This is a genomic window from Streptomyces sp. ISL-36 (assembly GCF_018614205.1).
In the GTDB taxonomy this organism is placed as follows: Bacteria; Actinomycetota; Actinomycetes; order Streptomycetales; family Streptomycetaceae; genus Streptomyces.
The window spans coordinates 111,174-168,844 of the sequence record NZ_JAGGOS010000046.1; the positions used below are offsets into that span (position 1 = coordinate 111,174).

Annotated in this window: 36 protein-coding genes (2 of these 36 cut by a window edge); 13 read left to right on the forward strand and 23 right to left on the reverse strand. The window is 73.4% G+C overall.

Annotated elements, in window-relative coordinates:
- The 5 genes from J7E93_RS12545 to J7E93_RS12565 all read right to left on the reverse strand — a co-directional run.
- A protein-coding gene (locus J7E93_RS12545; protein WP_215068525.1) for a non-ribosomal peptide synthetase crosses the window boundary here: on the reverse strand, window positions 1-2,959 show its 5' portion. It extends 401 nt beyond the left edge of the window; only the first 2,959 of its 3,360 coding nucleotides appear in the window; its start codon is at window positions 2,957-2,959; its stop codon lies beyond the left edge, outside the window.
- A gap of 115 nt (window positions 2,960-3,074) precedes the next feature.
- Window positions 3,075-3,290 (reverse strand): MbtH family NRPS accessory protein, encoded by a 216-nt coding sequence (locus tag J7E93_RS12550; protein ID WP_215068531.1) that lies wholly within the window; start codon window positions 3,288-3,290, stop codon window positions 3,075-3,077.
- Window positions 3,291-3,419: 129 nt separating this feature from the next.
- A complete protein-coding gene (locus J7E93_RS12555) occupies window positions 3,420-5,918 on the reverse strand; it encodes an AAA family ATPase (protein ID WP_215068533.1) in 2,499 nt (832 codons plus the stop codon).
- A 153-nt stretch (window positions 5,919-6,071) separates the two neighbouring features.
- Window positions 6,072-6,266 (reverse strand): hypothetical protein, encoded by a 195-nt coding sequence (locus J7E93_RS12560; protein WP_215068535.1) that lies wholly within the window; start codon window positions 6,264-6,266, stop codon window positions 6,072-6,074.
- 254 nt (window positions 6,267-6,520) lie between these two features.
- Window positions 6,521-6,841 (reverse strand): hypothetical protein, encoded by a 321-nt coding sequence (locus J7E93_RS12565; RefSeq protein WP_215068537.1) that lies wholly within the window; start codon window positions 6,839-6,841, stop codon window positions 6,521-6,523.
- A gap of 293 nt (window positions 6,842-7,134) precedes the next feature.
- Here J7E93_RS12565 and J7E93_RS12570 point away from each other — a divergent pair, with 293 nt between their 5' ends.
- A complete protein-coding gene (locus J7E93_RS12570) occupies window positions 7,135-8,130 on the forward strand; it encodes a LuxR C-terminal-related transcriptional regulator (RefSeq protein WP_215068538.1) in 996 nt (331 codons plus the stop codon).
- A 63-nt stretch (window positions 8,131-8,193) separates the two neighbouring features.
- Here J7E93_RS12570 and gntD read toward each other — a convergent pair whose 3' ends face one another.
- The 12 genes from gntD to J7E93_RS12630 form a co-directional block, all read right to left on the reverse strand.
- Window positions 8,194-9,207 carry a guanitoxin biosynthesis L-enduracididine beta-hydroxylase GntD gene (gene gntD, locus J7E93_RS12575; protein ID WP_215068540.1) on the reverse strand — a complete coding sequence of 338 codons (1,014 nt, stop codon included), beginning with the start codon at window positions 9,205-9,207 and terminating at the stop codon, window positions 8,194-8,196.
- Between the two features lie 61 nt (window positions 9,208-9,268).
- Window positions 9,269-14,698: a non-ribosomal peptide synthetase gene (locus tag J7E93_RS12580; RefSeq protein WP_215068542.1), complete on the reverse strand. Its 5,430-nt coding sequence runs from the start codon at window positions 14,696-14,698 to the stop codon at window positions 9,269-9,271.
- Between the two features lie 96 nt (window positions 14,699-14,794).
- Window positions 14,795-15,496: a gamma-glutamyl-gamma-aminobutyrate hydrolase family protein gene (locus J7E93_RS12585; RefSeq protein WP_215068544.1), complete on the reverse strand. Its 702-nt coding sequence runs from the start codon at window positions 15,494-15,496 to the stop codon at window positions 14,795-14,797.
- Window positions 15,493-16,950: a hypothetical protein gene (locus tag J7E93_RS12590; RefSeq protein WP_215068546.1), complete on the reverse strand. Its 1,458-nt coding sequence runs from the start codon at window positions 16,948-16,950 to the stop codon at window positions 15,493-15,495. The genes J7E93_RS12585 and J7E93_RS12590 overlap by 4 nt, the downstream gene beginning before the upstream one ends.
- A 23-nt stretch (window positions 16,951-16,973) precedes the next feature.
- On the reverse strand, window positions 16,974-19,424 hold the full coding sequence (gene hypF / locus J7E93_RS12595; RefSeq protein ID WP_308368428.1) for a carbamoyltransferase HypF: 2,451 nt from the start codon (window positions 19,422-19,424) through the stop codon (window positions 16,974-16,976).
- A 13-nt stretch (window positions 19,425-19,437) separates the two neighbouring features.
- On the reverse strand, window positions 19,438-20,463 hold the full coding sequence (gene hypE / locus J7E93_RS12600) for a hydrogenase expression/formation protein HypE (protein ID WP_215068548.1): 1,026 nt from the start codon (window positions 20,461-20,463) through the stop codon (window positions 19,438-19,440).
- A 107-nt stretch (window positions 20,464-20,570) separates the two neighbouring features.
- The gene (locus J7E93_RS12605; protein ID WP_215068550.1) at window positions 20,571-21,155 is read right to left on the reverse strand and encodes an isochorismatase family cysteine hydrolase; all 585 of its coding nucleotides are present in this window, start codon (window positions 21,153-21,155) and stop codon (window positions 20,571-20,573) included.
- A gap of 268 nt (window positions 21,156-21,423) precedes the next feature.
- Window positions 21,424-22,824, reverse strand: a complete 1,401-nt coding sequence (locus J7E93_RS12610) for a condensation domain-containing protein (RefSeq protein ID WP_215068552.1) — start codon at window positions 22,822-22,824, stop codon at window positions 21,424-21,426.
- Between the two features lie 63 nt (window positions 22,825-22,887).
- Window positions 22,888-25,857, reverse strand: a complete 2,970-nt coding sequence (locus J7E93_RS12615; protein ID WP_215068554.1) for an amino acid adenylation domain-containing protein — start codon at window positions 25,855-25,857, stop codon at window positions 22,888-22,890.
- A 104-nt stretch (window positions 25,858-25,961) separates the two neighbouring features.
- Entirely contained in the window at window positions 25,962-26,792 is an 831-nt protein-coding gene (locus J7E93_RS12620) for an SDR family oxidoreductase (RefSeq protein ID WP_308368431.1), read from the reverse strand.
- The gene (locus tag J7E93_RS12625; RefSeq protein WP_251066438.1) at window positions 26,789-27,496 is read right to left on the reverse strand and encodes a thioesterase II family protein; all 708 of its coding nucleotides are present in this window, start codon (window positions 27,494-27,496) and stop codon (window positions 26,789-26,791) included. The genes J7E93_RS12620 and J7E93_RS12625 overlap by 4 nt, the downstream gene beginning before the upstream one ends.
- Before the next feature lie 28 nt (window positions 27,497-27,524).
- Window positions 27,525-29,327: a condensation domain-containing protein gene (locus J7E93_RS12630; RefSeq protein WP_215068558.1), complete on the reverse strand. Its 1,803-nt coding sequence runs from the start codon at window positions 29,325-29,327 to the stop codon at window positions 27,525-27,527.
- A 147-nt stretch (window positions 29,328-29,474) separates the two neighbouring features.
- Between J7E93_RS12630 and J7E93_RS12635 the strand changes: the two genes are divergently transcribed.
- The 6 genes from J7E93_RS12635 to J7E93_RS12660 all read left to right on the forward strand — a co-directional run bounded on the left by J7E93_RS12635 (window position 29,475) and on the right by J7E93_RS12660 (window position 41,253).
- Window positions 29,475-30,419, forward strand: a complete 945-nt coding sequence (locus tag J7E93_RS12635) for a GNAT family N-acetyltransferase (protein ID WP_215068560.1) — start codon at window positions 29,475-29,477, stop codon at window positions 30,417-30,419.
- 140 nt (window positions 30,420-30,559) lie between these two features.
- Window positions 30,560-31,300, forward strand: a complete 741-nt coding sequence (locus J7E93_RS12640) for a 2OG-Fe dioxygenase family protein (protein WP_215068562.1) — start codon at window positions 30,560-30,562, stop codon at window positions 31,298-31,300.
- Between the two features lie 170 nt (window positions 31,301-31,470).
- On the forward strand, window positions 31,471-34,941 hold the full coding sequence (locus J7E93_RS12645; RefSeq protein ID WP_215068564.1) for a non-ribosomal peptide synthetase: 3,471 nt from the start codon (window positions 31,471-31,473) through the stop codon (window positions 34,939-34,941).
- 95 nt (window positions 34,942-35,036) lie between these two features.
- A complete protein-coding gene (locus J7E93_RS12650; protein ID WP_215068566.1) occupies window positions 35,037-38,867 on the forward strand; it encodes an MFS transporter in 3,831 nt (1,276 codons plus the stop codon).
- A 126-nt stretch (window positions 38,868-38,993) separates the two neighbouring features.
- Window positions 38,994-40,343 (forward strand): glutamine synthetase family protein, encoded by a 1,350-nt coding sequence (locus J7E93_RS12655; RefSeq protein ID WP_215068638.1) that lies wholly within the window; start codon window positions 38,994-38,996, stop codon window positions 40,341-40,343.
- Window positions 40,344-40,479: 136 nt separating this feature from the next.
- Window positions 40,480-41,253, forward strand: coding sequence for a 3-oxoacyl-ACP reductase (locus tag J7E93_RS12660; RefSeq protein ID WP_215068568.1), 774 nt, complete (start codon window positions 40,480-40,482; stop codon window positions 41,251-41,253).
- Between the two features lie 122 nt (window positions 41,254-41,375).
- Here the strand turns inward: J7E93_RS12660 and thpR are convergent, their stop codons facing one another.
- On the reverse strand, window positions 41,376-41,945 hold the full coding sequence (gene thpR / locus J7E93_RS12665) for an RNA 2',3'-cyclic phosphodiesterase (RefSeq protein ID WP_215068570.1): 570 nt from the start codon (window positions 41,943-41,945) through the stop codon (window positions 41,376-41,378).
- 33 nt (window positions 41,946-41,978) lie between these two features.
- Here thpR and J7E93_RS12670 point away from each other — a divergent pair, with 33 nt between their 5' ends.
- Window positions 41,979-42,485 carry a GNAT family N-acetyltransferase gene (locus tag J7E93_RS12670; RefSeq protein WP_215068571.1) on the forward strand — a complete coding sequence of 169 codons (507 nt, stop codon included), beginning with the start codon at window positions 41,979-41,981 and terminating at the stop codon, window positions 42,483-42,485.
- 179 nt (window positions 42,486-42,664) lie between these two features.
- Here the strand turns inward: J7E93_RS12670 and J7E93_RS12675 are convergent, their stop codons facing one another.
- Together J7E93_RS12675 and J7E93_RS12680 are read right to left on the reverse strand one after the other, a co-directional pair.
- On the reverse strand, window positions 42,665-44,002 hold the full coding sequence (locus J7E93_RS12675) for an MFS transporter (protein WP_215068573.1): 1,338 nt from the start codon (window positions 44,000-44,002) through the stop codon (window positions 42,665-42,667).
- Between the two features lie 56 nt (window positions 44,003-44,058).
- A complete protein-coding gene (locus J7E93_RS12680) occupies window positions 44,059-44,502 on the reverse strand; it encodes a MarR family winged helix-turn-helix transcriptional regulator (protein ID WP_215068575.1) in 444 nt (147 codons plus the stop codon).
- A 132-nt stretch (window positions 44,503-44,634) separates the two neighbouring features.
- Between J7E93_RS12680 and J7E93_RS12685 the strand changes: the two genes are divergently transcribed.
- Entirely contained in the window at window positions 44,635-44,844 is a 210-nt protein-coding gene (locus tag J7E93_RS12685; RefSeq protein ID WP_215068577.1) for a BrnA antitoxin family protein, read from the forward strand.
- Here J7E93_RS12685 and J7E93_RS12690 read toward each other — a convergent pair.
- Window positions 44,837-46,288, reverse strand: a complete 1,452-nt coding sequence (locus tag J7E93_RS12690) for an NCS2 family permease (protein WP_215068579.1) — start codon at window positions 46,286-46,288, stop codon at window positions 44,837-44,839. The genes J7E93_RS12685 and J7E93_RS12690 overlap by 8 nt on opposite strands.
- A gap of 169 nt (window positions 46,289-46,457) precedes the next feature.
- On the opposite strand from J7E93_RS12690, the gene J7E93_RS12695 reads away from it, so the two are divergent.
- From J7E93_RS12695 to J7E93_RS12705, 3 genes are all read left to right on the forward strand, one after another.
- Window positions 46,458-46,760: a DUF2530 domain-containing protein gene (locus J7E93_RS12695; RefSeq protein WP_215068581.1), complete on the forward strand. Its 303-nt coding sequence runs from the start codon at window positions 46,458-46,460 to the stop codon at window positions 46,758-46,760.
- An 88-nt stretch (window positions 46,761-46,848) separates the two neighbouring features.
- A complete protein-coding gene (locus J7E93_RS12700) occupies window positions 46,849-49,260 on the forward strand; it encodes an HAD-IC family P-type ATPase (protein ID WP_215068583.1) in 2,412 nt (803 codons plus the stop codon).
- Window positions 49,261-49,328: 68 nt separating this feature from the next.
- A complete protein-coding gene (locus J7E93_RS12705; protein WP_215068591.1) occupies window positions 49,329-51,869 on the forward strand; it encodes a hypothetical protein in 2,541 nt (846 codons plus the stop codon).
- A 71-nt stretch (window positions 51,870-51,940) separates the two neighbouring features.
- Here the strand turns inward: J7E93_RS12705 and J7E93_RS12710 are convergent, their stop codons facing one another.
- Both J7E93_RS12710 and J7E93_RS12715 read right to left on the reverse strand, forming a co-directional pair.
- Complete coding sequence (locus tag J7E93_RS12710) at window positions 51,941-55,078, reverse strand: sacsin N-terminal ATP-binding-like domain-containing protein (protein WP_215068593.1); 3,138 nt, start codon at window positions 55,076-55,078, stop codon at window positions 51,941-51,943.
- A 461-nt stretch (window positions 55,079-55,539) separates the two neighbouring features.
- Window positions 55,540-56,460 carry a DUF3027 domain-containing protein gene (locus tag J7E93_RS12715; protein ID WP_215068595.1) on the reverse strand — a complete coding sequence of 307 codons (921 nt, stop codon included), beginning with the start codon at window positions 56,458-56,460 and terminating at the stop codon, window positions 55,540-55,542.
- 337 nt (window positions 56,461-56,797) lie between these two features.
- On the opposite strand from J7E93_RS12715, the gene J7E93_RS12720 reads away from it, so the two are divergent.
- Window positions 56,798-57,671, forward strand: partial view of an MFS transporter gene (locus tag J7E93_RS12720; RefSeq protein WP_308368441.1) — the 5' portion only. Its footprint extends 494 nt past the window's final position; 874 of the gene's 1,368 nt are visible here — the first part of the coding sequence; the start codon lies at window positions 56,798-56,800; its stop codon lies beyond the right edge, outside the window.

Genomic DNA, 57,671 nt, shown 5'->3' on the forward strand with positions numbered 1-57,671 from the left:
CGTCCGGGCGGGGCAGCGCGGAGAGGTCCAGCTTGCCGTGGTCGCTCAGCGGCCAGCCGTCGAGGACCATCAGGTGGGTGGGGACCATGGCCTCGGGGAGCCGCTCGCGCAGGTACTCCTGTACCGCGGGGACACGGGCCTCGCCGGTGACGTAACCGACGAGCTGCGGCCGGCCGTCCTCGTCGGGGTGGGCCGTGACCAGTGCGCCGGTGAGGTCGGGGTGCGCGCGCAGGACGGCTTCGATCTCGCCGGTCTCGACGCGGTTGCCGCGGATCTTCACCTGGCCGTCGGCCCGGCCCCGGAACTCGACCGTGCCGTCCGGACGCCAGTGGGCCAGGTCGCCCGTGGCGTACAGCCGCTGGCCGGTGGCGAAGGGGTGCGGGACGAAGGCGGCCGCCGTCGGGCCGGGGCGGTCGAGGTAGCCGCGCGCGGTCTGGGCGCCGCCGATGTACAGCTGGCCGGGGACGCCGACCGGCTGCGGGCGGCCCGCGTCGTCGAGGACGTAGAGCTCCACACCCGGGACGGGGCGGCCGATCGGCACCCGGGCGTCCGTCGCGGTGGTGACGCGCCCGGCGGTGACGTCGATGACGGCCTCGGTGGGCCCGTACTGGTTGTGCAGCTCGGCGTGCGGGTAGCGCTCCAGGACCCGCCCGGCGAGGGCGGCCGGGAGCTCCTCGCCGCCGCTGAGGAGCACGCGCAGCGACTCGTGTCCGCCGTCGGGGGTGTCGAGGAAGGCCGCGAGCATGGACGGCACGAAGTGACAGAGGGTGACGCGGTGGCGGTCGAGGATCTCGTGGAGGTACTCCACGTCCCGGTGGCCGCCCGGCCGGGCGGTGACCACAGTGGCGCCGGTGACCAGCGGCCACAGCAGCTCCCACAGCGACACGTCGAAGCCGAGCGGGGTCTTCTGGAGCACCCGGTCGCCGGCGGCGAGCCGGTAGTCGCGCTGCATGCCGTGCAACCGGTTGAGCAGACCCCGGTGGGTGTTCACGACGCCCTTGGGCCGGCCGGTCGAGCCGGAGGTGAAGAGGAGGTACGCGGCGGAGTCGGGGCCCGTACGGGCGGGTTCCGGGCGGTCGAGCGGGCGGCGGGAGACCTCGCTGCCGGTGACGTCAAGGCGGCGCTGTCCCGGGAAGTGGCCGACGAGGTCGGCGCTGGTGAGGACGAGGGAGGGCCGGCCGTCCTCGACGAGCTGGTCGAGCCGGGCCCTCGGATAGTCGGGGTCGAGCGGCAGGTAGACCGCACCGGCCTTGAACACGCCGAGGACGGCCGGCAGGAGCGCGACGCCCCGGTGCAGGCAGACCGCGACCCGGTCCTCGGGGCCGATGCCCCGCTCGGCCAGCAGGTGGGCCACCTGGTTCGCGCGGCCGTCGAGCTCGGCGTAGGTGAGGCTCTCACCGGTCTCGTCGACCGTCACGGCCACGGCGTCGGGGGTGGCGTCGGCCCGGGCCTCGAACCACTGCGGCAGCGCGGGTCCGGTGAGCGGCTCCGTGCCCGCGTTGCTGAACTCCTGCAGCACTTGGGCCAGTTCCTCGTCGCCGAGGACGGGGAGCGCGCCGACCGGGAGGTCGGGGTCGGCGGTGACGGCCGCGAGGACCGTCTCGAAGGCGGTGGCGAGGCGGCGCGCGGTGGACGCGTCGTACAGCTCGGTGGAGTACTCCAGCCAGCCGGCGAGGCCGCCGTCGCCGTCCGGGGCGAGCTGCACGGAGAGGTCGCAGCGCACGGTGCCGACCAGGGCGGGCAGCACCTGGCAGTCGAGGCCGGGCGCGGAGAACGCCACCGGAGGGGTGTTGTGCAGGGCGAGCCAGTGGCGGGCCAGCGCGGTCTGCCCGGAGACGTCCCGGTCGGGCTGCAGTTCGTGGATGATCCGCTCGAAGGGCACGTCCTGGTGCTCCTGCGCCCGGTTGCATACCTCGCGGGTGCGCAGCAGCAGGCCGCGGAAGGTGTCGCCGTGCTCCTGGCGCACGCGCAGGGGCAGTGTGTTGACGAAGAAGCCGACGACGTCCTCGAGTTCGGCATGGCGGCGGCCCGCCATGGGGGTGCCGACGATGACGTCGTCGTCGCCCGACCAGCGCCCGAGGACGGTCGACCAGGCGGCTACCAGCGCCATGAAGAGGGTGGCCTGGGACTGGTCGGTCAGCCCGCGCAGCCGGGCGACGAGCTCGGCCGGCAGGGTGATCGGTGCGGTACCGCCCGCGTAGGTGCGCTCCGCCGGGCGGGGCCGGTCGGTGGGGATGTCGTTGGAGGGCAGGCCGGCCAGTTCGCCGCGCCAGAACTCCATCTGCTCGGTCAGTACGCCCTGCTCCAGGCGGGCGCGCTGCCAGACCGCGAAGTCGGCGTACTGGAGGGAGGGCTCGGGCAGCTTCGGCTCCTCACCGGAGGCCAGTGCGGCGTAGACGGCGCCCATCTCGCCCATCAGGAGGCCGAGGGACCAGCCGTCCACGACGATGTGGTGCACGCACAGGACGAGGACCCACTCGGGCTCCTCGGCGTCGGTCACCCGAAGCAGGGTGGCGCGCAGCAGCGGCGGCCGTGCGAGGTCGAAGCCCTCGGAGGCGGCCCGGGTCACCTCGGCCGTCACCTCGTCGCCGGTGACCTCGCGCAGCGGAAGCTCCAGCGGGAGGCTGCCGGCCGGGTGGACGACCTGCTCGACGCGGTCGCCGTTCTCTTCCAGACCGGTCCGCAGCACCTCGTGCCGGTCGACCAGGAACGCCAGGGAGCGGCGGAGCGCGTCGGCGTCCAGGTCGCCGCGCAGGCGCAGCGCGCCCGAGCCGACGTACATGGCGGAGCCGGGCCGCATCCGCTCGACGATGTAGAGGCGCTCCTGGCCGAAGGACAGTTCGGCGCGGGAGAGGTCGCCGCCGCGGCGCGGGATGCGGTCCGCCGCCTTGCCGGCGCCGGCTTCGTCCAGCAGCTTGTCGAGGAGCCGCAGCTGCTCGGCAGAGAACGGGGTGCTCAAGGGAATCCTCCGTGGAACGACGGGTACGACGGCAGCGGCGTGAACGGCGTGCCGGGGCGGGCGGGGCGGCGGCCGAATGCGCCGAGCGTGCCGGGGCGGACGGGACGGTGGCCGGTCAGCCGGCCGTCGCCGCCATCTCCTCGCGCAGGCTCAGCGGCCGCATGTCCGTCCACACCTCGTCGATGTGCGCCAGGCACTCCTCGCGGCTGCCGGCCGTGCCCTCGATCCGCCAGCCGGCGGGCGGTTCGGCGTCCGCACGCCAGATGGAGTACTGGAGTTCGTCGTTGCGCACGACGCGGTACTCGGGCTGCTCGCTGCGCTCGTCAGACATGGGTGTTCCCTCTCGCTCGACTGGGGCCAGTTGACGCGGTCGGGCCGTTGCTCCGCCGCGCACCGGGGCCGTCGAGGGTGGTGAACGCCGACAGGCGGTGCGACGCGCTCACGGGGCGCCCCACCTTGTTCACCAGGCGACTTGCGGCTGCAGGCTCCGGTGCCCGTAAGTCAACCCGGGGGCCGTGGCTTTGTAATGTCGGGGCTTCTCCTGATGGGCCGCGGGCCGGGCGGTGACGGGGTCCGGGCCCTGCCCCCGGCGTTCGGACCGGCCGACGACGGCGGCGACCTCGGCCCGGGACGAGACGTCGAGCTTCCGGAAGATCCGGCCGAGATGGGTCTCCACCGTCTTGTGGCTCAGCTCCAGGGCACGCGCGATCTGCTGGTTGGTGCGTCCGCCGCTGACGAGGACCGCGATCTCCAGCTCGCGCTTGCTGAGCGTGGCGAGGCCCGGCTCGGGCCGGCTCCGGGGCTGCGGCACGGCGGCGGCGGCCACCTCGTCCTTGAGGGCGAGGGCGAGGCCCAGGAGGTACGGGGAGTCGACGGCCGCCGCGTTGGTCTCGGCGCAGGCGGCGTGCCGTACCGCGCCGGCCAGATCGCCCGCTTCGAGCAGGAGGCGGGCCATGGCCATGGCGAGCTGCGGGACGACGCCGGTGAGGCGTCGGGCCTCGGCGATGCGCAGGCTGCGGTCGAAGTGCGCGGCGGCGGACTCGGCCCGGCCGAGCGCGGACTCGGTGGCGGCGAGCCAGTACAGGCCGTCGAGGTGGCGGACGGCGACGCCGTCGGGGAGCGCGTCGAGGAGCGGGGCCGCCCCGTCGGCGTACTCCCGGGCCCGGTCGGTGGCTCCGGTGCGTACGGCGGTCGCGGCGAGAAGGGCCAGCAACCGGCCGCGTTCGGCGGGCCGGAGTTCGGCGAACGGCTGGCCTGCGAGGGGGCGTTCGGTCGCGGCGCGGTCGGTGGCGTCCGGGCCCTCCCCCGTCTCCAGGGCGTGGGCGAGGCGCTCGCCGAGGAGCCGGGCGCGGGCCCTCGCCTCGTCGGCGCCGGGCAGGCGGGAGGCGGCGTCCAGTTCGGCGAGGGCGGCCCTGTTGTCGCCGAGCAGCCGCCAGATACGGGCGCGGCAGCGGTGGGCGGCGGAGGCGTCGGGGCCAGTGGGCGATCCGAGGACGGCGTGCGCTTCGGGGACGGACCGGCGGCCGGAACCGGCCCGCGCATCGGAACCGCACCGGGCGTCCGGAGCGGTGTCGGTCGGAGCGGTGTCGGTGGGAGCGGTGTCGGCGGGAGCGGTGTCGGCGGGGGTGGTGAGCGCCGTCAGGCCGTCGCGGAGGCGGCCGGTCAGGGCGAGCGCGCGGCCAAGCAGCAGCCGTGCGCGGGGGGTCCGTCCGGCGGCCGAGTCCAGGTCCATCGCGGTCCGGGTCCAGGCGGCGGCCTGCGCCGGGTCGTGCCACAGCTGCTCGGCGGCGGCGGTGAGCAGGATGCCCGCGCCGGCCGCGTCGCCCTCGACGGCGCTGTGCTCCAGATGCCGGGCGAGCGGTACGGAGGCGCTGTCGCGCGGGGTGAGCAGGGCCGTGGCGCGTTCGTGGGCGCCCTGCAGCCAGCCGGAACCGGCGGACTGGTAGGCGGCGGCGCGCAGCAGCGGGTTGCGGAAGCGGAGCCCGCGGGCGAGGGCGGTGCCCTGGACGAGGTCCTCGCGGAGCAGTTCGTCCAGTGCGCCGCGCAGGGCGGCGCCGTCCAGCTGGGCGACCCGGCCGACGGCGGCCACGTCGAAGGGCTCGCCGAGCACGGCCGCGGAGCGGGCCGCGAGCCAGCCGGCGGGCGTGAGGCCGCGGAAGTCGCGCAGGCAGTCGGTGAGGACCTCGATGGGGAGCGGGTACGCGGTGCTGCCGGAGGGGGCGGGCACCGCGCGCAGCGCGGCGAACGCGCGCAGAAGGCCGGGGTTGCCGTCCGCCTCGGCCAGCAGGGTCTCGCAGTGGACCCTGCTGAGGTCGTCGGGCAGCAGCGACAGCGCCTGCTCCTCGCTCAGGGGCACGGTGGGCGCGCGGCGCAGACGGCCGTGTACGGCGGCTTCGGCGAGCAGGCTCCGGAGCATGCCGTCGCCCTGGCGGGGGCGGTGGGCGAGCGCGAGGACGATCGGCCCGGCCGGCGGGTGGCTGAGCAGGTGGGCGAGCAGTTCCAGGGAGGCGTGGTCGGCCCGGTGCGCGTCGTCCAGGGTGATCAGCAGGGGGCGTTCGGCGGCCAGCGCCTCGAGGAGCGCGTGCACCGCGCGCAGGGCGTGGTAGCGGTCGGCGGGGCTGTCGGGGCGGAGCGGTGGGGCCGCCGCGGTGAGCGCGGGGAAGATCCCGGCGAGCCGGCCGATGTGGTGGCGGGCGGGGCCTGAGAGGGCGTCGGTGTCGAAGCGGACGAGGAGGTCGTCGAGCGCGTCGACGAAGATGCCGTACGGGACGGCGGCGAGGGTGGTCGTCGCGTGGCCTGCGGCGGTGCGCCAGCCGAGGGCGGCCGCATCGCGGGCGAGCCGGCTCAGCAGGGAGGTCTTGCCGCTCCACCGCTCGCCCGGGATCTCGACGACGGCGAGGCGCGCGGGCGGGCCGTCCGGTGCTTCGAAAAGGGATTCCGAGGTCAGCGCGTTCGCCATTTCCTCGGGTCGGACGTTCTTCTGGTCGGGTGCGTCGAATTCGTGAGCCCGGACATCAGCGAACAAGGCAGGTGCCTTTCGGTCTGTTGAATGGATCTGGGCGCCGATCCCGAATTCCCCGGCCTTCGCCGCAGGAATTCCCGTGCCCATTTCTTACTGCCAGCCGAGGGTGCGCTCGGCGGCGGTGGTGGCGGCGGCCGGTGCGTCGGCGGCCGCGGTGGCGACGGTGGCCACGGCGGTGGTCGTCGGCGCGGCGGGCTGCTCCTCGGCCGCGGCGGAGAGGGCGGGGGAGGCGGCGACCACGGTGAGGACGACGGCGGCGACGCGGGCGGCGAGGGTCTTCGACATGACGGGGCTCCTTGAGGGTGCGCGATTGGCCTGTTCCGAGCGGTGCTGCTCCGGAGCGGATCCGGAGGCACGTTCCGGGCTTCGGGCCCAGGAGCGGACCGGGAGGTCCGTTCCGGGCCTCGTTCCCGGCCGGCGATCACCATCCTTGCCGCCCCCCGGCGGCCTTGTCAGTGGTCGGAGCCTGCACGAACCGGCCTTTGCATAATGCGTCCACCCCCCGGCCCGGCCCCGTCGGCCGGCCCGGCCGGCCCGGGCTAGTCGACGGCCGGCGGGGTGAGCAGCCCTTCGTAGTACGGGGCGACCAGAGGCGCCTCGCAGCGCAGCAGCCGGATGCCCCGGAGCGCCGGATCGAGGTCGAGGGCGCGCTCGCACACCTCGCGGGCGACGGCCTCGGCCGCCGCGAGCGAGGGGGCCGCCACGAAGAGACCGAGGACCGGGTGGGGCTGGGCGTCGGCGTGCAGGGAGCCGTGGCGCACACGCTCCTCGGGCCGTCCGAGCGCGCACACGCGCGTGTCGGCGTCCACGGGTACAGCCGCCCCCGGTGGTGGTTCGAGGTGGGCGTGAATCAGGTACATCCCCCGACTCTGCCGGGAGTGCGAGCGCGCATCCAGAGAAATGGCCGGGACGCTTTCTGCCATGGCAGAAAGCGTCCCGGCCTGCTTCGGAAGGGACCGGTAACCGGACATAGGCGGCCGAAATTCGGTGCATAGATGCACGAGGCACCCACCGCGACCAGTCATCCAAAATGCCCGATAGAACCGTTTTGACCGCCCTATCCCGATCGCGCTCGATATTCATCTCACAGGAACGCGGGGGGTGTTATCGTGACGCCAATTTCGATAAGTAGCACGCGGGGGAGGGTCCCAGAATGCTGACCACGTTCGGGCTCGATGAAATCGCGGAACGGGTGTATCGGACACTCCTGCTCCGTCCACAAGGGGAGATCGCGGATATCGCGCCCACGATCGGCCTGACGGCCGAACAGTTCCGGGCCAGACTCGACCAGCTGAGCGCACTCGGCCTGCTGCGGGGGCCGTCCGACGACCCCGCGGGGCTCCAGGTCGTCAGCCCCGAGGTGAGCTTCGAGGCGCTGCTCGCCCGGCAGCAGGCCGAACTGGCCGCGCAGCAGCAGCGGATCGCGGAGTCCAGGGCGTTCGCCGAGCAGATGATCGTCGAGTACGCCAACCGGCCGATCGCCACCCGGCCCGGTGAACAACTCCTCGTCGGCATCGACGAGATACGCGCGGAGATAGCCCGGCTGACCGAGGGCATCAAGGAGGAGGTGATGTCCTTCGCCCCGGACGGCGCGCAGGACGCGGCCACGCTGGAGGCGTCGAAGCCGCTGGACGCGGAGGTACTGGCGCGCGGGGTACGGATGCGGACGGTGTACCTGGACAGCATCCGCAACAACCACCCGAGCGTGGCCTACGCGGACTGGCTCGCCGAGGCGGGCGGCCAGATCAGGACCGTACCGTCCCTGCCGATCCGGATGATCATCATCGACCGGTCGGCCGCGATCATCCCGGTGGACGGCGAGGACGCCGGTGCCAGCGCCGTCGTCCTGCGCGGCCACGGCACCCTGGCGGCGCTGTGCGCGCTGTTCGACCGGGTGTGGGAGTCCGGTGAGCCGCTGGGCAAGGCCAAGCCCCGCGACTCCCGGGGGCTGACGGCCCAGGAGCGGGAGGCCCTGCGCCTGCTCAGCCAGGGCCACACGGACGAGGCCATCGCCAAGCGCCTCGGCGTCTCGCCGCGCACGGCGCGCCGGATCGCCGCCGACGTGATGGAGCTCCTCGGCGCCAAGAGCCGCTTCCAGGCCGGCCTGCTGGCCGCCCACCGCGGCTGGCTGCCCGCCGGCTCCGTCTGACACGGCCACGGGCCCGGCCGCGCGACGACGGGAGTCGTCGTGCGGCCGGGCCCGGACGCGGTGTCACGCGAAGACGCGGTCCTGCGCGTGGCCGCGCAGCTCACGGGACTTGCGGAGGTCGCGGGTGGAGACCGTCTTCTTCAGCCAGCGGTCCGTCCCGTCGTAGCGGGACCGGAACGCGCGCCGGCCGTGCACCGCCAGGTAGTTGTCCACGAAGAGCAGCGAGCCGGCGCCGACCACCACGTCCTCCTGCACCTCGTCGAGACCGGCGACGAGCGCGTCCAGCGCGGCCCGCCCCTCGTCGTCGCCCGGCGTGTGCCGCATGAAGAAGGGGTCGATGCGCAGGTACGGGTCCTCGGGCGAGCCGAACAGCACGGCCACCGCCTCCGGTTCGTCGCGCATCTGCTGGAGCTTCGCCAGCGAGGGCGCGTCGGGGTCGACGGCCCGCAGCTGCCGCAGGTGCTCGTCGTCGGGAAGGATGAAGTACCGCTTCTGCTGCAGCAGGGCGCGGTGCTCCTCGCTCAGCTTCACATCCCGTACGGACGCCAGCGTCGTCGGCACCGCGTCGATGTTGCGGACGCCGAACAGGCCCAGGTAGTCGCACCGGTACGGGTGGAAGCCGTCCTCGGTGTGCCACTCCAGCAGCACGTCGCTGCCGTGGCCGCTCTGCTCTCCCTCCTCGCCGGGGATCGGCAGCACGTTCTGGACCAGCCGGCCCCGCTGGAGCGTCGACCAGCCGAAGACATCGCCCAGGCAGGCCGTCAGCAGGGCGAGGTAGGCCTCCTCCCGGCGGGTCGAGGTGGACTCGGCGGCCGCCGTCCAGTGCAGCGGGGTGGGCCCGACGCGCCGGTCGTCCACCGGCAGACCGCGCACCATGCACGCGGCGGCGGGCTCCCTCGTACGGAAGCCGTGGAGGAAGGAGCGCAGGCCGGCGGGCACATCCGGCACGAACCGCCACAGCTCGTCGCTGAAGGACGGCTCCGCGGGGTCGAGACCGGTCTCCAGGAGCCGGGCGACGACCGCTTCGAGCTCGTCGGTCTCGGCGGCGGACAGGTCGTAGGTGAGGACGGACGACATGGTTCTCTCTTTCGATCTCGAAGGTACGAAGGGCGGGCGCGGCGCGGCCGGCCCGCGCGGATCAGCCCTCGGCCAGCAGCGCGGCGACCTCGGCGTCGGTCAGCGAGGCCAGCTCGGCCAGCGCCCGCTCGACCTCCTCGTCGTCGGCCGGCTCGATCCGGCCGGTGCGCGCCGCGTCGGCGATCCGCTCGACGGTCAGCTCTCCGCTGATGAGCCCGGCCAGCGGCAGTTCGAGGCCGAAGGCGGACCGGACCCGCACCACGATCCGGGTGGCCTGCAGCGAGTGGCCGCCGAGCGTGAACAGGTCGTCGTTCACCGACACCTCGGGCAGACCGAGGACCTCCGACCAGATCCGGGCCACCTCGCGCTCGACCGCGTCCCTGGGGGCGACCGCGGCGCTCTCGCGGCGCCGGCCGGGCTCCGGCAGCAGACCGCGGTCCAGCTTTCCGTTGGCACCGGTGGGCAGTTCGGCCAGCCAGACGAAGGCGGACGGGATCATCGCCGCGGGCAGCCGCTCGGCGAGATGGGCACGCAGTTCGCCGGAGGGGATCTCGTCCCCGGCCGCCACCAGGTAGCCGACCAGGGCGGGTTCGTCCGCCACGGTCCGTACCACCACGGCCACTTCGGCGAGCGCCGGGTGGCCGCCGAGGACCGCTTCGACCTCGGCCGGCTCGACCCGGTGGCCCCGGATCTTCACCTGCCCGTCGAGGCGCCCCAGGAAGTCGATGGTGCCGTCCGCGGACCAGCGTGCCCGGTCCCCGGTCCGGTAGAGCCGCCCGCCGTCGGCGTACGGGTCGGGGACGAACCGCTCGGCCGTCAGACCCGGCCGGCCGAGGTAGCCGCGGGCGACCTGGACGCCCCCGATGTGGAGTTCGCCGGGCACACCGACCGGCAGCGGCCGGCCGCGCTCGTCGAGCACGTACAGCCGGACCCCGGGCGCGGGGCCGCCGATCGGCAGCCGCACCCGGTCCGTGTCGCCGGGCTTCACCTCGTACGCGGTGACCTCGATCGCGGCCTCGGTGGGCCCGTACATGTTGTGCAGCTCCACGCCCGGGAGGAGCGTGTGGAAGCGCGCGGCGACCGCCGGGGGAAGCTCCTCGCCGCTGCACACGACCCGGCGCAGCACGCCCGCGCACTCCCGCGCGGCGGGCTCCTCCAGGAAACTGCGCAGCATCGACGGTACGAAGTGGCAGGTGGCGACGGACTCCCGCCGGATGAGCTCGGCGAGGTACGTGGGGTCCTGGTGGCCGCCGGGGCGGGCGAGGACCATCGTGCCGCCGGCGCTGAGGGGCCACCACAGCTCCCAGCCGGAGACGTCGAAGCCCACCGGGGTCTTCTGCAGGACGGTCTCCCCCGGCGCGAGGTGGTGGGCGCGCCGCATCCAGTCCATGCGGTTGACGACGCCGGCGTGTTCCATCACCACGCCCTTGGGGCGGCCGGTCGAACCGGAGGTGTGCAGGACGTACGCCATGTTCCGCGGCGACGACACGGGCGCGGGGCGGGTCGTGGGACGGTCGTCGGCCGCGCCCTCGTCGAGCCGGACCACGACGGGTCCGGCCAGGACCGGGCTGCCGTCGGCCGGGCCGGCGTGGGCCGGGCCGGCGTGGGCCGGGCTGGCGTGGGCCGGGCTGCCGTCGGCCGTTCCGGTGTCGGCCGCCACCACGTCGGCGAGCAGACCGGTGGCCAGGTCGCCGGTGGTCAGCAGCACGGCGGGCCGTACGTCCGCCACCTGGGCGGCGAGCCGGCTCGCGGGGTAGCCGGGGTCCAGCGGCAGATAGCCGCCGCCGGACTTCAGGACGCCGAGCAGCGCGGCCACCAGCTCCGTGCCGCGCGGCAGGCAGATCGCCACGGCCTGGTCGGGCCCGATGCCGAGGTCGCGCAGCAGCCAGGCGATCCGGTTGGCGCGCTCCTCCAGTTCGCCGTAGGTGAGGCGGCCTTCCTCGTCGACGACGGCGAGGACCGTCGGGTCCCGGTCCGCCCGCGCCTCGAACGCCTGGTGCAGCAGCGCGGGGGGCGCCTCGGCGCCGCGGGCGCCGCTCAGCTCCTCCACGATCCACCGGAGGTCGGCCTCCGGCAGCACCGGGAGGTCGGCGGCGACGGCGCCCGGCAGCCGGGGAGCGGCGTCCAGGACGGTGGCGAAGGCGTCGAGCAGCCGGCGGACGGTGTCCTCGGTGAACAGGTCGGCCGCGTAGACGACGTGCCCGGCGAGCCGCCCGTCGGGCTGCTCGGTCAGATGCAGCGATATCTCGAACTGCGCGCCGGGTGACGGGAGTTCGAAGGGCTCAGCGTGGACCTCGCCGGCCTGCCAGGCGGCCAGCGGCGTGTTCTGCAGGGCCAGGGCGGCACGCACCAGCGGCGGCCGGCCGCCGGAGCGCTCGGCCCCGGCCAGGCGGACCATCTCGTCGTAGGGGTAGTCCTGGTACGGGTAGGCCGCCAGGCACAGGTCCCGGACCCGGCCCACCAGTTCGCCGAAGGTGGGAGCACCGGACAGGTCGACGCGCAGCGGCAGGGTGTTGACGAAGAGGCCGAGCGCCTCGGCGGTGCCGGGGCGGGTGCGGCAGGCGGCCGGGGTGCCGACCACGACGTCGTGCTGCCCGGTCCAGCGGGACAGGACGGTCGCGAAGGCGGAGAGCAGCACCATGTACGGGGTGGCGCGGCGCGCGGAGCCGTAGCTCCTCAGGCGCGTGACCTGCTCGGCTCCGACCTCGAACGGCAGCGAGGCGCCGCGCCAGGACTGGCTGCCGGGCTGGGGGACGTCGAGCGGGAGTTCCAGCGCGGCCGCCCCGTCGAGGACACCGGACCAGAACGCCTCGGCCGCTGCGGCTTCCTCCGCCTCGTACACGTACGGGCGCGGGGACGGCAGGGGTGCGGGACTCGGACGGCCGGCCAGGGCGTCCTTGTAGGCGGCGCCGAGTTCGCGCAGCAGCACGCCGAGCGACCAGCCGTCGACGGCGATGTGGTGGGCGACCAGGCCCAGGCACCACTCGTCGGCGGCGAGGCGCACCAGGACGGCGCGCAGCAGGGAGCCGGAGGCCAGGTCGAAGGGGGCGTCGCCGAGCGCGGTGAGCGCCGCCCGGCAGGCCTCCTCGCGGGCAGCCGGGCCGGGCTCCGCGGACACGTCGACGACCTCGATGCCGAGCGGCTCCGCGGGGCGGGCCGTGACCATCAGGGTGCCGTCCGGCGTGGGGTGGAAGGCGGCCCGCAGCGTGGGGTGGCGGGCGACGAGGGCGCTCAGGCACCCGGTGAGCAGGCCCGGTTCGACCGGTCCGCGCAGCCGGACGCCACCGGTGATGTGGTAGGCGCTGCCCGCCCCCATCTCCGCGAGGAGCCACATCCACTCCTGGGCCCGGCCGGCCCGCACGGGGGCGCCTGCGTCGGTCAATACGTCGCCGTCGGTCAGCACGGCTCCGTCGGTCCGTACGACACCGTCGGTCCGTGCGACACCGTCGGCCGCGTCCGTCGCCTCCGCCGCGCGCCATCCGTCGAGGCGATCCGCCAGTTCGCCGGTGGTCAGGCCGTCCAGCAGACGCTCCACGGGCACCTCGGCGCCGGTCGACCGGTGCAGGGCGGCGGCGAGGCGGACGGCGCGCAGGGAGTCCAGGCCGAGGGCGATGAGCGGCACCGCCCGGTCGAGCTCCGCCGCCGGCGTGCCGAGCACGGCGGCGACGGCTTCGGTGACGGATTCGGTGAAGGCCGAGGGGGCGGCCGAGCCGGCGGCCGCGGGAGCCGACGAGCCTGAGGCGCCCTGCGCCGGGGTGGTCGTGGCGCGCGGCGCGGCCGCGGCGACCCGCTTGAGGCCGTCCGATGCCCACAGCTCGCGGCAGGTCGAGCGGCGGATCTTGCCGCTGGTGGTCCGGGGGATGGTGCCGAGGCGCACCAGGGCGATCTCGCGCGGCGCCAGGCCGTGCTCGGCGGCCACCGCCTCGCGCACGGCGGCCAGGACGCCCGGGGCGTCGTCGGGGGTGAAGCCGCGGGCCACCTCGTGGACGAGGACGACCTGTTCCTCGCCGCCGTCGTCGACGGAGAAGGCGGCGGAGCGGGTCGGCTGGAGCAGCGGATGGGCCCGTTCGGCGGTCTGCTCGATGTCCTGCGGGTAGTGGTTGCGGCCGCGGACCACCATCAGGTCCTTGATCCGGCCGGTGATGAACAGCTCGCCCTCGGAGGTGAAGGCGAGGTCCCCGGTGCGCAGGAAGGTGCACCCCGGGTGGGCGTCGAGGGTCGCGTGGAAGGTACGGGAGGTCTCCTCGGGGCGCTCCCAGTACCCGGCGGCGACGGACGGGCCGCTGATCCACACCTCGCCCACCTCGCCCTGGGCGCAGGGGCGGCCGTCGGCGACGACGAGAACCAGGTCCTCGCCCTGCGGGGTGCCGCAGCCGGTCAGCGAGAGACGGGGTCCGGTGTCCGGGCCCGCGGCCTCGGCACGGCCCCGTTCGAGAGCGTCGCGGCTGAGGTCGAGGACGCGCGGCGCCCCGCCACGGGTCGGGCCGCCGGTCGCGAACAGCGTGGTCTCGGCGAGGCCGTAGCAGGGGTGGAAGGCGCGCGGGGAGAAGCCGGAGACCTCGAAGGCGGCGGCGAACGCGGCCATGGTGGAGGGGCGGACCGGCTCGGCGCCCATCATCGCGTGCCGCCAGCTGGACAGGTCCAGGCAGGCCCGGTCCTCCTCGCCGATGCGCCGTACGCATTCGAGGTAGGCGAAGTCGGGGGCGGCGGAGACGGTGGCCCGGGTGCGGCTGATGGCGTCGAGCCAGAGCAGCGGCCTGCGCAGGAAGGTCATCGGGGCCATCAGGACGCTGGGGAAGCCGGCGTACAGGGGCTGCAGGATGCCGCCGATCAGCCCCATGTCGTGGTACGGCGGCAGCCAGCTCACGCCGCGGCTGTCCGGGCCCGAGCCGACGGCCTGTCCGATGGTGGCCGAGTTGTGCACCAGGTTGCCGTGCCGGACCATCACGCCCTTGGGGCGGCCGGTCGAGCCCGAGGTGTACTGGAGGAAGGCGAGCGCGTCCGGCCGCGGTCCCCGCCCGTCCCAGGTCTCGGCGAGGCCGGCGGGCAGCTCGTCGGTGAGGAGCCAGGCGGGGAAGGCGGTGGCGGCCAGTTCCGGGTACTGGGCGTCCAGCGCGGTCGCGGTGGCGCGGTCGCTGAGCGCGAGCACCGCCCCGGCGTCCGTGGCGGCGGCAAGGACCATCGGCACGCCGTGCCGCCCGGTCGGCAGGTGGACGGGGACGGCGACCACACCCGCGTACAGACAGCCGAGGAACCCCACGACGTAGTCGACGCCCGGCGGGTAGAGCAGCAGCGCGCGCTCACCGGTGAGTCCACGCCCGGACAGCGCGGCGGCCACGGCCCTGGCCCTGCGGTCGATGTCCGCGTAGCTGAGGACGAGTTCACCGCTGTCGGTGAGGAACTCGAAGGCCGTGCGGTCCGGTGTGCCGTCCGCGCGGTCGCGCAGGATGTCGACGAAGGTCCCGCCGCGGGGACGGAGCGCTGTGTGCACGGAAGGTGCTCCTGGGGTAGCTGCGGCCGTACGCCGTGACAGCGGGCCGATCGGGTCGGAGTCGGGGTGTGGTCTGGGCCGGGGTCGCGGCAGGGGTCACAGCAGGGCCGGGGCGGCGCAGGCCGCCACGAACCGGCTGAACAGGTGGTCCTCCTGGGCGACTTCGGGGTGCCACTGGACGCCCAGGACGAACCTCTTGGCCGGGTCCTCCACCGCCTCGGCGAGTCCGTCGTCGCTGTACCCGGTGACCCGCAGGGTGCCCGCGTCGGCGATGCCCTGGTGGTGGTGGGAGTTGACGACGGCCTCGGGGCCGTAGACGGAGGCGGCGAGGGAGCCCTCGGCGAAGCGCACCGGGTGCTCGCCGAACACGCCGGGCTCGGGAAGGTGCCCGGTGTGGCCGAGGACGTCGGGCAGGTGCTGGTGGAGCGTGCCGCCGTACAGCAGGGTCAGGAGCTGCAGGCCTCGGCAGACGCCGAGGACGGGCAGGTCCCGCTCCAGGGCGGCGCGCAGCAGGAGCAGTTCGCCGGCGTCGCGGCCGGCCGCGGGCGGGTCGGTCCGCGGGTGGCGGGGCTGTCCGTAGCGGTCGGGGTCGATGTCGGCGCCGCCGGGCAGCAGCAGTCCGTCGAGCCGGTCCAGGACGTCGGCGTCGAGGTCGTCGGGGGGCAGGACGACGGCGCGGCCGCCGTTGGCGGCGACACCACGGACGTAGCTCTGCTGGATCATCGTGGCCTGGGTGTCCCAGATGTCCCACCGGGCCCGGTCCTGGTACGCGGCGATGCCGATGACGGGACGGCTCATCGGGCGCCGCCTCCGACTCCGACGCCGACGCCTGCCGGGACCGCGGGAACCGTGACCACCAGGCCCTCCGCCGGGACCGTGTCCCCGGTGAGCGCGTCCGCCGGGAGCGCCTCCGCCTGGACGGTGTCCCCAGCGAGCGTGTCCGCCGGGAGCGTGCGCAGCGACGCGGCGCACAGGGCCAGGGCGTCCTGGAGCAGCGGGGAGTCGGCGCCGAGCGGGGCGCCGTACGGGGTACGGGTGCGCAGTGCGGCGACGCGGCGGGCGAGCTCGTCGGCCGGCGCCGTGGCCCGCACGGCGGCCACGAAGATGTCGGCCAGTTCGGTGAAGTCCTCACCCGAAAGGCCCTGGTAGGTGGCCTCGTTGAGGCCGATCCGCACGCCCTGGCCGGTGAAGCCCGGCAGGCCGGCCATGAAGTTGACCCGCAGGCCGGCGGCGAAGAGCCGGTCGCTGGCCACCTTCGCGGGGACGCCGTCCCGCTCGGGGTCGAGCCACAGCTGGTGCCCGGCGGAGTAGCCGCGGTCCGCCGCCACCACGGTCAGTCCGCGCTCGGTGAGCAGCTCCCCGAAGCGGCGGGTGTGCGCGACGACGGCCCGGGCGTAGTCGGCGCCGCCGAAGTCGCGGAACTCCAGCAGGGAGATGCCGAGGCTGATGGTCGCCGCGAAGTGGTGGCTGCTGATCAAGTAGTCCTGGGTCTCGCGGATGCGCCGCTCGACCTCCTTGTTCCGGGTCAGCAGGACCGCCTTCTGCGGGCCGGGGAACGTCTTGTGGGTGGAGCCGCCGAAACTGTCCGCGCCCTCGTCCAGCGGGTTGCGGAACACCCCGGCGAGGACCAGGCCGAGCCAGTGGCTGGCGTCGACGTGCACCAATGTCTCGGGGCTCGCCGCGCGGACGGTGGCGACGAGGCTCGCGACGTCCAGCGGGAAGAGGCAGTGCGACTGGTCGACGTAGAGCAGGGTCGGGCGGACCCGGGCCAGCACCTCGGCCGCGTGGTCCAGGTCGAGGGCGTGCGGGTCGTCGCCGGTCAGGAACTCCACGCGCAGGCCGAGCCGTTCGGCGACCTGCGGGGTCGCGTAGTGGCCGCCGAGGGCGGGGCTGATGGTGACGACCGTGGAGCCGGGCTCGCCGCCGAGGGTGGCGAGCGCCAGGGTCATGGCGTTCAGGCCGCTGAGCGGGCGGACGGTGACGTAGTCGGCGCGGCCGAGCTCCTCCAGGAGCGGGACGGTCAGACCCATTTCCAGGTCGCGCAGGTGCTGCGCGCCGCGGAAGTGCCAGCCGTCCGGGTTGTCGCTCTCGTTGAAGAAGTAGCGGTGGTACGCGTCGAGCATCATCGGCAGCTTCGCGATCCCTGACATGGCCGTCTCGGAGGGGACCATGCTGAGGGTGCGGTTCGCGTGGTCCTCGTTCCGTACCAGCAGGCGCATGACGTCGCCGAGGGTCGGGCTCGAGTACGGCATGGACGTGTCCTTTCCATCGGTGGTCACGGGTTCGTCGTCCTCTCGTGCAGACGGGCGCCGGCGACCATCACCTGGCCGAGCGCGATACCGCCGTCGTTTGTCGGGACCTGCTGGTGGACGTACGCGTCGAAGCCCGCCCTGCGCAGCTCCACCAGGCAGTTGACCAGCAGGAACTCGTTGAGGAAGACACCGCCGGAGAGGACCACCTGCTGCGTGCCGAGCGTCCGGCGGAGCTCCTCGCACCGCTCGGTCACCATGGCGACCACGCAGGAGTGGAACCGGCGGCTGACGACCTCCACGGCCGTGCCGGCGGCGATGTCGGCCGCGATGGCGCGGATCACCGGACGCGGGTCGATCTCCACCGCGCCGGCGCGTTCGGTACGGCCGAAGGCGTACGCCTCGGCGGGGGCGAGGGTGAGGTCGCGGCCGAGGAGACCCTCCAGCTCGATCGGCCCCTGGGCCTCGTACTCGGCGTGGGTGCAGACGCCGAGCAGGGCGGCGACGCCGTCGAAGAGGCGTCCCATGCTGGAGGCGAGGGGCGCGTTGATCGAGCGGCGCACCATCGTGGTGTAGACGTGCCGGGCCTGCTCGTCCAGGACGTGCAGGGCGGGGAAGGCCGCGTGGGCGGCGTCCGGGGCGTCGAAGGCGTCGAGGGCGAGGGCGAATCCGGTACGGACCGGCTCGTGGACGGCCTTGTCGCCGCCGAGCAGGGGGATCGGCCGCAGATGGGCGACGCGGTCCACCGAGGCGAACGAGCCGTGCAGGAACTCGCCGCCCCAGATCGTGCCGTCCTCGCCGTAACCGGTGCCGTCGAAGACGACGCCGAGCGTCGCCCCGTCGAGCCGGTTCTCCGCCATGCAGGAGGCCATGTGGGCGTGGTGGTGCTGGACCGGGAAGACCTCGCCCGAGGCCTCGTCGTCGGCGAGGACGCGGGACCGGAAGGAGGGGTGCATGTCGACGGCGACGACCGTGGGCTCCAGCTCGTACAGGCCGGCCAGGTGAGCGGCGGTCTGCCGGTGCGAGGCGAAGGTCTCGTCGTTCTTCAGGTCGCCGATGTGCTGGCTGACGTACACCTCGTGGCCGGAGCCGAGCGCCACGGTGGTCTTGAGCTCCGCGCCGTACGCGAGGATCTGGGGCAGGTCCTCGGCGACGGGTACGGGGTAGGGGGCGTAGCCGCGGGCCCGCCGGACGAAGCTGACGAGCGGCTCGGCGAGCTCCGGGTGGACCGAGCGGCGGACGACGGAGTCGTCGACCCGGATGTGGATGTCCCGGTCGTGGTGCAGGACCAGGTCGGCCACCTCGAAGAGGTCGCGGAGCGCTTCCTCGTTGCGGTAGGCGATGGGGCTGCCGGAGATGTTGCCGCTCGTCATCACGAGGACGTCGAGACCGGGCCGCTCCAGGAGCAGGTGGTGCAGCGGCGCGGACGGCAGCATCACGCCGAGGTTGGGGTTGCGCGGGGCGATCGACTCCGGCAGCGCGAGGTCCGCGACCTTGCGCAGCAGGACGACCGGGCGGGCCGGGGAGCCGAGCAGCTCCCCGTCCCCCTCGTCGAGCTCGACGAACCGGGCCGCCGACGCGATGTCCTCGACCATCAGGGCGAAGGGCTTGGAGTCGCGCCGCTTGCGCCGGCGCAGGAGGGCGACGGCCTCCGCGTTGCGGGCGTCCGCGACCAGGTGGAAGCCGCCGACGCTCTTGACGGCCACGATCCGGCCGTCGGCCAGCGCCGCCGTCGTCGCGGTCAGCGCCTCGTCGTCGCGGGCCACCTCGCCCTCGGCCGAGGCGAGGGTCAGCCGGGGCCCGCAGGCCGGGCAGGCGTTGGGCTGGGCGTGATAGCGCCGGTCGGCGGGGTCCTCGTACTCGCTCCGGCACCGCTCGCACATCCGGAAGACCGCCATGGTGGTCTGCTCCCGGTCGTACGGCAAGTGCTGGATGAGCGAGTAACGGGGGCCGCAGTGCGTGCAGTTGGTGAAGGGGTAGCGGTGGCGGCGGTCCGCCGGGTCGCGCACCTCCGCCAGGCACGCGTCGCAGACGTGCGAGTCGGGCGCCACGATGGTCCCGGCCCGGCCGTCGCGTACGCTCTCGCGGATCTCGAATCCGCTGTACGCGCCGGCCGGCGCCGTGTCGTCGCGGCTCTCCACCCGCACCTCGTTGACCCGCGCAAGGGGTGGGGCCTGGGCGCTCAGCGCCTCACGGAAGGCTTCGAGCACATCGGACGGTCCGCACACCAGCGTCTGCACACCGTGGTTGTCGTTGAGCACCCAGCCGGTCAGTCCGAGCCGGTGGGCGAGGGTGTGGACGAAGGGCCGGTAGCCCACGCCCTGCACCACGCCGTTGACCCGGATCAGCCACTGGCTCGTACCGGTGGCGTCGGTGGCCTGAGTGAACTCGGTGGCCGCAGTCGCCTCGGTGGCCTGAGTGGACTCGGTGGCCGCAGTCGCCTCGGTGGCCTCGGTGTCGATGGTCTGCTGCTGCACTGGACCGCTCCGCTCAGCAGAGACGCGGGAGTTCCGCGCCCTGCAGTTCCTCGATCGTGGTGACCTTGCCGTCGACGCCGGTCATCTCGACGCTCGCCTCGGCCCGGTCGGTGATCTCCCCGATGACCACGGCGTGCTTCCCGTACGGGTGGGCGTGCAGGGCCGCCAGGACCTCGTCCACCGCCTCGGGGGCGACGAAGAGCGCCAGGCAGCCCTCGTTGGCCGCGTTGATGGGGTTGATGCCGAGCATGTCCGAGGCCATGCGGGTGGCGAACTCGATCGGCAGCGCCTCCTCCTGGACGGAGACGACCCGGCCGACGGCCGAGGAGTACTCGTGCAGGACGGCGTTGAGACCGCCGCGGGTGACGTCGCGCATGGAGTGCACCGCGCCGCGCTCGATGAGCCCGTCGAGGCCGTCGATCATCCCGTTCAGCGGCGCGCAGTCGCTGAGGACGTTGGTCTCGAAGCCGAGACCCTCGCGGACGGACAGCAGGTGGACGGTGTGGTTGCCGATCGGGCCGCTGAGGATGATGCGGTCGCCGGGGCGGACCGAGGTCATGCGCAGCGGCTCACGGTGGAAGACGCCGACGCCGGTGGTGTTGAGGAAGATCTTGTCCGCCTCGCCCACCCCGACGACCTTGGTGTCACCGGCGACGATCTTGACGCCGGCCTCCTTGGCGGTGTCCCTGACGGACTCCAGGACGCGGTGGAGGGTGGAGATCGGAAGGCCGGTCTCCAGGATCATCGCGAGCGTCAGGTACTCGGGCTTCGCGCCGACGACGGCGAGGTCGTTGACCGTGCCGCAGACGGCGATCTTCCCGATGTCACCGTTTCCGAACACCGGCGGGTCGACCACGAAGGAGTCGGTCGTCAGGGCGATGTTGCCGGCCGGGACCGGCAGCATCGCACTGTCCTCCATTTCCCCCGTGTAGACGTCACCCAGCACATCCACCACGAAATCGACCAGCTCCCGACTGAGTCGGGCCCCGGTGCCGTGGTCAAGGACGATCTTCTGATCCAGCAAGGACTTCGTGCTCATTGCAGCGAGCCGTCTCTTTCGGCTGTAGGTGGATGGCGCGACGGAGGAGAACCCGTCCGTCGGCCGGTTTTCAGGAATCGCGGTTCAATTCCCGTGGCGATGCGGGGTCACGGGGTCTGGACGACCTTGCGCGGCAGCTCGCCGTCGGTGTCGATCAGGCGCAGGATCTCGGCGGAGTCGACGACCGTCGCGCAGTAGCCGGCCAGCCAGTCCAGGGCGCGGACCTTGTCGGCCTCCTTGGCGGAGACGACGCAGTCGCTGGGGACGTAGACGTTGTAGCCGCGGAAGAACGCGTCGGCGGCGGTGGTCTGGACGCAGATCTGGCCCTGCATGCCCGTCACCAGGACCGTGTCGACACCCAGCGCCTGCAGGCGCTCGTGCAGGTCGGTCTCGTAGAAGCCGCTGTCCTTGTTCTTCTCGACGAGGATGTCGGTGTCCTCCAGGAAGACCGGCAGGATCTCGGCGCCCTGGCTGCCCTTCTGCGAGGGCACGCGGCCGTTGTGGAGCTCCACGTTCGGGTCGTCGGGCAGGTTGATCAGCTGCAGGTGCACGATGTGGTGGCCACGCTTGCGCATCTCGTGGAGGAAGCCGGAGAAGGCCGGCGTGGCCTCGGTGACGGCGTCGATGCGCTCCTGGTTCTTGTGGACCATGTCGTACTGGAGGTCGTTGGTGAGAACAGCGATCTTGCTCATTCGTATCTCCTCGAAAAGCGAGCGTGGATTCCTCGCGGAGCGTCGCCGCGAGGCGCATTCCATGGGCCGAAGAATCTCCCGGAAACCGTGTCCGGAAGTAGTCGGGGAAACCCCCGACAGCCACCACCCGGAGGGGTGGGGAAAACCATCGGAAGACGCGATTCCGGCCGGTGACGCGGTGCGGCCGAAGAGGCGCGTACGGCCGAAGAAGTGCGTACGGCCGAAGAAGTGCGTACGGCCGAAGAAGTGCGTACGGCGAAGAAGCGGTTCAGCCGAAGACGCGGTTCTCCGGAGTCCGCACCATTTCGGCCAGGAGGCCGTGGTATTCCCGCATCAGTTCCTCGATGCGGCCGGCCGTGAACTGCTCGGTGCGGTAGAGCACGATGCAGTGGGCGCGCTCGGCGTCGTACCGGAGCCGGATGTTGAGGGGTCGCAGCACGTGCTGGCGCTCCGGCACGACCGGCTCCATCCGCAGGTCCCCGAGGGTGTCCGGGGTGTCGAACTCCTCCTCGGCGGTGAACTGCACATGGAACAGCCGGGCGAGCAGCCCCGGGTCCGGCAGGTGCGGCTCCAGTAGGTGCGGCGGCAGGTCGTGGTGGGCGAAGTCGGCGGCGGTGCCGGCCTTGATCCGCTCCAGCAGCTCGTGGAGCGTCGGATCGTCGCGGAGACCGGTACGGACGATCACGTCGTTGGAGAAGTCCGCGACGAGGTCCCGTACGTCGCTGGTGTCCCGGAACGAGATCGGCGCCCGTACGCAGATGTCCGCCTGGCCCGAGCGGCGGGCGAGCAGCGCCGTGAAGGCGGCCAGGCCCACCGTGTAGAGCGTGGTGGAGCGCTCCTTGGCGAGCCGCCGGATCGCCGCGTACAGCTCGTCGGGCATGGGTACGTCGATGCCGGTGCCCCGCTGGGAGGGGACCGGCGGCAGCTCCAGGTCGGCCGGCAGCACGGCGGGCTCGGCGCCGGCCAGCCGCTCCACCCAGTAGGCGATCAATTCGGCCCCTCGCGGCCCGTCGAGCCGCTCCCGGTGCCAGGCGGCGAAGTCGGCGAACTGCACGCGCAGCGGCTCCAGCGGGGCCGGTACGCCCGCGGTCGCGGCGACGTAGCAGGCGCCGAGATCACGCACGACGACCTCGACCGTCCGCGCGTCCCCGATGATGTGGTGCACCATCAGGAAGACGATGTGGTCGTCCGCGCCGAGACGGAGCAGCTTCAGCCGGGCCAGCGGCCCGTGCTCCAGGTCGAAGGGCCGGTCGCCCTCCTTCCACACGAACGCACCGAAGTCCGCCGGGTCGGTCAGCTCCGTCAGCTCCACCGGAAGGCGCAGCTCGGGAACGACCACCTGCGTCAGGACGCCCGCTTCGACCCGCAGCGAGCTGCGGAGCGTCTCGTGCCGGGCCACGACCGCGTTCCACGCCTCTTCCAGCGCCGCGACGTCCAGCGCCCCGTACAGGCGCACGGCGGCCAGGATCGCCGGGGCGGGGCCGCTGCTCCCCGCGAGCCCCCGCCACATGCCCTCCTGGGTCACCGCGGCCCGGAACCTCAACTCCCCCGCCGGGCGCGGAAGCACCCGTATGCCCTCGGCGGCCGCTCCCCGGCGGCGGCGCAGCAGCGCCGCCTCCAGGCGGGCGCGGGCCGCCGGATCCGTCCTGTCCACCTGTGTTCCCGTCATACGTCGATGGGACCAACACGGGGGTGCCGCGGGGCAGTCAGGAGGATCCCCGACCCGTCGGCCTCAGCTCCCGGCGGCGAACCGGGCGACCGCGGCGGGGGTGCGCAGCCGGTACACCTCGCGGACCCCGACCACGAGGTCCCGGTCCTTGAGCAGCCGGACGATCCGGAGGGCGAGGAGCGAGTTGCCGCCGAGGTGGAAGAAGTCGTCGTCCGGGCCGACTTCGGCGTGGAACAGCTCGCGCCAGACGGCGAGCACACCGTCGAGCGCCGGATCACCGGGGGCGGCCGGTACGTCGGGTGTGACGGGTACGGCGGGTACGGCGGATACGGCGGATACGGCGGGTACGGCAGGCCCTGCGGGGGCTTCTGAGGCTTCCGGGGCGGTGGGGCCTTCCGGGGCGGTGGGGGCCGCGTGGGGCTTGGGAGCGTGGAGCTCGGTTGCGTGGGCCGCTCCCGCGGGAGTGGTCTCCGGGGCGGGCAGCCGGGCCGTGTCCACCTTCCCGTTGACGGTCAGCGGCAGCGCGTCCACGCGCGTCAGAGTCGTCGGCATCATGTACTCCGGCAGCAGGCGCGCCGCGTGGCGCCGCACCTCCCCCGTGTCCGCGCCGTCGAGCACCGCGTACGCGTCCAGGCGGACCTCCCCGGAGGCGTCCCGCCCCAGGACGACCGCCGCCGCGACGACGGCCTCGTGGGTGAGGAGGACGTTCCTGATCTCGCCCAGCTCGATGCGGTAGCCCCGAACCTTCACCTGGTCGTCGAGGCGGCCCAGGTGCTCCAGCCGGCCGTCCGGGAGGAGGGCGCCCAGGTCACCGCTGAGGTAGAGGCGGCCGGTGCCGTCGGGGTCGTCGGGGTCCGGCACGAAGCGGCGGGCGGTCAGCTCGGGGCGGTTCAGATAGGCCAGGGCCACGCCGTCCCCGGCCACCGCGATCTCGCCGGGCGAGCCGGGCGGGAGCAGCCTGCCCCGGCCGTCCAGGACCCGTACCGACCAGCCGGGGATCGCGCGGCCGACCGAGCGGGACGCGGTCAGCGCCTCGGCACGGGTGACGGTCTGCGCGGTGACGTGCACGGTCGTCTCGGTGATGCCGAACATGTTGACCACCCGGCACGCGGACTCCGGATGCGCGTCGAACCAGGGGGTGAGCGACCGCGCGTCCAGCGGCTCCCCGCCGAAGATCACCAGCCGCACGTCCAGCGGGGCGGGCCGCGGCGCGCGCTCCAGTTCGAGGAGCCGGGCGAAGGCCGACGGCGTCTGGTTGAGGACGGTCACCCGCTCCTTGGAGAGCAGGTCACGGAAGTCCTCGGGGGAACGGCAGGTCCAGTAGGGGACGACGACGAGCCGGCCGCCGGTGAGGAGGCAGCCCCAGATCTCCCAGACCGAGAAGTCGAAGGCCGCCGAGTGGAACCACGACCAGACGTCGCCGGGGCCGAGACCGAAGTCGGTCTCGGTGGCGCTCAGCAGGTCGGAAACGTTGCGGTGGGGAACGACGACGCCCTTGGGGCGGCCGGTGGAACCGGAGGTGTAGATGACGTACGCGGGATCGTCCGGCCCTGCGCCGGTGACGGGCGGCTCCTCCGGCGCGTCGGCGGCCAGCCGGTGGAGGCGGGCGAGCGGCACGGCGGTGCCCTCCTCGAAGGGGGCGGCGCCGTCCGCGGTGTCGACCAGGACGACGTTCAGGCCCGCGTCCTGCGCGGTGGAGGCGAGGCGGTCGGCCGGACTTGTCGGGTCCAGCGGTACGTAGACGGCTCCGGCGGTCAGGACGGCGAGCAGCACCACGACCAGCTCCGCGCCCCGGTCCAGGCAGACGCCGACCCGGTCGCCGGGGGCGACCCCGAGCTCGCGCAGGGCGTGGGCCAGGCGGCCGGCCCGGCGGACCAGGCTGCGGTAGGTGACGGTGGTGTCGCCGTCGACCAGGGCGACGGCGTGCGGGTCGGCGGCGGCGCGCGCGAACACCTGCTCGTGCAGGGTCCCTCGGCGACGGACGGGGGTACGGGGGGTGGCGCCCAGGTCGAGGATGCGGCGCCGTTCGGCGGCGCCGATCACGTCCAGCTCTGCGAGCGGGCGGTCCTGGGCACCGGACGTCAGCTCGGCGTAGGCGGTGTGGAGTTGGCGCACCAGGGTCCCCGCCCGCCAGGTGGGGATCTGCTGCGGCCGGTACCAGGCGGTGGCGGTCGCCGAGCTCTCGGCGGTGTGCACGGTCAGGGCGTGGCGGGGGTCGAGCGGGGGCAGGTGGTGCGGATGCGGGTCCGTCCGGAGCGCGAAGCGCGTACCGCCGGTGTCGGGTGCGGTGCCGTCGGTGCCGGTGGCCGGTGTGGTGCCGGTGCCGCCCGCATCGGATGCGGGGTCGGCGTCGGTGGCCGGTGCGGTGGCAGTGCCGCCGGCATCGGGTGCGGTGCCGCCCGCATCGGATGCGGGGTCGGTGTCGGTGGCCGGTGCGGTGCCCCGTGCGTCCGTCGCGGTGTCGCCGGCCGGGCGCGGGGCGGCCGCGCGGGTCCGGTACTCCGCGACCGTACGGTCCTCGTCGGCCTCGCCCGGCAGGAGTGCGGTGTACGTCCCGTCCTCGTGGACGTCCAGGACCGGCCGCTCGGCGCCGCACGAGCGGGCCAGCACGAGCGCGAACGCGGCGGCCAGGTCGGCGGCCACTGTGGCGCCCGGCAGCTCGACGCGGAGGGCCGCGAGGGAGCCGTCGAGGGGCGCCGGGACGGGAAGCACCTCCGCCGAGCGGAGGTCACCGAGCAGCGCGGCGGCGACAGCGTCCAACGGACGGTCCCCGACGAGAACGAGGTCGCGCACACCGTCCGCGTACTCAAGGAGCACGGCCCTGACACCTGCTCCGCCGAGCGGCGCATGCAGCTCGGCGGCCCGGCGCCGCTCGGCCACAGAACCGTCCCACGCCCCGGCGACGGACTCCCTCCACAGCCGGACCCCGGCCGCAGCCCCTTCATCGGGAACGGCGCCCTCGGGCACCCGGTAGACGGCTCCGTGAGGGGACAACCCGCGCCCGACGGCGCCTCCGGCACGCTCCGATGACACGTCAACTCCTGAAGAACCTGGAAGGAAAGGGTGAGGGGGGAAGGGGGGAAGGGAGAAAGGGGGCAGCGGGAAGCGGGGGGAAGGAGGGTGCCGGGGGCGGCGCGTCAGCGGATGCTGTAGCCGCCGTCGACCGTGACGACACTGCCCGTCGCCGAACGGGACTCGTCCGTGGCGAGCCACACCACCGCCCCGGCCACGTCCTCCGCCTCCACGAGGGCGTTCGTCGGCTGTTGGGTGAGGAAGGCCTCCTCGTGCTCCGCCGGGTCGAGGCCGATGCTGCGGCCGATCTCCGCGAGCATGCGGCCCTCGCCGTGGACCGTGTCGCGCACCGAGCCGGGGCAGACCGCGTTCACGCGGACGCGGTACGGCGCGTAGTCCAGGGCCGCGGCGCGGGTCAGGCCGATCAGCCCGTGCTTGGAGGCGACGTAACCGGCGAAGTTCCGGTAGCCGACCAGCCCCGCCGTGGAGGCGATGTTGACGATCGAGCCGGCCCGCCGCTCGACCATCCCCGGGCCGACCGCCTTCATCATCCGCCACGGCGCGTTGAGGTTGGAGTCCATCATCACGGCCCAGTCGGCCTCGCCGACCTCGTGCACGATCCGACCCGAAGGCCCGGCGATCCCGGCGTTGTTGACGAGGACGTCCACCTGCCCGAACCGGGCCGCGGCCTCGGTGACGACCCGCTCGGCCTCCTCCGCCCGGCGCACGTCGGCCTGCACGGTCAGGACGGCCGCCCCGCGCTCACGGCACATCCGCGCCGTGTGCTCCAGCTGGGCGGCCGACGCCATCGGATACGGCACCTCGGCCACCTCGGCGGCGATGTCGACCAGCACCAGGGCGGCCTGCTCGGCGGCGAGTGCCAGCGCGCACGCCCGGCCGATGCCCCGTCCCGCGCCCGTGACGATCACGGTCCGGCCGGCCAGCCTGCCGGTCACGAGGCCACTCCGGCCACCGTCGCCCCGGCCACGAGGTCCAGCAGCGCGGCCCACCCGTCGACCAGGTACATGTGCCCGCCGTCGATCTCGGCCCGGGTGAACCCGGCCGAGGTGATCTCCCGCCATTCGGCGAGCTCGGCCGCCGACACCAGGTCGTCGGAGCGCCCGCGCACGGCCAGCACGGGCACGTCGAGCGGTCCGGTGGCGGTGTGGCGGTAGTTCTCGTGCATCGCCACGTCGGTGCGGAGCGTGGGCAGCAGCAGCTCCCGCAGCTCGGGCTCGTCCAGGGCCGGGTGGCGGTAGCCCGCGATGTCGGCGACGCCGGCGACGAACTCGTCGTCGGGCAGCCCGGTGACCCGGCCGGCCCGCGGCGTGCCGGGCCGGTTGGACCCGCTCACCACCAGGGTCAGCGCGATGCCGGGCGCCTGCTCGGACAGCCGGCGGACGGTCTCGTAGGCGAGGAGCGCGCCGTAGCTGTGGCCGAAGACGACCACGCGCTCGGCGTCGCCGATCTCGGCGCGCAGCTCGGGGACGATCGTGGCCATGAGGGAGTCCAGGTCGGTGCACTCCTCCTCCGCGAGGCGACGCTCACGGCCCGGGAGTTGCACGGGGACGACCCGCAGGTCCTGGCGGTGTCCGAGCCAGGGGTGGAAGAAGCTGGCGCCCGCCCCGGCAGGGGGAAAGCACAGTACGGGAGTAGACATCTCTCTCCAGGATTCGGTTCGGGGCGGTTCAGACCGCGGTCGGCCCGGTGACGGCCCGGGCCTCGGTTCCGGCGACGGCCTCTGCGACCTCGGCTCCGGCACCGGCACCGGTTCCGGCCTCGGCCTCTGCGGCATGCTCGGCCGGCTCGGCCTGCTCGGCTTCCTCGGCCTGCTCGGCTTCCTCGGCCGCCAGTGCCTCCAGCAGCCGCCAGGCGACTTCCTCGACGGTGAAGTTGGCGTACAGGTCGCGGACCGCGAGCCCGATGCCGAACTCCTCGCGCAACCGGGCGGTCAGTCGTACGGCGGCCAGCGACTGCCCGCCGAGGTCGAAGAAGTTGTCGTGCACGCCGACGCGCTCCCGTCCGAGGAGCTCGGCCCAGATCAGGGCCACTTCCTCTTCGAGGGGCGTGCGCGGTGCCACGTACGCGGCGGGTCCGGTGGCCTGCGGCGCCGCCGGAGCCACCGGCACCGCGGGGGCCGCTGGGGCCGCCGCGCGCTCCGCGGGGCCCTTCAGGCCCGGTACGGCGGAGAGGGGCAGCGCGGACCCGTCGGCCAGCCACTCCCAGACGGCCACCAGGTCCTCGGCCAGCGCCGCCACGGTGGACGCGTCGAACAGCCCGCTGTCGTACTCCAGGACCCCGTGAAGGACACCGTGCGGCCCGTCCACGCCGGGTCGCAGGTCGAGGACGAGCGGGGCCTTGGCCGTGCCGATGCCGACCGGGATCTGCTCCCACTCCAGGCCCGCCGGGCTCCAGCTCTCCTCACGGGCGGACTGCAGCACCATCATCACCTGACCGCCGGCGGTCCGCCCGCGCTCCGCACCCGGTCCGCCGAGGAGGTTCGCGGCCTGCTCGTACGGCAGCTCCTCGTGGTCGTACGCGCCGAGGCAGGTCTCCCGTACCCGGGCGAGCACCGCCCGCGCGTCCGGGTCGCCGGAGAGGTCGGTACGCAGCAGCAGCGGGTTGACGAAGTATCCGATGACCTCCTCCAGCTCGGGCCGGGAGCGGCCGGAGACCGGGGAGAGGACGGTGATGTCGTCCTGGCCGCACCACCGGCCGAGAAGAGTCTCGAAACCGGCCAGCAGGATCATGAACAGGGTGGCGTCGCCCTCCCGGGCCGCCGACTCCAGCCGGCCGCGCAGCGCCTCCGGCACCGTGAACGCGTGCAGGGCGCCGGCCGAAGGACCGCGCTCCGCACCGGACGGTGCCCCCGGGAGGGCGAGGGGCGCGGCGCCCGCCAGCCGCCCGGACCAGTACGCCGTCAGCCGGTCGAGGTGCTCGCCGCTGAGCAGGCCGCGCTGCCAGACCGCGAAATCCGCGTACTGGATGGGAAGTTCGGGAAGCTCCAGCGGTTCGCCCGCCACCTCCGCGGCGTAGTGCAGGAGGAGTTCGCGGAGCAGGATCGCGGAGGACTCGCCGTCGGTGATGATGTGGTGCATCACCAGCACGGCGACGTGGTGGTCCGCCGCGAGCCGCAGCAGCCGCAGGCGCACCAGCGGCCCCGCCGCCAGGTCGAAGGGGGTCTCGACCTCCCGCTGCACGAGCGCGTCCACCTCCTCGGCGGCGACGTCGACCACCGGGACGGCCAGCGGGGCGACGGGGCCGATCACCTGGACCGGTACCCCGTCGTCGAGCCGGAAGACCGTCCGCAGCGTCTCGTGGCGTCCGGCCACCGCGTTGAGCGCGGCCGTCAGCGCCGGTACGTCGAGCGGACCGCGCAGCCGGATGCCCGCGACCACGTGGTAGGCCGAGCGGCCGGGGTCGATCTGGTGCTGCAGCCAGAGGCTCTGCTGGGCGAACGACGTGGTGATCGCCAGCGACTGCTCAGCCATCGGGAGTGGACCTCCTGGGTCGGACGTGGACCGGTCCGCTGCATCCTGCGGCCACCCGTGCCCGCTCCGTCAGTCGGGAAGACCCCTGACTGACCGCACGCCTCACGCGGTGACAGAGTTACTGCCTCCATACTTCACGGAGGCCCCATGCACTACCGCCCGATGACCGAGCGCGACCTGGACGCCGTCCTCGCCTGGGACGTCAAGGAACCCGTCGTCTGGATCGACGCCGACCGCTACCGCGAGGAGACGGCGGCCCGGCAGTGCCGCCCCGAGTGGACATGGCTCGCGGAGGAGGACGGCCGGATCCTCGCCCGCGGCCTGTGGTGGGGCCGCTCCGACAGCGAGCGCCCGATCACCCTGGACTGCCTGTCCGTGCACCCGTCGGTCACCGACCCGGTCACGCTCGCGGCCGAGCTGCTCACCGCCGCCCACGCGGCGTTCGCCGAGCAGGGCGCCACCACCCCGCCGAAGTACAACATCATGCTGCCGCAGGACGACGGCGACGAGGAGAGCCGGGCCGCCGCGGCCGCGTGGCGCGAGGAGGCCGCCAAGCGTGCCGGCCTGACCGAACGGATCCAGCGGCTGCGCTTCGAGTGGGTGCCGGAGAACGGCACCCCGGAGCGGTCGGACCGTCTGGTGTTCACCGCCGAGCCCGACGACGAGGCGTTCGTCGAGGTCTTCCGCCAGGTCTCGCGCGGCAGCCTGGACAGCGAGACCCTCGCCAACGTCGCCGACATGGGCGAGGAGGCCGCCGCCCGCGACGACCTCGAGTTCTATCTGAGCTGCCCCGGCAAGCGGGAGTGGTGGCGGCTCGCGCACACCCCCGACGGCCGCCTCGCCGGTTTCGCCATCCCCTCCCGTACCCCGTACTCGCCGAACGTCGGCTACCTCGGTGTCGTCCCCGAGCTGCGGGGACAGCGCTACATCGACGACGTCCTCGGCGAGATCACCCGCTTCCACGCCGGTGAGGGCGCGGAGCGGATCACCGCCACCACGGACTCCACCAACGTCCCGATGGCGAACGCCTTCCGCCGCGGCGGATACCGCGTCAGCGAGATCCGCGTGATCCTGGCGTCCCGCGCCGCCTGACCCGTCCGGTCCCCGACCCGCCCGCCGCCGGGGCGTGTCAGGGGTTCCCCCGACTGCTGCGGACCGGTGGGCGCGGCCAGGATCGGAAGCGTGGAGGTACGGACGGACCGTGCTCCCGATCCAGTGAGAGGCAGCCCACCGTGTCCGACGCGTTCGCCCCGACCACGCTTGCCGCCACCGAGTCCCGGGCGGCGGACGACCTGTCCGCCCAGGGCCACCACCTGCTGGCCGCCGCCCCGCTGTCCGAGCTCGTCGGCGCGGGCGCCGAGGACTGGGCGCGCTTCGCCGGCCACTGGAACGACCTCACCGTGGACCGGTACATGCGCGACAACGGCACCTACCGCTACCGCCGTTACGGTCACTTCCACCTCGACGCCACCACCGAGACCCTCACCGCCCTGCCGCACGGCCCCTACGCTCAGGACCTCACGGTCAACCCGCTCAACGGCGGCCAGCAGCGGCACTTCGACCCGCTCACCGAGGAGTTCCTCGCCGATCCGCTGACGCGGGCGACGGTGCTGACGCTCGGGCGGATCTTCACCGCGGTCGAGGGTGTCACCGCGTGGGACGTGAAGCTGCACCCGTTCCGCATCGTGACCAGCCCCGGTCAGGTCGGCAAGCCGGCACCGCAGGGCCGGCACCGTGACGGCTCGACGTTCGTCACCTCGCTGCTCGTCGACCGGCACAACGTCGTCGGCGGCGAGTCCTCCCTCTACAGCGAGGACGGCGAGCAGCTCCTGGCCGTGACCCTGGCCGAGCCCGGTGACCAGCTGCTGGTGGACGACCGCCGTGTGCTGCACGACGTCACCGCGCTGCGTCCGATGGACCCGGCGCTGCCCGCCCACCGCGACGTGCTGATCGTCGACTTCGACCTGCTCTGAGCCCCGGCCCGGCCCCGGGGGCCCACCCACCCGGGGCCCGCACGCCCGGAGCCGGCACACCCGGGACCCCACCCCCCGGCCCCCCGGACCCGCACACCCGGAGCCCGCACGTCCGCACGTCCGCACGTCCGCACGTCCGCCGACCATGACGCCCCAGGAGTAACCGACCGATGTCCGAGTTGAACCGCGCCATCAGCGAGCTGTCACCGGAGCGGCGCGCCCTGCTCAGCCTGCGGCTCGCCCGGCAACGGGCTCAGCAGGACGCCGTGCCCCGGCTGCCGCGCACCCCCGGCGCCTCCGTCGACCGCCACCGCGCCTCCCAGGGCCAGGAGCGGCTGTACTTCCAGCACGAGCTGGCCCCCGACGCCGTCACGTACCTGCTGCCCATCGTGCTCAAGCTGCGCGGCGCGCTCGACGAGGAGGCCCTGCGCACCGCGCTCGGCACGGTGGTGGACCGGCACGAGGCGCTGCGCACCGGCTTCGAGCTGACCCCCGACCAGGGCCTCACGCAGGTCGTCCGGGCCACCGGCGAGGTCGCCGTCGGCCTGGTGGCGGAGGAGGCGGACGCCGCCGACATCGACGCCCTGGTCGCCGACCTCACCACCCGCCCCTTCGACCTCGCCGCCGCCCCACTGCTGCGGGCGGGCCTCTGGCGAGTCGGAGGTGCGCCGGACACAGCGGGAACGGAGCGCACGTGGGTGTTCGCCCTGTGCGTCCACCACATCGTGGTCGACGGCTGGTCCCTCGGCGTTCTGGTCGACGAGCTGATGGAGGCGTACACCGCCGCCGTCGAGCACCGCGCCGCCCACCTGCCCGAACTACCCGTGCAGTACGCCGACTTCGCCGCATGGCAGCGTGAGCGGAGCGAGGGCGCGGCGGCCGCCGCACACCTCACCCACTGGCAGGAGGTCCTGCGAGGCGCCCCGGAACTGCACCTGCCCGGTGACCGGGCCCGGCCCGCCGAACCCTCGTACCGCGGCGGCGCCGTGCCGCTGCGGCTCTCCCCCGAACTGACCGGCCGTCTCACCGCGCTCGGCCGGTCCGAGCGGACCACGCTCTTCGGCGTCCTGCTCGCCGCGTACGCGGTGGTGCTGCACCGCTGGTCCGGCCAGCGGGACCTCGTCATCGGCGCCCCCGTCGCCGGCCGCAACCGCCCCGAACTGGAGCGTCTGGTCGGCTTCTTCGTCAACACCCTGCCGCTGCGGCTCGACGTGGACGGGGCGGCCCCCTTCCGCGAGCTGCTGCGGCAGGCCGGCGCCCGGACGCTGGACGGCATGAGCCACCAGGACGTTCCGTACGAGCGGATCGCCCAGGCCGCGGGCGGCGAGCAGGCCGCGGGCCGGGGCGGCGCGCTGCTGCACACCCTGCTCGCCCTGCGCAATGTGCCGTTCGGCGAACTGCGGCTGCCCGGCGTCGAGGTGGAGATCGTCGACACCACCACCGCCGGCGCCGACCTGGACCTGACCCTGGAGTTCTCGCCGACGCCCGACGGCGGCCTGTCCGGCTGGCTCGGTTACGCCCTCGACCTCTACGACCCCGAGACAGCCGCCCGGATCGGCGAGGCCGTCACCTCCGTCCTCACGGCGGTCGCCGCCGACGGCGGTACGGACGTCCGGGACCTTCCGGTGATGTCCGAGGCCCAGCGCGAGCGGCTCCTGGAGATGAGCGGCCCGGCCGCCCCGGCCTGCCCGCCCCGGCTGCTCACCGACTGGTTCGCCGACCAGGTCGCCGCCACCCCCGACGCGGTGGCCGTCATCGCCGACTCCGGCGACGACACCGTCCCCTCCCCCAGCCTCACCTTCCGCGAACTCGACGAGCGGGCCAACCGGCTGGCGCACTGGCTGCGCGACACCGGCGTGCGCACGGAGGACCGGGTGGGCCTGTGCCTGCCCCGCGGACTGGACTTCATGGTGGCCCTGTTCGGCGTGTTCAAGGCCGGCGCCGTCTACGTACCGCTGGAGCCGGACCACCCCGCCGAGCGGCACGAGCAGCTGATCCGCGACGCCCGTACGGTCCGGGTCCTGACCCTCTCCGAGCTGGCCGGCCGCATTCCGGCCGTCACCCTGCCCCAGCGGGACACCGGTCGGACTCCGGCCGTCACCCCGCCCGGCCGGGACACCGGCGCCGAGGCCGCTGTCGAGATCGTCGCCCTGGACGCGCTGGAGGACCAGCTCGCCGAGCGGCCGAGCGACCGTCCGCGCCTCGCGCTGACCCCTGACAACGCCGCCTACGTCCTCTACACCTCGGGCTCCACCGGGCAGCCCAAGGGCGTCGTCGTCCCCCACCGCGCGATCTCCAACCGGGTGCGCGAGATGATCGACTCCCTCGGCTTCGGCCCTGCGGACACCGTGCTGCACAAGACGCCGATCACCGCCGACCCGTCCCTCTGGGAGATCCTCGTCCCGCCGCTGAGCGGCGCCCGCCAGGTCATGGCCCTCCCCCGGCGCAACACCGACGCCCGTTACGTGCACGAGGTGCTGGTCCGCCACCGGGTCACGGCCACCGACTTCGTCCCCTCGACGCTCCGCCCGGTCGTCGCCGAGCCCGGCTTCGCCGAGGCCGCGCGCACCCTGCGGATCGCGCAGAGCGGCGGCGAGGAACTGACCGCCGAACTGGCCGGCCGCTTCCTCGAACTGGCCCCGCACGCCGACCTCTACAACTGCTACGGACCCACCGAGTCCACCATCGACGTGGCCATGCACCGGGTGCCCGTGCCCGTCCCGCAGCCCGTGCCGATCGGCTCGCCGATCGCGGGGGTGAAGCTGTACGTCCTGGACGAGCTCGGCCGAATCCAGCCGATCGGCGTCGCGGGAGAACTCCTCATCGGCGGCGTGCAGTTGGCGCGCGGCTACCTCGACCGGCCCGGGCAGACCGCCGAGCGCTACGTGCCACACCCCTTCCTGCCCGGCGAGCGGCTGTACCGGACCGGCGACCGGGCCCGCTGGAAGGCGGACGGCACGCTGGAGTTCCTCGGCCGCCTCGACCACCAGGTCAAGATCCGCGGCTACCGCGTCGAGCCCGCCGAGGTGGAGACCGCGCTGCGCACCCACCCGGCGGTCGCCGAGGCCACCGTGCTGGCCCTCCCCGACCGGCAGGGCGAACTGAGCCTCGCCGCCTACGTCACGGCCGCCGAGGGCGCGACCGTGCCGGGCGCCGACGCGCTCCGCCGCCATCTCGGCCGGATCGTCCCGACCCCGATGATCCCGTCCTCGTACACCGTCCTCGACGTCTTCCCGCTGACGCCGAACGGCAAGGTGGACCGCGCGGCGCTGCCGCTGCCCGGTGTGGGCGGACCGGCCACGGGCGTCGAGCGGGTGGCGCCGTCGGACGATGTCCAGCGGGTGCTCGCCGGGGTCTGGGAGCAGGCGCTCGGCGTCCCCGGGATCGGCGTGCACGACGACTTCTTCGATCTGGGCGGCCACTCGCTGCTCGCGACGCTGGTCGTCTCCAACATCCGACAGCTGTTCCGGATCGAACTGCCGCTGCACTTCTTCATCGAGGCACCGACAGTGGCGGCGCTCGCGGTCTTGGTACGGGCGCAGGGCGCGGAGGCCGGCATCGACATCGACCGGGTGGCCGAGCTGGTCCTACGGGTCCAGCGCATGTCCGCCGCGGAGGTGGACGCGGGCCTGCGCGCCTGACGCCGAGCCCGTACCCCCCCTTGCCCACCGACCCGCACCAGCACCAGCACCAGCACACCGACCCCCGGAACCCCACCGGAAAGAAAGGGCAGACCGTGGCGACGCAGACCATGGCGCCGGTGGCCGCGGGCCGCGGCGGATTCGCCGGCGGCTTCCGCCGCCTGTGGAGCGCCACCACGCTCTCCGGGCTCGGCGACGGCATCCGGATCACCGCGTTCGCGGTCTTCGCCGCCGCACTCACCCAGGACCCCTTCCTGGTGGCTCTGGTGACGGTGGCCTCACGTCTGCCGTGGCTGGTCGTCGGGCCCTTCGCCGGGACGCTGGCCGACACCGTCGACCGGTGGCGGGCGCTGTGGATCTGCGACCTGGCACGGGCGGCCGTCATCGGCGTCTTCGCCGTGCTCGCCTATGCCGGCCAGGTCGGCATCGCGGTCCTGGCGGTCACCGCTTTCGTCCTCAGCTCGATCGAGACGCTCGCGGAGAACCTGTCCCAGGCGGTGGTGCCCGACGTGACGGGCACCGCCTCACTGGACTCCGCCAACAGCCGCCTGATGGGCGGGCAGTTCGTCACGACCGAGTTCCTCGGGGCGCCGCTCGGCGCGTTCCTGTTCTCCACCTCGCACGCGCTGCCGTTCGCCCTGGACACGATCTCCTTCGGCCTCTCGGCGCTCCTGATCCTCTCCATCCGCCGGTCGGGCGCGGCGGGCCCGGCGGGCACCGCGGGAACCGGCACCGCCGGTGTCCCGACCGTCGAGCGGATGACGTTCCGCCGGCTGTGGCAGCAGACCGCGGCGGGCGCCCGCTGGCTGCGCGGCCACCGCGCACTGCGCACCGTCTGCGTGCTGATCGGCACCCTGAACTTCTCCATCCTGGCCGTGCTCTCCATCGCCGTCCTGTACGCCCTGGAGACGCTGGGCATCGGCGAGAACGCGTACGGGCTGCTCATGGTCCTCGTGGCGCTGGGCGGGCTCGTCGGCCTGCTCGTCGCGCCCCTCGTGGTGAAGCGGATCGGTCGCGGCCGGACCCTCCACCTGGCGTTCGCGCTCTGCCCGCCGGCGTTCCTGATCCCGGGTCTCACCCGCAACCCGTTCCTCGCGGCCGGCACGCTGAGCCTGGTCGGCGCCGCCATCTCGCTGGCGAACGTCGTCACCATCTCGCTGCGCCAGGTCCTCGTCCCCACCGAGTTGTTCGGTCGGGTCAACGGCGCCTACCGGCTCGTCGTCAACGGCGTCTCCCCGGTCGGCGGACTGGTCGGCGGCGTGGTGGCCGCCCACTTCGGCCTGCGGGCCCCGTTCCTGATGTCAGCGGCGCTGATGACCGCGGCGACCGTGGCCGCGCTGGTCATGCTGCCGCCGCGGAGCCTCGACACGGAGCCGGTGCAGGAAGGTTCCCCCGAGGCCGAGGCCACACGCGAGGCGAAGGCCGAGCCTCAGACCGAGACCGACACCGACACGGACACCGAGGCCGGACGTCCCACCGCCACCGCTCCCGTCCCCCCTCCCGCCCCGTCCCCCGCCACGACCTCCAGGATCATCACCCCCCGCCGCCGCGCCCAGGCCCTGGTCGTCGCCCTGGCCGCCACCGCCGCCGCGATCAGCGCCTGGACCACCGTCTCCGGGCCCGCCCCGCTCCCCGCCGACGCCCCCGCCGCCGCGTTCTCGGCCGACCGCGCCCACGCGAAGCTCAGCGCCCTCTCCGACGCCCCCCACCCCATCGGCACCCCCGAACACGACAAGGTCCGCGACCGGATCGTCGCCGAACTCCGCGCCCTCGGGCTCACGCCCCGCGTCGACAGCGCCGTCAGCACCGACACCGGCTCCGGAGCCGCCCTCTCCGCCCGGGTGCAGAACATCAGCGCCACCCTGCCCGGCCACCACTCCACCGGCCACGTGCTCCTCGTCGCGCACTACGACTCGGTCGAGATCGGCCCCGGCGCCTCCGACGACGGCCTCGGCGTGTCCTCCCTCCTCGAGTCCGCCCGCGCGCTGACGTCCGGACCCGCCCCGCGCAACGACATCACCTTCCTCTTCACCGACGGCGAGGAGCCGGGCCTGATGGGCGCCCGGGCCTTCACCGCCGCCGGCGTCACCGACCCCGAGCGCACGGTGGTGCTCAACCTGGAGGCGCGCGGCACATCCGGTCGCGTGGTGATGTTCGAGACCGGCGCGCACAACAGCGCCCTGATCCCGACGCTGGCCGCCGTACCGCCGGTCGCCACCTCGTTCTCGTACGAGATCTACCGTCTGCTGGCGCAGGACACCGACCTCTCCGAACTCCGCCGTACCGGCCTGACCGGTCTCAACTTCGCCGTGCTCGGCGGCTCCGCGAACTACCACACCCCGCAGGACAACCTGGCGAACGTCGACCGCTCCAGCCTCCAGGACATGGGGTCCGCCGCGCTCTCCTCCGCCCGCGCGCTCGCCGCGAGCGATCTCGGCGAGGTCGCCGGGCACTCCGACGCCACCTACTTCACTCTCTTCGGCACCCTGCTCCACTACCCCACCTCCCTCGTCCTGCCGCTCGCCGGACTGGCCGCGCTCGGCTTCGCGGCGGCCCTGTGGTTCGCCCGCGGGCGGGGCGCCGTACGGCTGCGGGCCGTCGGGGCGGCGGCCGGTTCGCTGCCGCTGCCGCTGCTCGGCGCCGCCGCCACCGGCTGGCTCGGCTGGGAGCTGCTCACCCTCATCCGCCCGGACTACCTCGGCTTCCTGCTGGGCGACCCCTACCGGCCGGAGCTGCCCGCCCTCGGCCTGACCCTCGTGGCGGTGGCGCTGACCTGGGCCTGGGCGGCGTTCCTGCGCCGGATCCGCCCGGCCCGCGCCGGTACGTCCCGTAACGCCCCCCGTAACGCCCCCCGTAACGACCCTCGTAACGGCCCCCGTAACGGCCCGCGCCCCACCCCCCGTACCGCGATCGAACTGTCCGCCGCCGTCACCGGCGTCCTGACCCTGCTGGCCGTCGTCACCGCACTCGTCTTCCCCGGTGCTTCCTACCTCTTCGCCTGGCCGGCCCTGGCCGGCGCGGCGGGCCTCGCCGCCGCGGCCAGGCTGCCCCTGCGTTCACCGTGGCGCGGCGCCTGCGCGGCGCTCGCCGCGATCCCCGCCGCCGCCCTCCTCACCCCGGTCGTGCTCATGCTCTTCACCACCGTCGGCCTGGTGTACGCCTCGGTGCCACTGGCCGTCGTCGTCCTCGTCACCGCCCCCGTGGCGGTACCGGCGACCCCCGTCCTGCCCCGCCCGCGCGTCCTGGCCGTCTTCTGCGGGGTCGCCCTCCTGGGCGCGGCCGTGCTCGGCTTCGGAGCGCTCACCGACCGGACCGACGCGACCCACCCCACCCATGTGAGCCTGATGTACGCGGTGGACGCCGACACCGGCACCGCGCAGTGGATCAGCGACGGCGGCAACCCCGACGCCTGGGTCGCCCGCCACGCCACCACGGACGCCTCCGGCCTCGCGCGGCGCTTCCCGCCGCTGACCGAACCCGACACCTGGCGGGTCGGCCCCGCCCCGGCCGCGGCCGTTCCGCTGCCGACCCTGAAGGTCCGCGAGGACCGGCGGACGGGCGGTGTCCGCACGCTCACCCTGCACCTCGGGGCGCAGGGCGGCGCGCCCACCCAGCTGATGCTGTACGCGGACACCGACCGGGCCACCGTCGTCGGCGCCCGGCACGGCACGGCGGAGCTCCCGGGCGGCCGCAACCGGAGCGCGGCGGCCGGAGCGTGGGGATGGGGCTTCATCATGGCCGCGCCCGGCACGGAAGGCACCGACATCACCCTGACGGTGCGCGGCGACGGCCCCCTGCCGCTGCGGGTCGTGGCGCAGACCCCGACCCTGCCGGCCGGCGCGCTGAGCGTCCCACGCCCGGCGACGGTGACGTGGTCCGGCGAAGCGTCCGGATACACCCTCGCCACCCGCGCGTACACCTTCTGAGCCGCCGAGCCCACCGCAGCCGCCGCAGCCCTCCGGCGACCCGACCGAACCGTGGAAGAGAACATGACGAAGCGGAACATGACGCAGGCGAACGTGACGCAGGCGAGCGTGACGAAGCGCAAGGGAATGCTCGCCCTCGACGAGCTCCGCGAGCGGGTGGCGGCCGAGGAGATCGACACCGTCGTCCTCGCCTTCACCGACATGCAGGGCCGCCTCCAGGGCAAGCGGCTGTCCGCCGAGTACTTCCTCGACGAGGTCGCCGAGGGCCACACCGAGGGCTGCAACTACCTGCTTGCCGTGGACGTCGAGATGAACCCGGCCGACGGCTACGCCATGTCGTCCTGGGACCGCGGCTACGGCGACTTCGTCCTCGTACCGGACCTGTCGACCCTGCGGCTGATGCCCTGGCACGAGGGGACCGCGCTGGTCCTCGCCGACCTGCGCTGGGAGGGCGGCGAGCCCGTCGCCGCCTCACCCCGCCAGATCCTGCGGGCCCAGACCGCCCGGCTCGCCGAGCGCGGCTGGCAGGCGATGGTCGGCACGGAGCTGGAGTTCATCGTGTTCGAGGACAGCTACGAGCAGGCGTGGCGGAAGGACTACCGCGGCCTGGAGCCGGCCAACCAGTACAACGTGGACTACTCCGTCCTGGGCACCTCCCGGGTCGAGCCGCTGCTGCGCCGCATCCGCACGTCGATGACCGGCGCCGGGATGTACGTCGAGTCCGCGAAGGGCGAGTGCAACCCGGGCCAGCACGAGATCGTCTTCCGCTACGCCGGCGCCCTGACGACCTGCGACAACCACGCCGTCTACAAGACGGGCGCGAAGGAGATCGCCGGGCAGGCCGGCAAGAGCCTCACGTTCATGGCCAAGCCCAACGAACGCGAGGGCAACTCCTGCCACATCCACATCTCCCTGCGCGCGGCGGACGGCACCCCCGTGATGGCCGGCGACGGCCCCGGAGGCCTCTCCCGGCTGGGTGAGCACTTCCTGGCCGGCCAGCTGGCCGCGCTGCGCGAGCTCACGCTGTTCCACGCGCCGAACATCAACTCGTACAAGCGTTTCGTCCCCGGCAGCTTCGCCCCGACCACCGTCAAGTGGGGCCTGGACAACCGGACCTGCGCCCTGCGCCTGGTCGGCCACGGCCCCTCCCTGCGCGTGGAGAACCGGCTCCCGGGCGGCGACGTCAACCCCTACCTGGCGGTGGCCGCCCTCATCGCCGCCGGCCTGGACGGCATCGACCGCGCACTCCCGCTGGAGCCCGCCTTCGACGGCAACGCCTACGCCGCCGCGGAGGCGGCGCGCGCCCCGCGCGATCTTCGGGAGGCGCTGGAGCTGTGGGAGAACAGCGAACTGGCCGTTCGGGTCTTCGGCCCGGAGGTCGTGGCCCACTACGCCAACCACGCCCGCCAGGAGCTCGCCGCCTACGACCGGGCGATCACCGACTGGGAACTGCGCCGCGGCTTCGAACGGCTCTGACCCTCACCGCGCGTGACCCTCACCGCACATGATCCTCACCGCACATGACCCTCACCGCACATGACCCTCACCGCGCGTGACCCTCACCGCACATGACCCTCACCCACCCGCACGCGAAGGAACGGACACCACCACCATGAACGTAAACCTCCGGCTTCAGGACCGGGTCGCCGTCGTGACCGGAGCGGGCAGCGGCATCGGCCTCGCCACCGTCCGCAGGCTCGCCGCCGAGGGCGCGAAGGTCGTCGTCGCCGACGTGGACGCGTCCGCCGGTCAGGCGGCGGCCGACGAGATCGGCGGCCTGTTCATGCGGGCGGACGTCACGGACGAGGCCGACGTGCGGCGCATGTACGAGGAAGCCCACCGGGCGTTCGGCCGTATCGACATCGCCTTCAACAACGCCGGCATCTCGCCCCCGGAGGACGACTCGATCCTCACCACGGGTCTGGAGGCCTGGCGCCGCGTCCAGGAGACCAACCTCACGTCGGTCTTCCTGTGCTGCAAGTACGTGATCCCCTACATGCAGCGTCAGGGCAAGGGGTCCATCATCAACACGGCGTCGTTCGTGGCGCTGATGGGCGCGGCGACCTCGCAGATCTCGTACACCGCGTCCAAGGGCGGCGTCCTCGCCATGACGCGTGAGCTGGGCGTCCAGTTCGCGCGCGAGGGCATCCGCGTCAACGCCCTGTGCCCGGGGCCGGTGAACACACCGCTGCTCCGGGAGCTGTTCGCCAAGGACCCGGCGCGCGCCGCCCGCCGGCTGGTCCACATCCCCACCGGCCGGTTCGCCGAGCCGGAGGAGATCGCCGCCGCGGCCGCGTTCCTGGCCAGCGACGACTCGTCGTTCGTCACGGCGTCGGACTTCCTCGTGGACGGCGGCATCGCGGGCGCGTACGTGACGCCGGAGTAGCGCGCGGCGGCGCCGGGCGGGGGCTACTGACCGACCACCGACGCCACCGCGACGATCGCGAACATCAGTACGAGCACACTGGCCATGATCCGGTTACGGGTCTTCGGGTCCACCCTTCGAGGTTAACCCGCTCCTCCCAGGGGCCAGGCGCCGACCTTCTCGTACCGCGGCTGCTCGCCCGGCACCCCGCTCCCCGGGAGGCGGCTGCGGACGAGGGCCAGCTCGGTGACCTGCCAGCGGCTGCCCTCGAAGCGGTCCAGCGCGGTGACGAAGGGGCGCAGGTCCGTGTCCGCCCGGGCCCGGGCGACGGTGAGGTGCGCCTGGTAGCGGCGGTGCTCGTCCATCGCCACTCCCGCCCGGCGGGCGGCGGCGTCGGCGCGCTCCGCGAGCAGCCGCAGCACGTCGAGGTCTCCGGCGGCCCCCACCCACAGCGTGCGCCGGCCGAAGTGCCCGCCGCCGTGGAGGCGGAGGGGGAAGGGGTCGGTGCGGTGGGCGGCTCGGCCGAGGCGCTCGTGGAGGTCGGGGAGCAGTTCCTCGTCGACCTCCCCCATGAAGGCGAGGGTGTAGTGCCGGCCGGGCCGTGAGGTCCAGCGCAAAAGCTCGGCGCCCGGCAGGTGGGACAGGCGGTCGACGGCGCGGGCGAGCTCGGTCTGCTGCTCCTCCGGCGGCAGTACGGCAGCGAAAAGCCTCATACGCAGAGTCTGACAGCGGCTAGCCTCGCCCGGATGGAGATCACGATCAGGAAGGGCGGGGCGGACGACGTCCCCGCGATACTGGCTCTGCTGGACAGCGCCGTCGTCTGGCTCAACGGGAGAGGGATCACCGCCCAGTGGGGCACCGAGCCGTGGTCCGCGCGGCCGAAGGCGGTGAGCCTGGTCGAGGAGATCGTGGCCGAGGGCAGCCCGTGGATCGCCGAGATCGACGGTGTCCCGGCCGGCACGCTCACGCTGACCCCGCGCCCGGGCGTGCATGTGCCGCCGGCCGACGAGCCGGAGCTGTACGTGCGCATCCTGGCGACCGACGGCCGCTTCCACGGCCGGGGGGTGGGGGCGGCGCTGCTCGCGCACGCGGTGGAGGAGACCCGCGGGCAGGGCGTGTCCCTGCTGCGGGTGGACTGCTTCGCGGGCAGCGAGGGCCGGCTCATCGCGTACTACGAACGCCAGGGCTTCACGAGAACGGAGACCTTCGCGGTGGGCGACTGGCCGGGCCAGGTCCTCGCCCAGCGCGTCTGACGGAGGCACGGCGGCGGGGCGGGGCGGGGCGGCCTGGCCTACGGGGCGAAGCCCCCGGCCCCCGTTCCCCCGGCCCTCGGGCGGAGGGTCCGCGAAGAGCGCCCAGGAAGGGCGCTGCGCTCCGGGGTGTGCCCACCCGCCCCGCCCGGCGGGACGACGGGCCCCACCCCGGAGGGCGCCTATGCCGCGGTCGCCAGGCGCTCGCGGGCCACGAAGCGGACCTGGGGGTGGCCGTGGTGCCAGCCGAAGGCCATCTTCAGGCCGCCGACCCGTGCCAGGACGAGGCCGACGACACCGGCCGCCGCGAGGGAGATCAGACCGCCGGTGGCGAAGCCGATCCGCGGTCCGTACGTGTCGGTGATCCAGCCGAGCAGCGGGGCCCCGATCGGGGTGCCGCCGGCGAAGACCATCATGTAGAGGCTCATGACACGGCCCCGCATCACGGGGTCCGTCGCCAGCTGGACGGCCGAGTTGGCGGTGATGTTGACCGTGAGGCCGAACATGCCGATCGGCACCAGCAGCAGCGCGAAGAGCCAGAACGACGGCGAGAGGGCGGCCGCGATCTCCAGCAGACCGAAGACCACCGCCGCGCCCACGAGCATCCGCAGCCGGGTGGTGCCCCGCCGGGCCGCGAGCAGTGCGCCCGCGAGCGAGCCGGCCGCCATCAGGGTGTTCAGGAAGCCGTAGGTGCCCGCGCCGACGTGGAAGATGTCATCCGCGAAGGCGGTGAGCCAGATCGGGAAGTTGAACCCGAAGGTGCCGACGAAGCCGACGAGGACGATCGGCCAGATCAGGTCCGGTCGCCCGGCCACGTACCGCAGTCCCTCCCGCAGCTGCCCCTTGCCCCGCGGCGCGCGCTCCACCTTGTGGAACTCGGCGGGGCGCATCAGCAGCAGGCCGGTGAGGGGAGCGAGGAAGAACAGTCCGTTGAGGAGGAAGGACCAGCCGCTGCCGACGGTGGCGATCAGCAGACCGGCGACCGCCGGGCCGACCAGCCGGGCCGACTGGAAGTTCGCGGAGTTCAGCGAGACGGCGTTGCGCAGCTGGTCCGGGCCGACCATCTCGGAGACGAAGGACTGCCGGGTCGGGTTGTCGACGACGGTGACCATGCCGAGCAGGAAGGCGACCAGGTAGACGTGCCAGACCTGGACGTGGCCGGAGAGGGTGAGGACGGCGAGCGCGAGTCCGCAGAGGCCGAGGGCGGCCTGGCTGATGAGGAGGATGCGCCGCTTCGGGTAGCGGTCGGCGAGGACTCCGCCGTAGAGGCCGAAGAGCAGCATCGGCAGGAACTGCAGCGCCGTGGTGATGCCGACCGCGGCGGCGGAGCCGGTGAGGCTGAGCACCAGCCAGTCCTGGGTGATGCGGGCCATCCAGGTGCCGGTGTTGGAGACGATGGCTCCGGTGAAGAAGAGCCGGTAGTTGCGTATGCGGAGTGAGGAGAAGGTTTCCCCCCGCCCGCGGATGTGGATCTCGGGTTTGTGGACGGGTGCGGAGTCTGCTCCGGGTCCCGTACTCAAAGTGCGTCGCCTCCTCGGCGTCGGGGGTCTGTGTCGCGGGTCTCTACCGCGGGTCTCTACAGGTGGGCGAGCTTCTCCAGGACGGGAGCGGCCGCGCGCAGCTTGGCCCACTCGTCCTCGTCCAGGCCCTCGGCGAGCGACGCCAGCCAGGCGTTCCGCTTGCGGCGGGACTCTTCCAGCATGGCCTCGGCCTGCTCGGTCTGGCTGACGACCTTCTGCCGGCGGTCGTCGGGGTGCGGCTCCAGCCGGACCAGCCCCTTGGCTTCGAGCAGCGCGACGATGCGGGTCATCGACGGCGGCTGGACGTGCTCCTTGCGGGCCAGCTCGCCGGGTGTGGCGGAGCCGCAGAGCGCCAGGGTGCCGAGGACCGACATCTCGGTCGGGCTCAGCGACTCGTCGACGCGCTGGTGCTTGAGGCGTCGGCTCAGTCGCATGACGGAGGAGCGGAGCGCGTTCACGGCCGCGGCGTCGCCGGCGGTGCCATGGGACAGGTCAGGCATGGTCCTTAGAATAACTCATTACCCTACCTAAAGACCAACCGAAAACACTCGGCCGATATCTGTCACCCGAACGAGTGAGTCGGATCCGGAAAGTGACGCACGGCGCCCCCTTCTGCCCCGACGCTGACTGGCATGGGATCGACAGTGCTCAGCCTGCGCATCGACGGTGAGCTGCTCGACCGGCTCCGGGGGCATGCCGCCAAACGCGGAATGAGCGTCCAGGACTATGTGGTCCGGACGCTCATTCGCGACGACTTCGACGAGCGGTTCAAGTCCGCCGTCGACGAGACGGAGAAGTTCTACGGGCTGTCGAAGCCCGACCAGGTCAGCCCGATCACGTGAGACCGAGGGCCGGCATCGCGTAGTAGAAGACGAACACCGCCGACACGACGTACATGGCCACCGGGACCTCACGGCCCCGGCCGGCCGCGAGCCGCAGCACGCTGAAGGCGATGAAGCCGATGCCGATGCCGTTGGTGATCGAGTACGTGAACGGCATCATCACCATCGCCAGGAACGCCGGCACCGCGATGGTGAAGTCGCTCCAGTCGATGTCCCTGACCGATCCGGCCAGGATCAGGAAGCCGACCGCGAGCAGCGCGGGCGTGGCCGCCTGGGACGGCACCATCGTCGCGAGCGGCGTGAGGAACAGCGCCACCGAGAACAGGCCGCCGGTGACCACCGACGCGAGGCCCGTGCGCGCGCCCTCGCCGACACCGGCCGTGGACTCCACGAAGCAGGTGGTGGCCGAGGAGGAGGTGGCACCGCCGGAGGCGACGGCCAGGCCGTCCACGAGCAGGACCTTGTTGATGCCGGGGAAGTTGCCGTCCTTGTCCATCAGCTTGGCCTCGTCGCCGACGCCGAGGATCGTGCCCATGGCGTCGAAGAAGCAGGACAGCAGGACGGTGAAGACGAAGAGGACGCCGGTCAGCAGGCCGACCTTGTCGAAGCCGCCGAACAGGCTCACCTCGCCGACCAGGCCGAAGTCGGGAGAGGCGACCGGGTTGCCGGGCCAGGTCGGGGTGGTCAGACCCCAGGACGGGACGGTGGCGACGGCGTTGATCACCATGGCCGCGATCGTCATCACGACGATCGAGATCAGGATCGCGCCCGGCACCTTGCGGATGATCAGCGCGAGGGTGAGCAGGGCGCCCAGGACGAAGACCAGGACCGGCCAGCCGGTGAGGTGACCGTCGCCGCCGAGCTGCAGCGGGACGGTGGTGTGGGCGGCGTCGGGGATCCGGGAGACGAAGCCCGAGTCGACCAGGCCGATGAGCATGATGAAGAGGCCGATACCGATGGCGATGCCCTTGCGCAGACCCACCGGGACGGCGTTCATCACCCGCTCGCGCAGACCGGTCGCGACCAGGAGCATCACCACGATGCCGGCGAGGACGACCATGCCCATCGCGTCCGGCCAGGACATCTTGGGCGCGAGCTGGAGGGCGACGACCGTGTTGACGCCGAGGCCGGCCGCCAGCGCGATCGGCACATTGCCGATGACACCCATGAGAAGGGTCGAGAAGGCCGCGGTGAGCACGGTCGCGGTGGCCAGCTGGCCGCCGTCGAGCTGGTGCCCGTACATGTCCTTGGCGCTGCCGAGGATGATCGGGTTCAGCACGATGATGTAGGCCATCGCGAAGAAGGTGGCGAAGCCGCCACGGACCTCACGGGCGATGGTGGAGCCGCGCTCGGAGATCTTGAAGTAGCGGTCGAGACCGGAGAGCGGGCCCTGGGGGCCCTGCGGCTCGGGGGCGGTGGCCTTGGCGGCGGCCGTGGTGCTCATGGGGGGTTCCTCTTCGGGTACGTTCATGACGCTCGTTGGCGGTTCGTACGAAAGAAACCCGCCAGAGGCAAACCGTTTCAGTATGAACACATGAACGGACGAGCGTCCATCTCCGCGCGTAGACCCGGCTCAGGACCGCTCGGACGTACGGCCGCCTAGACTGACGGGCATGGCGAAGTGGATCCCGAAGCACGAGGCACCCGAGCCCCTGGAGGGGCCCGTCGTCGCCACCATCACCGGCGGCACGATCCTCTGGTTCGTCCTGTTCCTGGTGCAGATCCCCTTCTACGGCTGGTTCGACGACCACGACCTGACCTGGTGGGTGTGGACCTGCCTGGCCGGCGCGGGGCTCGGCCTGATCGGCATCTGGTACGTCCGCAAGCGCGACGCGGCGATCAAGCGCGACGCGGCGATCAAGCACGCCGGCACCGAGACCGGCACCGGCACCGGCACCGAGGCGTCCGCCCCGTAGTACCGCGGGACCATTTCCGTCCTCCCCCGGTCCGATCTTCGGCCCTCTCGGCGGGTGAACGACCCATTCCGGTCGTACCGTCGAAAACATGACTCAGCGGTCGAAGATCGATACGGACGGCGGCGAGAGCGTGGCGACCGAACCCCCTGTCGTCGTCCACCGCGCCGCCGGACTGACCTCCGCCGAGGTCGCCGAACGCGTCGCCCGCGGCGAGGTCAACGACATACCCGTCCGCTCCAGCCGCTCCACCGCCGACATCGTCCGCGGCAACGTCCTCACCCGCTTCAACGCGATCATCGGCGTGCTCTGGGTGGTCATGTTCTTCGTCGCGCCGATCCAGGACAGCCTCTTCGGCTTCGTGATCGTCGCCAACACCGGTATCGGCATCATCCAGGAGCTGCGCGCCAAGAGGACCCTCGACTCGCTCGCCGTCATCGGCGAGGCCAGACCCACCGTGCGCCGCGACGGGACCTCCGGGTCGGTCTCCACCTCCGAGATCGTGCTCGGCGACCTGATCGAACTCGGCCCCGGCGACAAGGTGGTCGTCGACGGCGAGCTCGCGGAGGCCGACAACCTGGAGATCGACGAGTCGCTGCTCACCGGCGAGGCCGACCCGGTCGTGAAGAAACCCGGCGACCGGATGATGTCCGGCTCGTTCGTGGTCGCCGGCGGCGGCGCGTTCACCGCCACCAAGGTCGGGCGCGAGGCCTACGCCGCCCAGCTCGCCGAGGAGGCCTCCCGCTTCACCCTCGTCCACTCCGAGCTGCGCTCCGGCATCTCCACCATCCTCAAGTACGTGACGTGGATGATGGTCCCGACCGCGATCGGCCTGGTCATCAGCCAGCTGGTCGTCAAGGACAGCAACCTCAAGGACTCCCTCGCCCGGACCGTCGGCGGCATCGTCCCGATGATCCCCGAAGGCCTCGTCCTGCTCACCTCCGTCGCCTTCGCGATCGGGGTGATCCGGCTGGGCCGCAAACAGTGCCTCGTGCAGGAACTGCCCGCCATCGAGGGCCTGGCCCGGGTCGACGTCGTCTGCCTCGACAAGACGGGCACCCTCACCGAGGGCGGCATGGACGTCACCGAACTGCGCCCCCTGGGCGGCAGCGACGAGCCGTACGTACGGAAGGTCCTCGGCGCGCTCGGCGAATCCGACCCCCGCCCCAACGCCTCGCTCCAGGCCATCATCGACGCCTACCCGGACGCCGAGGAGTGGCGCTGCACCGAGGCCCTGCCCTTTTCCTCCGCCCGCAAGTACAGCGGCGCCGCCTTCAGCGAGGGCAACGGCGAGACCTCCGCATGGCTGCTCGGCGCCCCGGACGTGCTCCTGCCGGACGGCGACCCCGTCCTCGCCGAGATCGACCACCTCAACGAACAGGGCCTGCGCGTCCTGCTCCTCGCCCGCACCACCCGCGAGCTCGACTCCCCCGACGTGGCCCGCGACGCCCACGCCACCGCCCTCGTCGTCCTCGAACAGCGGCTGCGGCCCGACGCCGCCGACACGCTCGCCTACTTCGCGGACCAGAACGTCGCCGCCAAGGTCCTCTCCGGCGACAACGCGGTCTCGGTCGGCGCGGTGGCCGGCAAGCTCGGCCTCCCCGGGGCGCAGAACACCGTCGACGCCCGCCTGCTGCCCGCCGAACGGGAGGAGATGGCGAAGGCCCTCGACGACCACGCGGTCTTCGGCCGGGTCTCCCCGCAGCAGAAACGGGACATGGTCGGCGCGCTCCAAGCCCACGGGCACACGGTCGCCATGACCGGCGACGGCGTCAACGACGTGCTGGCGCTCAAGGACGCCGACATCGGCGTCTCCATGGGCTCGGGCTCCGAGGCGACCCGGGCCGTCGCCCAGATCGTCCTGCTGAACAACTCCTTCGCCACCCTCCCCTCGGTGGTGGCCGAGGGGCGCCGGGTCATCGGCAACATCACGCGCGTGGCGACCCTGTTCCTCACCAAGACGGTCTACTCCGTCCTGCTGGCGATCCTGGTCGTCTGCTCCCAGGTCGACTACCCCTTCCTGCCCCGGCACGTGACGCTGCTGTCCACCCTCACCATCGGCGTCCCGGCCTTCTTCCTCGCCCTCGCCCCCAACAAGGAGCGCGCGAAGCCGCACTTCGTCCGCAGGGTGATGCGGTACGCGATCCCCGGCGGCATCATCGCCGCGGCGGCCACCTTCACCACGTACCTGCTCGCCCGCTCCCACTACAGCGGCACGGCCGCCCTGGCGGCCGAGACGAGCGCGGCGACCCTGACGCTCTTCCTGGTCTCCATGTGGGTCCTGGCGATCGTCGCCCGCCCCTACACCTGGTGGCGCGTCGGCCTGGTCGCCGCGATGGCCTCCGGCTTCCTGGTGGTCCTCGTGGTGCCCTGGCTCCAGGACTTCTTCGCGCTGAAGCTGGTGGGCGTCACGATGCCGTGGACGGCGGTCGCGATCGCGGCGGTGGGGGCGGGGACGCTGGAGTTCGCCTGGCGCTGGGTGGACCGGCGATCTCCCGCCTGAGCACGGGGTTTACCCTGTGCCGACAGCGATCGCTGTGACATCTGAGGCGTGGGGGGATCCGCGTACACATGCACGTGACGAAGAACCGCAGAAACCTGCGGAGAACGGTCGTGGGCGCCCTCGCGGGCGTCCTGGCGGCCACCGGTATGACGCTCGTGCCGGGGCAGGTCTCGGCGACCGAGAACCCCGTCCCTGCCACGAAGGGCATGGACAAGGGCGCCGGCGTGAAGCTGGCCACCGGTGAGCGACTGGAGCGCATCCCCGGTACGAAGGGCTTCCGGGTGGCCGCCGCCGTCGGGCGACAGGCCTCCGGGAAGTACGCCTTCGAGCAGACCGACGGTGAGCTGACGGTCCAGCCGATCGGCGAGGAGAAGCCCCTTCCGGCCACGACCGTCCGGACGGACGAGGCCGCTTCGGGCCTCACGCCGTACGGCGAGTACGGGACGACCGCGAACCAGAGGGTGAACTTCTCCGTCGCCGGCGGCTATGCCGTCGGCACGTACATAAGCCTGTGGAACACCTCCACCTGGACGCGGTACGACGTCACGACCGAGCAGTACATGCCTCGGGGCACGGCGAACGTCCCCCCGGGCACCTACTTCGCCACCATCCAGTACGACTACTACGCCGAGACGCGACCCGGCTACCTCCTCACGAAGACCTTCACGGTCGGCGGCACGACGGCCAACGTGGTCTTCGACGAGAAGGCCGCCAAGCCGATGGGCATCGTCAGCGACGACACGAGCGCGCGCCGCGCCGGGGCCGCTGTGTGGCTGACGACGCCCAACGGCGACACGGTCGGCCAGATCGGCGGCGGCGCGGACAGGATCTTCGTCTCCCCGTTCACGATGAGCGGCGTCACGGTCCATCTCCACGACGTGCTCACGAAGTACGGATCGAGCCGACTCAGGCCCAGCCCGTACCGCTACGACCTGGTTCACCAGTTCAGGAACACGGTTCCGGCGAACCCGGTCGTCACCGTGAAGACCGCCGGCCTGGCGAAGACCGTCACGACGTTCCACTCGCTCGCCGGGCGCCAGACCGCCTCGCTGGACACGTACCGCAAGCCGGCCGACACCGAGCCGTTCGTCGCGGCGCAGGCCGCCTCCCCGGTGACCACGCCCGGCACCCTCACCGAGTACGTGACTCCGAACGTGACGTTCGGCCGCTCCCTGCTGGACGGCGGCAACCATGTGCAGCTCGGCGACCGTACGCTGCCGACCGGTACCTCCGCGGGCGAGACGATCGGCCGAGGACCGCTCCAGCCCGGCGCCGGCGGCCACTCCGGCCGGAGTGCGACGCACATCGGCCTGTACGAGCCCTACTCCTTCACCGACGCGCGCGGCAACCAGGGCGCCGACCACGAGGCGCTCCAGCAGTACCGGCTGACTTCCCGGGGCGTGACCCTCGTCGACAGCGCGTACGAAGGAGGCTTCAAGACCTACAGCGCCACGGTGTCGTCCTCCTCCGCCCCCTACGAGTTCACGCACACCACCATCCGGCGCGGCCCGCACGCGCGGCTGTCGACCCGGCTGGTGCGGGAGTGGACGTTCACCTCGTCCGGCTACTCCTCCGTGCCGCGCCAGGACAACTTCCTGCCGCTGCTCGACGTGACGTTCGACGTTCCGTCGCTGGACATCCGCAACACGGCCGCGGCCGGTCCGGTCCGGGTCGCCGCCACGGTCACCTCCCGCTCGACGGCCGCGACGGCGTCCCTGACCGGCCTGGAGTACTCGACCGACGACGGCGCGACCTGGCAGCCCGCCTCCGCCGAGGGGGACATCACCGTCGGCGCCGGCGACCGCTTCGTGTCGCTGCGCGCCACCGGCAGGGACGACTCCGGTGCCACGGTCCGCACGACCCTGATCCGCGCCTTCGGCGGGCCCGGATCCGTCAGCCTGCCCGACGAGTCGGCCGGCGGGGTCAAGATCAGCGGCGTGACGGTCAACGGCGGCAGGCCTGTCGTCATCGACGGGGCGACCGGCCAGTACCCGACCGATGTCGAGGCCGCGTTCACGGTCACCTCGCCCGCCGGGATCGCGCGCGGCGGCATGGCCCTCTACAAGGGCTCGTACGAACGCCCCGACGCCGTCTTCCCGTTCCAGTGGACCCAGTGCACTCCGGCGAACGCCACGACCTCCTCGTGCGAGGGGTGGCTGAACCTCGCCCCCCGCCACCTCGTGGACAACGCGCTCGCCGGCGAGTGGAAGGTCGCCGCCTGGGCCGAGTCGCAGGACGGCACGAGCTACGCGGACGTGCACGCGGCCCTGACGGTACGGATCGTGCGGCCGACCCGGCTGACCACCGACGCCACGCCGGAACCGGTCGCCAAGGGCGCGACGCTCACCGTCACCGGCCGGTTCACCGTCTCCGACTGGCTGGCCGGCGGGTATCTCGGGCATCCGAGGCAGCGGGTGAACCTGGAGTTCCGCAAGGCGGGCACCTCCGCCTACACGCTGGTCGGGGTCGCCACCACGGACTCCACCGGCAAGGCGGTGGTCGCCCTCAAGGCGGCCTACGACGGCGAGTACCGCTGGAGCGCCGGCCCCAGCTGGAACCCGACCACCGCCCCGCCCGTCCTGGCCGCGGACGCCGTCGACGTGCGCTGACCCGTCCTCACCTGCGTGAAGGGGCCCCGGTCGCCGTCGGCGACCGGGGCCCCTTCACGCCTGACGCCGGTTCAGTCGAACCACCTGTCGCGCGCCAGTTCCGCCGTTCTCGACGGGTCCTCCAGGAGCGCCGCGACCTCGAAGCGGCGGGGCCATTGGCCGGCCGCCCAGGCGAGGCCCGCCGCGACACCCTCCAGGGTCGCGGCGTGGAGGGTGCCGTCGGGGGTACGGCGCCAGTCCAGCTCGACGCCCGCGGCGCGGAGCTCCTCGTGCTCGACGTACGTGGACGGGGTCGCCGGGCCGAGGAGGGCGTGGACCGAGGAGGGCACCTCGTGCTCCTCGCCGACCGTGGTGACCTCCGCCTCGACGGTCTCGCTCAGACGGCGGACCTGGAACAGCTCCGCCAGGTCGGCCGCGCGGGACGGGGCCACCGGCAGCAGCGGCAGCCCGGCGGCGAGCGGGAGGAGGTCGGGGGCATCGGCGACCAGGGCCTCCGAGGCGTCGACCACCAGGAGGGAGCCGTCCACGACCGCGCGCAGCTCGTCCGGGAGGGTCACCTGCTCCGGGTCCAGGTCGGCGAGCGCCGTGTAGAGGGCGTGCAGCTGGGCGCCGCTCACCTCCCGCTCCGGCGACGCGAGGCGGGTCAGGAGCTCGGCGGCGCCGCCCGGCTCGTCCAGGAGCGCGGCGACGGAGGTCCGCACGCCCAGCGCCCGCAGGACCTGCTCGTCCTCGAACCCGGTCGCGTCGGCGGAGTCGTACAGGCCGATCAGCAGCGGGTCCGTGCCCGCCGCCCGCAGGCCCGCCGGGCGGCGGCCGTCGAGGACGGGGTGGTCGCGCAGCCACCAGGCGGTGTACGACCGTACGGTCTCGGTCGTGCCGTCCGGCATCAGCACCCGGACCGGCTGGATCAGCGCGTCCCGCAGCGGCGGCTTCGCCAGCAGCGAGAGCGCCTGCGGCCAGGCGTCGTCGTCGACCAGGTCCAGGTCCCGTACGGCGACGATCTCGGTCGCCACCGGCGGCACCGGGGACTCCGGCAGCCGGTCCAGGACGTCCTCGCACCACACGTCGACCGCGTCGAGGAGACCGGCGTCGTCCGGCTCGGCGTAGTCCCCCTCGCGGGGCTCCAGCTCGTCCGGGTCGAGGACCAGGTCGGTGGCCCGGACCAGGGCGAAGTCGGCGAGCACCCCGCAGGCGGCGAGGGGCTGTTCGCCCCACCGCTCGGCCAGCTCTGCGTCGCAGAGGGCGAGTTCACCCTCGCGCATCACGGCGGCGAAAGCGCCGCCGGGCAGCACCAGTTCACCGGCGGGCGCGAGCTCCCCGTCCTCGTCGGGCAGGGCCAGCGCCCCGAGCCACGGCTCGTCGCCGGGTTCCAGCTCCGCGTCCCGTACGAGAGCGAGCACCGCCTCGGCGAGCTCGTCCGCGTCCAGGGTGTCCGCGTCCTCGTCCCAGATCTCCCCCGCCTCCATGGAGCCGGCGACCGCCATCCTCACCTGGGGCGTCGTCAGCACGGCGCGGGGCGTGGCGGGCAGCGCGCCGAGCTTCTCCAGGAGCGGGTGGGCCGCCTCCGGGTGGGCGACCTTCAGGCCGAGGCGGGCGAGATCGACCGGAGTGTGCTCCTGCGGCAGCAGGACCTGGCGGGGGCCGATGGTGGTACGGCCGGAGGCCAGGGGCACCGGAAGGCCGGTGAGGCGGTCGGGGTCGACGCCGGCGAGGGAGTCGTACAGCCGCCACCACCACGACGGTTCGCGCTCCAGGCCGGCGAGCCGGTCGATGACGTCGGTCAGCGGCAGCCGGCCCACGCCGAGCGTGCGCAGTTCGGGGCGGCGCTCCAGACCGGCCGGCAGGAGCGTCGGCAGGACCTCGGCGAGCACGGACACCGTCTCGGCGCCCGCGCCCTCCACCACCTCGGCCTCCACGGGCCGCAGCGCCGGCACCTCCTCCGACGGCGCCTCGGGGGCCAGGAAGGCCACCCGCGGCAGCCGCTGGAGGATCGCCGCGCGCAGCGCCCCGTCCAAGGGCCCCTTGCCGAGCGGCCCGGGCACCAGGTCGATCGTGGCGACGGTCACCGGCTGCCAGTCGGCGAGGAGTTCGGCGTAGGCGTCGGCCGCGCGCTCGACGAGGAAGTCGGTGAGCGGCCCGGGCGCGGGGTGGCGCCGGGCGGTGTCCAGCGGCAGCGAGGCGATCAGCAGCGCGGGCAGGCCGAGCGGTTCGTCGGTGGGGGTCGGGGCGTGGACGACCGGCGCGGTACGGGGGTACAGCGGGGCGCCCTCGCCGTCGACGGGGACGGCCCAGGTCACCGACCAGTGCGGGCGCAGCCGTTCCTCGACGGGACGGCCCTTCAGGAGGGCCGCGTCGAGGGGGCCGCCGTGGCTGACGGTCCGCCAGCGGCGGGTCTCCCGGGTCGCGGTGTCGTCGATGAGGACGTACGCCTCGTCCGCCTCGTCCTGGGCGCGCTGGAGGACCCGTACGCCCTCCGCCGTCTCGACCACGACCTCGGCGAGCCCCGGAAGGGTGAGGAGCAGGGCGTCGTCGATGGCGCCGAGGAGCCGCTCGGCGAGGTCGACGGCCGCGGAGTCCCGCAGCGGCAGCACGACGACGGTGTCGTAGCCCTCGGGGGCGGTGCCCTCGGCGGGCAGCGGAAGCCGCAGCAGCGGGACGTGGCCGTCGCGGCGGCGCAGCTCGTCACCGAGGCCGGGGCTGTGCCGGGCGGCCTCGGCGGCCAGCTCGCGGGCCTCGGCGAGGGACCAGCGGACACCGCCGTGGCGGCCCAGGACGGCGGGCTCGTCGCTGACGGCGAGGACGGCGGCGAAGCCGACGCCGAAACGGCCGACGGCGGTGGTGTCGTGCTCGCGCTTGGCGGAGGCGCGCAGGGTGGACAGCGACTCGACGCCGGTCGCGTCCAGCGGGGCACCGGTGTTGGCGGCGGCCAGGACGGCGGGGGCGTCGGGCCCGGCGGGGTGGAGGGTCAGCCGCAGCCGCCCGGTGACGCCTGCCCTGCGGGCGGCGTCGGCGGCGTTCTGGGCGAGCTCGACGACGAGGCGGTCTCGGTAGCCGCCGAGCGCGAGGTCCTCCTCGGCGTTGGCGTCCTCCCGGAAGCGGGCGGGCCCGGCCCCCCAGGAATCGAGCACGCCCCGCCGCAGCCGGGCGGTGCCGAAGGGGTCGGCTCCGTCGGTCGTCGTCCTGACGCTGACGCTCACGTCTGACTCCACTCTGCGGAACGGGATGGGGCAGGGGCCCGAAGGTACCGCGACCAGCGCCGCTCCGTGTCGGAGGGCCGACTCCGTGGGGCGGGGGAGTGTCCGCAGAGTATCGCCGTCCGCCCGAAGGGCGGGGCCCGCGGCGCTCGGTGCACGGGATCTCCCCAGGCCCGCAGGGCCTGGTGGACGCGCTCGCGAGGCGCCGGGATGCCCTCGTGGCGGAGCTACTTGGGCACTTCGGCAACGCAGCGCGGGGGCACCTCCCGCGCCCGAAGGGCTACGGGGGAGTGCGTGCAGGGCCTCGCGGGCCGGGCGAGACTTTACGGACACGGCCTGGGAGCGGCCGAGATCCTGGGCCGGCCCGGAGGCCGGCGTGCGAGATTCCAGGCCGACCCCGGGAGACCGGCGTGCGAGATCGAGGGCCGGCCCCGGCGGGCCGGGAATGCCCGGGATCAGGGCCGGCCCCCGGTGGATCAGGAGTGGCCGAGATCCTCGAAGACCTCGTCCGGTTCCGTCGTGGAGCCCGAGTCCTTCGCCGGGCGGAGCGGGAACTCGTCCGCCGCCATCGAGTCGAGGACCGGCGGCGCCGGGCGCGGAGGCTTCGGCATGACCGCCGCCTCGGAGTGCCCGCCGCAGCCGTACGCGAGCGAGACGACCCGCCCGTCCGCCGGGGAGAACTCGTTCGCGCAGACGCCGAAGGCCTGCTTCAGGGAGCCGGCCAGCGGCACCAGGAACGCGCAGGACTCGCAGGACGCCGGGGCGGCCTGTGCCATCGGGGTCTTCGCGCCGAACGCCTCGTCCCAGCGGTCCGCCGCCACATGCAGCCCGTATCGGGAGAGCACCCGCGCCCGTCGCATGCCGAGCTCCTCGGCGACCGAGGCGATGGCGCCCCGGGACGGCGTACGGGAGACGATCTCCGCGTCCTCGGCGTCGAGATGGTCCGCCATCTCCTCCGAGACCACGGAGTTCGGCGGCGGGGCGTCCTCGCCGGTGTAGCCGGGTTCGAGCCGCAGGTCGTCCTGCTCCGTCGGCAGCAGATCCCCCGGCCCCATGTCGCCCGGACGCAGCCGCTCGCTCCACGGCACCCACTCGGGGGCGAGGAGGGCGTCGGAGCCGGGCAGCAGGACGGTCTCGTCCAGCGTGACGTTCTTCGCCCGGGAGGCCCGGGTGACCGTCACCGCCCAACGCCAGCCCCGGTAGCCGGGCTCCTCGGCCTCGAAGAAATGGGTGACGACCCGGTCACCTTCGGCGACGGCCTCCACATACGCCCCGACGGTGCCGGGTGCGGCGGCCTCCTCGGCGGCCGCCCGCGCAAGGTCTACCGCCTCGGCGCACAGGCGGTCGGGGGTACGCGGGGTACGCGCAGTACGGCTTCGCGTCGTCGCAGCACTCACAGGTCTCGCTTCTCTCCTACGCCGTCTCACGGGTGCGCCGGCCGAGGAGCGGGAGCGATATCACCGGGCGGCGGGCGGAGCGGACCGGGGGGCCGCATCGACGTCCGCACCCGACATGTCTCGCGTGTCTCGGGCACACCTATCGTCATCCATTCTGCGGGATGCCGAAGAGGCGCGCGGCCGAGAACTTCCGCCGGTGGCGCGCTACGCACGCTACCCCCTCTGCCGCCCGCCGCCCACCTGCCCGCCCCAAGTGGCCCGGATCGCGGACGTCCGATGACGGCTCGCGGGGCCGCGCCACGGTTCGCAAACGAAGGGTGTGGGGCACTATGACGGAGTGGCAGCCGCACGGTCGTCCGCACGATCCCCCGATCATGCCGGGCCGCTCAGCCGAGCGGGCCGGGCGGTCGGGCGCGCCCTCCACCGGCCCTTCACCGGCACCGCGAGGGGCATCAGGAAGGCGACGCACGCCCACGGGGCGGGCGAATCGGGCCTGGGCAAACTGATCGAGCTGCACGCGGTGAACGGCGCCGGTGACGTCATGATCACCGTCGCGCTCGCGTCCACGGTCTTCTTCTCGGTGCCGACGGACGAGGCACGCGGCCGGGTCGCGCTCTACCTGGCGATCACCATGGCCCCGTTCACCCTGCTGGCTCCCGTGATCGGCCCGCTCCTGGACCGCATCCCGCACGGCCGCCGCGCGGCGATGGCCGGGGCGATGCTGACCCGCGCCGTCCTGGCGATCACCATGTCCGGTGCGGTGGCCACCGGCGGCCTGGAGCTGTATCCGGCGGCGCTGGGCGTGCTCGTGGCGTCGAAGGCGTACGGAGTGGTCCGCAGCGCGGTCGTGCCGCGCCTGCTCCCACCGGGCTTCTCCCTGGTCAAGGCGAACTCCCGGGTCACCCTGGCGGGCCTGCTGGCCACCGGCATCGCCGCACCCATCGGCGCGGGGCTGCAGCAGGTCGGACCGGGCTACCCGCTGTACGGGGCGTGCGCGCTGTTCCTGCTGGGCGCGTTCTGGGCGTTCCGGATGCCGCACAAGGTCGACTCGGCGAAGGGCGAACGCCGGGCGCACCTGCTCACCCACGGCGAGAAGAAGCCGAGCCTGCGGACGGTCGGTCCGGCCGTGCTGCACGGCCTGCAGGCGAACACGGCGCAGCGGGTGCTCTCCGGATTCCTGATCTTCTTCCTGGCGTTCCTGCTGCGCGAGC

Bases quoted from the DNA above. Each gene is read 5' to 3' on its own strand.
- thpR (WP_215068570.1), bottom strand. From the start codon at position 41,945: ATGAGGCTTTTCGCTGCCGTACTGCCGCCGGAGGAGCAGCAGACCGAG.
- J7E93_RS12625 (WP_251066438.1), bottom strand. From the start codon at position 27,496: ATGTCTACTCCCGTACTGTGCTTTCCCCCTGCCGGGGCGGGCGCCAGC.
- J7E93_RS12645 (WP_215068564.1), top strand. From the start codon at position 31,471: ATGTCCGAGTTGAACCGCGCCATCAGCGAGCTGTCACCGGAGCGGCGC.
- J7E93_RS12690 (WP_215068579.1), bottom strand. From the start codon at position 46,288: ATGAGCACCACGGCCGCCGCCAAGGCCACCGCCCCCGAGCCGCAGGGC.
- J7E93_RS12695 (WP_215068581.1), top strand. From the start codon at position 46,458: ATGGCGAAGTGGATCCCGAAGCACGAGGCACCCGAGCCCCTGGAGGGG.
- gntD (WP_215068540.1), bottom strand. From the start codon at position 9,207: ATGTCGTCCGTCCTCACCTACGACCTGTCCGCCGCCGAGACCGACGAG.
- J7E93_RS12565 (WP_215068537.1), bottom strand. From the start codon at position 6,841: ATGTACCTGATTCACGCCCACCTCGAACCACCACCGGGGGCGGCTGTA.
- J7E93_RS12680 (WP_215068575.1), bottom strand. From the start codon at position 44,502: ATGCCTGACCTGTCCCATGGCACCGCCGGCGACGCCGCGGCCGTGAAC.
- hypE (WP_215068548.1), bottom strand. From the start codon at position 20,463: ATGAGCACGAAGTCCTTGCTGGATCAGAAGATCGTCCTTGACCACGGC.
- J7E93_RS12585 (WP_215068544.1), bottom strand. From the start codon at position 15,496: ATGAGCCGTCCCGTCATCGGCATCGCCGCGTACCAGGACCGGGCCCGG.
- J7E93_RS12570 (WP_215068538.1), top strand. From the start codon at position 7,135: ATGCTGACCACGTTCGGGCTCGATGAAATCGCGGAACGGGTGTATCGG.
- J7E93_RS12660 (WP_215068568.1), top strand. From the start codon at position 40,480: ATGAACGTAAACCTCCGGCTTCAGGACCGGGTCGCCGTCGTGACCGGA.
- J7E93_RS12700 (WP_215068583.1), top strand. From the start codon at position 46,849: ATGACTCAGCGGTCGAAGATCGATACGGACGGCGGCGAGAGCGTGGCG.
- J7E93_RS12550 (WP_215068531.1), bottom strand. From the start codon at position 3,290: ATGTCTGACGAGCGCAGCGAGCAGCCCGAGTACCGCGTCGTGCGCAAC.
- J7E93_RS12605 (WP_215068550.1), bottom strand. From the start codon at position 21,155: ATGAGCAAGATCGCTGTTCTCACCAACGACCTCCAGTACGACATGGTC.
- J7E93_RS12705 (WP_215068591.1), top strand. From the start codon at position 49,329: ATGCACGTGACGAAGAACCGCAGAAACCTGCGGAGAACGGTCGTGGGC.
- J7E93_RS12560 (WP_215068535.1), bottom strand. From the start codon at position 6,266: ATGTCGAAGACCCTCGCCGCCCGCGTCGCCGCCGTCGTCCTCACCGTG.
- J7E93_RS12630 (WP_215068558.1), bottom strand. From the start codon at position 29,327: ATGGCTGAGCAGTCGCTGGCGATCACCACGTCGTTCGCCCAGCAGAGC.
- J7E93_RS12590 (WP_215068546.1), bottom strand. From the start codon at position 16,950: ATGCCGTACTCGAGCCCGACCCTCGGCGACGTCATGCGCCTGCTGGTA.
- J7E93_RS12555 (WP_215068533.1), bottom strand. From the start codon at position 5,918: ATGGCGAACGCGCTGACCTCGGAATCCCTTTTCGAAGCACCGGACGGC.
- J7E93_RS12635 (WP_215068560.1), top strand. From the start codon at position 29,475: ATGCACTACCGCCCGATGACCGAGCGCGACCTGGACGCCGTCCTCGCC.
- J7E93_RS12670 (WP_215068571.1), top strand. From the start codon at position 41,979: ATGGAGATCACGATCAGGAAGGGCGGGGCGGACGACGTCCCCGCGATA.
- J7E93_RS12685 (WP_215068577.1), top strand. From the start codon at position 44,635: ATGGGATCGACAGTGCTCAGCCTGCGCATCGACGGTGAGCTGCTCGAC.
- J7E93_RS12655 (WP_215068638.1), top strand. From the start codon at position 38,994: ATGCTCGCCCTCGACGAGCTCCGCGAGCGGGTGGCGGCCGAGGAGATC.
- J7E93_RS12610 (WP_215068552.1), bottom strand. From the start codon at position 22,824: ATGACGGGAACACAGGTGGACAGGACGGATCCGGCGGCCCGCGCCCGC.